The following is a 48,367-nucleotide window of genomic DNA, read 5'->3' as shown; positions in this document are numbered from 1 at the left end:
CGGGCTAGGCAATTTTTGCCGGGCAGGATATTGATTAACAGAACGGAAATTTTAAGTTGGTGTGTCCCGCATTGGGGCGCCGACTGGAATAAAGGGAAACCGCCATGCGCTATGATGATTTCCGCCGCAGCGACGATATCGAAGACCGTCGCGACGACAGCGGAGGGGGCGGTGGTGGCGGCGGCTTCGGCATTCCGATGGGCGGCGGTGGCGGGCTCGGCATCGGCACCGTGATCGTGCTCGGCCTGCTCGGCTATGCGTTCGGCATCGATCCGCGCATCCTGATCGGCGGCGCCGAGATTCTCACCGGCGGTGGCCAGGCGCCGACCTATCAGACCGATCGGCAGTCATCGGGCGGCCAGGCCAAGCGCGGCGCGCCGACCGACGAGATGGGCAGCATGATCGCCGGCATCCTCGGCGAGATCGACGATCGCTGGAGCGAGATCTTCCAGGCCTCGGGCCAGAGCTACACCGGCCCGAAGATCGTGCTGTTCCGCAACGCCACCAATGGCGGCCGCTGCGGCATGGCGCAGTCGGCGATGGGACCGTTTTATTGTCCGCCGGACAAGACCATCTTCCTCGACACCGGTTTCTTCCGCGAGGTCGAGACGCGCTTCCGCGGCTGCTCGGGCAACGCCTGCAAATTCACCGCGGCCTATATCATCGCGCATGAAGCCGGCCATCATATCCAGAACCTGCTCGGCATCATCCCGCGTGTGAACCGGTTGCAGCAGCAGGCCGGCAGCAAGGCCGAGGCCAACGCGTTGCAGGTCAAGGTCGAGTTGCAGGCCGATTGCCTCTCCGGCGTCTGGGTCAACCGCGAGGAGAAGAAGCGGCCCGGCTTCCTCGAGGCCGGCGACATCGACGCCGCGCTGACCACGGCGAATGCGATCGGCGACGACACGCTGCAACGCCAGGCCACCGGCCGGGTGGTGCCGGATTCCTTCACCCACGGCTCCGCCGCGCAGCGCAAGCAATGGTTCATGACCGGCTACCAGCAGGGCACCGTGCAGGCCTGCAACACGTTTGCCGGCGGGTAGCCCGGCAGCTTTTCGGCAGCGCGACATCTATAGTGGCGTGCTGCTCGGTGGCGTCATCCTGAGGTGCTCGCCCGCTTGGCGAGCCTCGAAGGATGACGGAGCCCGTGGCCCATCCTTCGAGGCGCACTGCGCGCGCACCTCGGGATGACGTCCGTGTGTGAGGTGCACGATGTCTTCGATCGACGAATCCAAATCATTCATCCCGCTCAACATCGCGGTGCTGACGATTTCCGACACCCGCTCGCTGGCGGATGACAAGTCGGGCACCACGTTGGCCGACCGCCTGACCGCAGCCGGCCACAAGCTCGCGGCGCGCGAGATCGTCACCGACGACGTCGAGGCGATCCGCGCCGTGATCCGGCGCTGGATCGCCGACGCGGGCGTCGATGCGGTCATCACGACGGGCGGCACCGGCTTCACCGGCCGCGACGTGACGCCGGAGGCGGTCGAGCCGCTGTTCGAGAAGCGAATGGACGGCTTTTCGATCGCCTTCCACATGCTGAGCCACGCCAAGATCGGGGCGTCGACGATCCAGAGCCGGGCCACCGCCGGCGTCGCGGGCGCGACCTTCATCTTCTGCCTGCCCGGTTCGCCCGGCGCCTGCCGCGACGGCTGGGACGGAATCCTGGCCGCGCAGCTCGACTACCGCACGCGGCCCTGCAACTTCGTCGAGATCATGCCGCGGCTCGACGAGCACCTGCGCCGCCCGAAGGCGCAGGGGGCAAGCGCGTAAGCATTATCCCGTCATTCCGGGGCATCGCGCAGCGATGAGCCCGGAATCTATCGCCCCGCATAATTTGCGGCGAAATGGATTCCGGGCTCGCGCTTCGCGCGCCCCGGAATGACGAGGGAGGGGGCGCTTACAACTCCAGCTCCCAGGTCTCGCCGACCAGGTCGACGCCGAAGCTGTGGTGCTTCTCTTCCTTGACGCGCTGGAAGCCGGCGCGGGCGTAGATGCCGCGTGCGGCGAGCAGGATGCTCTGGGTCCACAGCGTCATCTTCTTGTAGCCCTTCTCGCGCGCGGAGCGGATGCATTGCTCGACCAGGGCGCGGCCGACGCCGAGGCCGCGCGCCTTGTCCTCGACCAGCAGCAACCGCAGCTTCGCGACACCCTCGCCGCCATTGACCAGGAAGACCGAGCCGACCGGCTCGCCGTCGATCTCCGCGATCCAGCAATGCTCGCGAGCCAGATCGAACGATCGCAGGAATTGCGCGCAGATCTCGGCCACCAGCGCCTCGTAGCTGATGTCCCAGCCATATTCCTCCGCATAGGCCTGTCCCTGTCGCGAGACCACCCAGCCCATGTCGCCGACGCGGTGGCTGCGCAGCAGGAAGCCGACCGGTTTTTCGGCCACTGGCTCCAGCGACCGCTCGATCGTGCCCATGGCGCGCACCACGGCTGCGCGCCGGTCGCCGTCGATCTGCTTCAACAAGGCTGCGACCTCGCTGCGCGAACGGCTGTCGAGGTCGGCGGCCGCCGCGCGGCCCTTGGCGGTCAGCGCCACCTCGTTGACCCGCTTGTCCGCCTTCGACGGCTTGCGGGTCACGATCTGCCGGCGTTGCAACGCCGCCAGCGTCCGGCTGACGAAGCCGGCATCGAGGTCGAGATCGCGCACCAGGTCGGTCGCAGTGCAGTCGGCACGATGCGCGAGCTCATAGATGATCCGCGCTTCCTGCAAGGTGAACGCGGAATGCAGCAGCTTCGGCTCGATGATGCCGAGCTTGCGGGTGTAGAACCGGCTGAAGCCGCGCACCGCGGCGACCTGGCTCTCGAGGGCTGTGTCATAGGAATTTGATTTCATCAAACATATTATTTGACGGAATCAAGTAATATGCAAGCGCATTTACGCGACCATGATCCGGCTGCGCAGCATGGTGCGCGAGGAGCGGCCGAGCCGGCGCAGCAGGCGGGCCTCGGAGCGACGGGCATCCGGGCGATAGCCGCCGATCCGCTCGTAATGGTCGCGCGCGATCAGCAGCCCCTGTTCGGCCGAGGGCCCCGCGAGCATCCGGGCGACGAATTTGAGGCCGTCGCGCAGGCCGGGGTCGGAGTAGGGCGCGCGGGCATAGCGGAAGATGCCGGCGCGATCCTTGCCGCTCGCCGCCACCATCTGGATGAACTGGGTGGTCTCCTCGATCCAGCCGGCATCGAGCACGGCGCCCGGATGCAGGAACATCAGCCAGGGCGAGCGCGCCTGCTTGGCACCGGCAGCGAGGGCTGCGGCGCGGGTGCCCTCGAAGCGCACGAAGCGGCAGCCGGCGACGTCGGCGACGCGCTCCATGATGTCGGTGTTGGTGCGGTCGACCAGCAAGACTTCGCGGATGATTCCCGCGGCTGCGCCCGGCACCAGCGCCGCCAGGGTTGCGACCGCGGTGCGCTCGACCCCGTCGGTCGGAATGATCACGCTCAGCATGATTTGAGGCTTCGGTGGCTCAAACGATTGGAGAACTCCGGTCGTGTTATCACCTTGTCATATTCAAAGCAGCCTGTTCGGCTGTAGAATTTTGCAGCACTGTTCTGTGGAATTTCTGCGCTCGTGTTCTTGATTTGTTCTTTGGCTGTGTTAGCTTCAAAGCATGAGCCGAGCATCCTCTCATGCCCTCAAGCACCCGCCGGTAACGGCGCCCTCCGATAACCCGGCGGGTGCACCTTCCCCGTTTCCCGAACTTGCGGTCGCGATCGAGCGCGAGCGGCGGCGCGGCCGCGGCGCGCAGTCCAACGCCAGCGGCCGCTATGAGGCCGAGGCGCGGACGGCCTTCGACGACGGCTGGCAGAGCCTCGACGACCTGCCGCCGTTTCAGACCAGCGTGGCGATCGACACTTCGCGCAAGGTGATCACCCGCAACGACTCGCCCGATATCGGCTTCGACCGATCGATCAATCCCTATCGCGGCTGCGAGCATGGTTGTGTCTATTGCTTCGCGCGGCCGACCCACGCCTATCTCGGCCTGTCGCCGGGGCTCGACTTCGAGTCGAAACTGTTCGCCAAGCCGGATGCGCCGGCGCTGCTCGAGAAGGAGCTGGCGGCGCCGGATTACGAAGCGCGGATGATCGCGATCGGCACCAACACCGATCCCTACCAGCCGATCGAGCGCGAGCGGAAGATCATGCGTGGCATCCTCGAGGTACTGGAGCGCGCCGGCCATCCGGTTGGCATCGTCACCAAATCGGCGCTGGTGACCCGTGACATCGACATCCTGGCGCGGATGGCCAAGCGCAACCTCGCCAAGGTCGCGCTGTCGGTAACGTCGCTCGACCCGAAGCTCGCCCGCACCATGGAGCCGCGCGCTTCGACCCCGCCGAAACGGCTCGAGGCTATCAAGCGGCTCACCGAGGCCGGCATCCCGACCACGGTGATGGTCGCGCCCGTGATCCCGGCGCTGAACGATTCCGAGATCGAACGCATCCTCGATGCGGCTGCCCACGCCGGCGCGAAGGAGGCGAGCTACGTGCTGCTGCGGCTGCCACTCGAGGTCCGTGACCTGTTCCGCGAATGGCTGATGGCGAACTATCCCGATCGCTACCGTCACGTCTTCACGCTGATCCGCGACATGCGGGGCGGCCGCGACTACGATTCGCAATGGGGCACGCGGATGAAGGGCACCGGCCCGATGGCCTGGATGATCGGCCGCCGCTTCGAGATCGCCTGCGAAAAGCTCGGCCTCAACAAGCGGCGCACCAAGCTGACCACGGATCACTTCGCCAAGCCGAAGCGCAATGGCCAGCAACTGAGTTTGTTCTGATGCCACGGGCGTCATTGCGAGGAGCCAACGGGTCCGCGCGGAGCGCGGCCCGATGACAGGCGCCGCGACGAAGCAATCCACGCTTCGCCATATGAGGTACGATGGATTGCTTCGCTTTCGCTCACAATGACGGGAAAGGTAAACATGAGTAACGCCCCGACCGCGCGCTTCACCGTCCTCACGCTCGGCGTCAGCGACATGCGCGCCAGCATCGCTTTCTACGAGTCGCTCGGCTTCATCAGGAAGATGCGCGCGACCGGCGAGGAGGTCGCGTTCTTCGAGACCGGCGGCACCGTGCTCGGGCTGTTCCCGTGGCATCTGCTGGCCGCCGATGCCGGGCTGCCGGATCAGCCGCGGCCATCGGCGTTCCGCGGCGTTGCGATCGCCTGGAACTGCAACGACGACACCGAGGTCGATCGTGTGATGGCGTTCGCGCTGTCGAAAGGCGCCAAGCTGCTGAAGCCCGCGCAGCCCACCAGCTATGGCGGCTATTGCGGATATTTCGGCGATCCCGACGGTCACGCTTGGGAAGTGGTGCGAGCGCCGGGCTTCGCGGTTATCGAGAACGGGCGGGTGTCGATCCCCGACTAAGCATGATCCGGAAAAGTGCGAAGCGGTTTTCCGAAAAGATCATGCGCAAACAAGAGGCTGAAGTGAGATGACGTTTCGACCTCATCTCGCTTTGGCGCGGGCCGGATTGAATAGCGGGGAAGGGCGCCCGGTTCCCGGTTGCGCCGCGGAGCTTGGTTGAGCACCATCCCGGCATGATTCGGGACAAAGCCAAAAAGCCGCCAACCAAACCGGCCAAACCGGCCGCGCCAGCCAAGCCGGCGAAGCGCATCGTGGTGCGGCCGAGCTTTCGGCGCGAGCGTGCGCTGATCAAGCGCGGCGTCTGGCCGGTCGCCGGCTGCGACGAGGCCGGGCGCGGTCCGCTGGCCGGCCCCGTGGTGGCCGCCGCCGTGGTGCTGGATCCCAATCGCGTCCCCAAGGGCCTCGACGATTCCAAGCGGCTGACCGCCGAGCGCCGCGAGGAATTGTTCGAGGAGATCTGCGCCACCGCTGCGTACTCCGTCGCGGTGGCCTCGCCGGCGCGAATCGACCGCGACAACATCCTGCGCGCCTCGCTCTGGGCGCTGGCGCGCGCGGTGCATGCGCTGCCGGAGATGCCGCGGCACGTCTTCGTCGACGGCCGCGACAAGCTCGCCACGCCCTGCGACTGCGACGCCGTGATCGGTGGCGACGGCATCGTGGCCTCGATCGCGGCCGCCTCGATCATCGCCAAGGTGACGCGCGACCGCCTGATGTGTCAGCTTGCGCTGGATTGCCCCGGCTACGGCTTCGAGCAGCACAAGGGTTATGCGGTCCCCGAGCACCTCGAGGCGCTCGACCGGCTCGGCCCGAGCAGCCATCACCGCAGCCTGTTCGCCCCCGTCGTCGCCGCGCGGCTGAAGCATTTTCCGCTTCCCGTCGAGCCCGACCTGTTCACGGTCGACGCCGAGAGCAAAGCCGCGGCGGCGTCCGAAGCGGCCTAAAGCGCGATCACGCCCCGCCCGCTCGGTGTCATCGCCCGGCTCGACCGGGCGATCCAGCATTCCAGAGACAGTCGTTTTCGATCGAGAGGCCGCAGCGTACGGGATGCCCCGCCTTCGCGGGGCATGACAGCTGCATTTGATTTTGCACCGTAGACTCATCCGGCCCCAGGTTGCCTCCGTCGTCGCCTGCCGTTATCAAAACCCTCGGGATCAGTTGCGCCGCTGGATGCGGCTCGCTGGGGCATTTCAGGCGTTTCATGCGGTTTACCTCCCTGGTTGTCGAACTGATCCGCGCCCGGCCGCGCCTCGTGGTCTGGATCGTGGTGCTGGCGCAGGCCGCGATCTGGCTGTTGCTGCCGCTGATCTTCTACGGCAGCCCGCCCGGCAATCTCGCCACCGTCCTTGCCTTCGGCCGCGAATACCAGGTCGGCACCGACATGGGCCCGCCGCTGGCGTTCTGGCTTGCCGACATCGCCTTCCGCGCCGCCGGCAATCACGTGTTCGGCGTCTATCTGCTGGCGCAGGTCTGCGAGATCGCAACCTTCATCGCCTTCTACCAGCTGGCGCGCGCCATCGTCGGCGGCCCGCAGGGCGTGCTCGCGGTGCTGCTGTCGATGACAGTCGTGGTGTTCTCCTCGCCAAGCGTCGAGTTCGGCCCGCTGATCCTGGCGCGCCCGCTGTGGGCATTGTTGCTGCTGCACTCCTGGCAATTGATCGGGCAGAACCGGCGCAGTTCGTGGTTCGCCTGGTCGATCGATTGCGGCCTGCTGCTGCTGACGACGCCGGCGGCGATCGGCATGATTCTGCTCGTGGTCGGCTTCGCGCTTGCGACCGAGCGTGGGCGACGCACGTTGCGCGCGGTCGATCCGCTCTATGCGGTGCTGGTCATCATCGTGCTGGCGCTGCCCTATCTGATCTGGCTGGTCCGCGCCGATGCGCTGGTGCTGCCGGCGTTGCCCGCAGTTGTCGATCTCAAGGCTCGCGCGCTGCGCTGGGGCGTCGTGCTCGGCGGGTTGATCGTGGCGACGGCGGCGATCGTGCTGCTGGTGATCCTCAACTCGCGCTGGTTCGCCCGCGACGCCGACGATTCGCCGATCATCTATCGTCCACCGGTCAGTCCGCTGGCGCAGCAATTCGTCTATTTCTTCGCCTTCGCGCCGGCGCTCGTCAGCAGCTTCGTGTCGGGCCTGTTCAATCTCGATCGACCGTTCGGCGGCGCCGGCGTGGCGCTGTTGATGTCGGGCCTCGCCGTCGTGGTCGCGACCGGCGATCTGATCCATCTCCGGCGGCAGCGGCTGTTGCGTTCGGTGTGGGCGTTCGCGGTCGCGGCGCCCGCCGCATTGGCGCTGGCGGCGGCGCTGTTCCTGCCCTGGACCAGCACCACCGAGGTGCCGACCTCGCTGCCGGCGGCCGCGATGGGCCGCTTCTTCGACGACAGCTATGAGCGCCGCACCAACCAGCGCCTGCGCGCGGTCGCCGGCGATCCCGAACTCGCCAGCCTGATCGCGATGAACAGCCGTCGTCCGCATCTTCTGCTCGACGCCACTCCGCAGCGGACGCCGTGGCTGTCGGTCGCGAAGTTCAACGAGACCGGCGGCGTCGTGGTCTGGCGCGCGCAGGACACCGCCGGCACGCCGCCGCCCGACATCGCGCAGCGTTTCCCCGGCTTGGTGCCCGAAGTGCCGCGCTCGTTCGACCGGCTGGTCAATGGAAGGCAGCCGGTGCTGCGGATCGGCTGGGCCATCGTGCGGCCGAAGGGGCAATGATGTGTAGGGTGGGCTAGCGAAGCGTAACCCACCGACTTTGCTCACTGGAGAGAATGGTGGGTTACGCCTTCGGCTAACCCACCCTACGAAGCTGTCGTCTGCTGCAGCACTTTCGCGATCGCGCGCAGATCCTGCCACGACAACCTTTTGTACGACGGCGAGCGCAGCAGATAGGCCGGATGGAAGGTGGCGACGGCACGGATCGTGCGCGTTCCCGTGTCGTAGTCGATCCATTTGCCGCGGGTGCGCATGATGCCCTCGCGGGTGCCGAGCAGCGCCTGCGTCGATGGATTGCCGAGCGTCACCAGCACATCCGGATTCACCAGCTCGACATGGCGCTGGATGAAGGGCAGGCACACCTGCGTCTCCTGCGGCGTCGGCGTGCGGTTGCCCGGCGGCCGCCACGGGATGACGTTGGCGATATAGGCTTTGCTGCGATCGAGCCCGATCGCCGCGATCATGCGGTCGAGCAGCTTGCCGGAGCGGCCGACGAACGGCAGGCCCTCGATGTCCTCGTCGCGGCCCGGCGCCTCGCCGACGAACATCACCTTGGCCTGCGGATTGCCGTCGGCGAACACCAGTTTCGTTGCGGTATGCTTCAGCGCGCAGCCGTCGAACGTCTCCATCAGCGCGCGCAGCGCATCGAGCGTCGGTGCAGTCCGCGCGGCCTCGCGCGCGGAGGCGATCGCGGCATCCGGCGCAACGGTGATTTCGCTGCGCGGAACAGCCGGCATCGGCGGAGGCCGCAGCGGATTGAGCGCAATTGGTGGACGCGGTGCCGCAGGGGCGGGAACTGGCTCGGCCTCGTCGAGCCGGTTGATCGGCTCCTCGCCAAGCGCGCAATCGACCCCGGCCTCGAGGTAAAAGGCCAGCAATTGCTGAAGTGTAGGGGTGGGCTCGGGCGTCAGGGCCATGATGCCTGCAATCTAAAGCATCAAGGGGAAAAGTGGAGGCTCGATTTCGGAAAAGATTATTCCCCTGCGGTATCCGGACCGTGCAAACCGATCGAAGCGCAATTCCATGGTTGTCCTTCCGCCAAAAATCGGAAACAACGACATTTGAAAAGCTTAGAAGCGTTCTCAATGGGCTGAGACAGAGATCATGAGTGCTGAAGACCTTCCTCCGCGCGAGTCTATGGAATTCGACGTCGTCATCGTCGGCGCCGGCCCGTCGGGCCTGTCGGCCGCGATCCGGCTGAAGCAGCTCAATCCGGAGCTCTCGATCGTCGTGGTGGAGAAGGGCTCCGAGGTCGGCGCGCACATCCTGTCGGGTGCAGTGATCGATCCCGCCGGCCTCGACAAGCTGGTGCCCGACTGGCGCGAGGATGCCGACTGCCCGCTGAAGACCCAGGTCAAGAGCGACCGCTTCTATTTGACGACGTCGCAGGGCTGGTTCCGGATCCCGAACTTCATCATGCCGCCGTTGATGCACAATCATCACTGCTACATCGGTTCGCTCGGCAATGTCTGCCGCTGGCTGGCGCCGAAGGCGGAGGCGCTCGGCGTCGAGATCTATCCGGGCTTCGCCGCGGCCGAGGTGCTCTATGACGACAACGGCGCGGTGCGCGGCATCGCGACCGGCGACATGGGCATCGCCAGGGACGGCAGCCACAAGGATTCCTACACCCGCGGCATGGAGCTGCTCGGCAAGTACACGCTGTTCGCCGAAGGCGCGCGCGGCTCGCTGTCGAAGCAGCTGATCGCGAAGTATCAGCTCGACGCCAAGAGCGAGCCGCCGAAGTTCGGCATCGGCCTCAAGGAAGTCTGGCAGATCGATCCGGAGAAGCACCGGAAGGGGCGGGTGCAGCACACCCTCGGCTGGCCGCTGAAGGACAACACCGGCGGCGGCTCGTTCCTCTATCACTACGACGACAACCGCGTCGCGGTCGGCTTCGTCGTCCATCTCAATTACGACGATCCCTATCTGTCGCCATTCGACGAATTCCAGCGCTTCAAAACCCACCCCGATGTCCGCGAGCTGTTCGAGGGCGGCAAGCGCCTCGCCTATGGCGCGCGCGCCATCACCGAGGGCGGCTATCAGTCGGTGCCGCGGCTGTCGTTCCCGGGCGGTGCCCTGATCGGCTGCGCCGCGGGCTTCGTCAACGTGCCGCGCATCAAGGGCGTCCACAACGCGATGGGCTCGGGCATGCTCGCCGCCGAGCACGTCGCCGCCGCGCTCGGCGCGGGACGTGCCAATGACGAACTGGTGTCCTACGAGGACGCCTGGCGCTCGTCGGCGATCGGCAAGGACCTGTTCAAGGTCCGCAACGCCAAGCCGCTGCTGTCGAAATTCGGCACCATGTTCGGCATGGCGCTGTCCGGCTTCGACATGTGGTGCAACACGCTCGGCTTCTCGCTGTTCGGCACCCAGTCGCACGCCAAGCCGGACCGCAAGACACTGGATACGGCCAAGCAGCACCAGCCGATCGCCTATCCGAAGCCGGACGGCAAGATCTCGTTCGACAAGCTGTCGTCGGTGTTCCTGTCCAACACCAACCATGAGGAGGACCAGCCGGTCCACCTCAAGGTCGCCGACATGAACTTGCAGAAGACGTCGGAGCACGACGTGTTCGCCGGTCCCTCCAACCGCTATTGCCCGGCCGGTGTCTACGAATGGGTCGAGGAGGGCGCCACCCCGCGTTACCAGATCAACGCCCAGAACTGCGTCCACTGCAAAACCTGCGACGTGAAGGACCCCAACGGCAACATCACCTGGGTTCCTCCGGAGGGCGGCGGCGGCCCGAACTACGAGGCGATGTAAGCCAAGTGTCAGGTCCCGCCGCGCGCCTGCGGCGCGCAGGCGGGCCGGATCGCATCCGTCGCCGTCACGGGAGCGGCGGAACTGGGGTGGCAGTGCCGGGACCAGGCGCTTTTTGCGTCCGCACGCGAATGTGCCCGGCCCGGTCACGATACCGCCATAGTGGGAGCGTTTTGCGGTGGGGCTGGCTGGATCGGTGGGCGTAAAGGCCTAATCTGCCGATTGATTCGTCACGGGTTACCTTTGGGCTGTCCTTGCGGTTGCACAGCAAAAGCGGCATTGTCGCTCGTCGTGATGCCGCCGCTTGGGTTCGCATTTTGAGACTGATCGCAAGATCTTGGCCGTAAAATCCACCTGGCGTAAATCCTGGAGCAAGGCGACCGTGATGCTGTCCACCCGTTTCAACCGCCTGACGATTGCCCTTCTCGCTGCTGCGGCGCTTGCCGTGCCTGCGCAGCTTGCGGCGCAAACGCCGGACCATCCGACCGACAATACCGCGCAATTCCCGACCAAGAACGACCTGAAGTCGCTGACCACCGCCGGCAGCTATCTGGCAGCCCGGCATGCCAGCGTCGAGCGCGATGCGTCTTCGGCTGCGGCATTCTACCGCTCGGCGCTGCGCACCGACCCGAAGAACTCCGAATTGCTCGATCGCGCCTTCATCTCCTCGCTCGCCGATGGCGACATCGAGGAGGCGGTCAAGCTCGCCGATCGCATCCTGACCCAGGACAAGGCCAACCGCGTCGCCCGCCTCGTGGTCGGCGTGCGCGACCTCAAGCTGAAGAAATACGCCGCCGCGCAGGCCAACATCAACCAGTCGGTGCGCGGTCCGATCACCGATCTGGTCGCCACGCTGCTGTCGGCCTGGGCCGCCGCCGGCGCCGGTGACAGCAAGGCCGCGGTCGCCTCGATCGACAAGCTGACCGGTCCGGAATGGTATCCGATCTTCAAGGACCTGCATGCCGGCATGATCTACGAGTTCGCCGGCAAGGAGAAGGATGCCGGCACGCGCTTCGAGCGCGTCTACAAGCTCGACGATTCGATGCTGCGCACGGTCGACGAATATGCGCGCTGGACCTCGCGCAACAAGGACGCCGCCGCCGCCACCGCAATCTACGAGGCGTTCGACAAGAAGCTGCCGCGCCATCCGCTGGTGCTCGACGGCATCAAGGAGACCAAGGCCGGCAAGAAGCTGCCGCCGCTGGTCGACAGCCCGCAGGCCGGCGCCGCCGAGGCGCTCTACGGCATCGGCGCCACGCTGACCCGCCGCGGCGGCGAGGACCTCGCGCTGGTCTATCTGCAACTCGCGCTCTATCTGCAACCGAACCATCCGCTGGCGCTGCTCTCGCTCGCCGATCTCTATGAGTCGGTGAAGAAGCCGCAGATGGCGATCAAGGTCTACGAGCGGATGCCGGCGTCCTCGCCGCTGAAGCGCAATGCCCAGATCCAGCTCGCGACCAATCTCGACGCCGCCGACCGCAGCGACGAGGCGATCAAGATCCTCAAGGAGGTCACCGCGGATCAGCCGAAGGACATCGAGGCGATCCTGGCGCTCGGCAATATCGAGCGCGGCCGCAAGAAGTTCGCCGACTGCGCCACCACCTATTCGCAGGCGATCGACGCGCTGCCGGCCGGCGGCGGCGACAAGAACGCCTGGGTCACCTACTATTACCGCGGCATCTGCGAGGAGCGCTCCAAGCAGTGGAACAAGGCCGAGGCCGACATGCGCAAGGCGCTCGAGTTGCAGCCCGAGCAGCCGCATGTGCTGAACTATCTCGGCTATTCCTGGATCGACCAGGGCATCAACCTCGACGAAGGCATGAAGATGATCAAGCGTGCCGTCGATCAGCGCCCTGACGACGGCTACATCGTCGACTCGCTCGGCTGGGCCTACTACCGCATCGGCAATTACGACGAGGCGGTGAAGAACCTGGAGCGCGCGATCGATCTGAAGCCGGAAGATCCGACCATCAACGACCATCTCGGCGACGCCTATTGGCGCGTCGGCCGCAAGCTGGAAGCCAAGTTCCAGTGGGCGCATGCCCGCGACCTGAAGCCCGAGCCGGAAGAGCTGCCCAAGATCCAGGCCAAGATCGACAACGGCCTGCCGGACGACACCTCGAACGCCGCCGCTGCCGACAAGAAGAAGGATGACGACGGCAAGGGCGGCTAGGTAACAAGGGCGGCTAGGCAAGTCGCCAGCGTCGCATTGTCAGTTGACGTCATGCCCGGGCTTGTCCCGGGCATCCACGTCTTTGGCCCACCAGCCAGGAAGCCGTCGATGGCCGGGGCAAGCCCGGCCATGACGATTGCTGCGCGTCAATCGCCCCCAAATCCCGGAATTTCCATCCAAACAAAGGGATAGGATCGTGCGGCGATTTACGCTAATCGCATCGCAATGTTTGTTTTGAGGGGTTTATCGCCGTGCCGGCGCTGATTGAAGCAGGGCGTGCCAAGGTCAACCTGACGCTCAGGGTTGTCGGGCGGCGCGTCGATGGGTTTCACGACCTGGAGAGCGTCGTCGCGTTTGCCGATTGCGCCGATCGTCTCACACTCGAGCCGGGTCCCGAACTGTCGCTCTCGATGGCGGGACCGCTGGCCGACGCCTGCGGCGATACCTCCGATAATCTGGTGCTCAAGGCCGCCCGCCTGCTCGGCGAGCGCGTCGCGGACCTCGAGGTCGGCCACTTCACGCTGGAGAAAGTGCTGCCGGTTGCGGCCGGCATTGGCGGCGGCTCGGCGGATGCTGCGGCCGCGCTGCGGCTGCTGGCGCGGCTCAACGAACTGTCGCTCGACGATTCCAGGATCATGGAGGTCGCGCTTCAGACCGGCGCCGACGTGCCGGTCTGCGTCGCCTCGCGCGCCTGCGACATGACCGGCGTGGGCGAGGGCCTGTTGCCGCTCGACCTGCCGGAAATGCCGGCCGTGCTGGTCAACCCGCGCGTGCCGGTTGCGACCAAGGATGTCTTCAATGCGCTCGGCCTGCGCCACGGCGAACTCCTGATCGGCGCCACCGATGTGGTGATGCAGGCACCATCCTGGCCGGCCGCCGGCCGCGTGGTCGACGACTGGATCGCGGCGCTCAGGCGCGGCACCAACGATCTCGAAGTCCCTGCCGCGCGCATCGAGCCCGTGATCAGCGACGTGCTGTCCGCGTTGCGCACGACCGGCAACGTTCGCCTGGTCCGCATGTCGGGCTCCGGCGCGACCTGCTTTGCGATCTACGCCACCGACGCCGACGCTCAGGCCGCCGGCGAAAGGCTCCGTGCGCAGCATCCCGGCTGGTGGGTGCATGCGGGCACGCTGAGCTAGGGGACTCATTCTCTCTCCGTCATTCCGGGGCTCGCCTCTTGGCGAGAGCCCGGAATCCATTCTTCCACGCGTGATGCGGCCCGATGGATTCCGGGCTCGCGCTTCGCGCGCCCCGGAATGACGGCGTCGAGAGGGCTGCGACAAATCACCCCGACGAGCAAAATTTCGCTTCGTGTTTGATCCAACTCGGACAGATCGCGTCGCGAGAATGCAAATTCGTGACTCGGTGGCCGCGCAACACATTCGGTGTCGTCCTGGCTTTCGCCAGGACGACACCGGGGAATGTGTCGAGCCATTCCCACCCCAACGCCGGGCAGCGTTGCAGCCCGTCTTGCTTGGCAAGCCAAACCCCGTTTGCCATAACGGGATGAAACAACAACGTTGCGCGTGCGGGACCGTTGGACCGCCGGCAGCCAAAGAGCCGGGAGGATGCCATGGCCAATATCCGAGTTCTCGCCACCGATCTCGAATTTCCCGAAGGTCCGGTCGTGATGCCCGACGGGTCGGTCGTGCTGGTCGAAATCCGCGGCCAGCGGCTGACGCGGGTGTATCCCGACGGGCGCAAGGAGATCGTCGCCAAGGTGCCGGGCGGCCCGAATGGCGCGGCACTCGGCCCCGACGGCAAGATGTACATCTGCAACAATGGCGGCTTCTCCTGGATACCGACCCGCAACATGATCATGCCGGGGCCGCAGCCGGAGGATTATCTCGGCGGCTCGATCCAGCGCGTCGATCTGCAATCCGGCAAGCTCGAGACCGTGGTGGCGAAATGCGGCGAGCACGAGCTGCGCGGGCCGAACGACCTGGTGTTCGACAGGCAGGGCGGCCTGTGGTTCTCCGATCTCGGCAAGCGCCGCGCCCGCGACATGGATGTCGGCGCGTTCTACTATCTGAAGCCCGGCATGAACGAGATCGTCGAGGCCGTGCACGGCATCTTGCCGGCCAACGGCATCGGCCTATCGCCGGACGAGAAGACCGTCTACATCGCCGAGACGCCGACCGCGCGGCTGTGGGCGTATGAGCTGTCCGAACCTGGCACCGTCAAGCCGCGCGACGTGATCTATCGCGGCGAACGCGGCAAGCCGATCGCGGGCCTCGGCGGCTACCAGATGTTCGACTCGCTCGCGGTCGAAGCCAATGGCAACGTCTGCGTCGCCACGCTGGTCTCGGGTTGCATCTCGGTGATCGCGCCCGACGGCACATTGGTCGAGCAGGTACCGACCGGCGACCGCGTCACCACCAACATCGCTTTCGGCGGCCCCGACCTGAAGACCGCCTACATCACGCTGTCGGGCAAGGGCGAATTGATCGCGATGGACTGGCCGCGGCCCGGATTGCCGCTGAATTTTCTGAACAAGTGACGTAAGGAACGTCATTGCGAGCCACCCGGTCGGCGCGAAGCGCCACCGGATGACAGGCTCCGCGAAGCAATCCATGTCACCACGGACGCGGAGAGAATGGATTGCTTCGTCGCTTCGCTCTTCGCAATGACGGAAAGGATACAAAATGCCCTGGCTTGAACCGATCACCCTTCGCGGCCCCTATGCGCGGCTCGAACCGCTGTCGCATGACCATCGCGACGGGCTGGTCGAGGCAGTGAAGGACGGCAGTCTCCCGAACCTCTGGTACACCGCGATTCCTCAATCGGAGAACATGGCCAAGGAGATCGACCGCAGGCTCGGCTTGCAGGCGGCCGGATCGATGCTGCCCTTCACGGTGTTCGACGTCGAAGACCGGATCTCGGGCATGACGACCTACATGAACGTCGATACGGCGAACCGCCGCGTCGAGATCGGCTCGACCTGGTACGCGAGGCGTGTGCAGCGCAGCGCGGTCAACACGCAGTGCAAACTGCTGCTGCTCACCCATGCGTTCGAGAAGCTCGATTGCATCGCGGTCGAGTTCCGCACGCATTTCTTCAATCACCAGAGCCGTCGCGGCATCGAGCGCCTGGGTGCGAAGCAGGACGGCATCCTGCGCAGCCATCAGATCGCGCCCAACGGCACGTTGCGCGACACCGTGGTTTACAGCATCATCGCCAGCGAGTGGCCGACGGTGAAGGCTCATCTGAACTATCAACTCCACGAAAAGGTGCGTTGACCTCGACGTCATCGCCAGAAACGAGACGATGGAAACGTTCGATTATGTGATCATCGGCGCAGGCTCCGCCGGGAGCGTGCTGACCAACCGGTTGAGTGAAGACGCGGGCACAAGGGTATGCGTGCTGGAGGCGGGGCCGAGCGACTGGCATCCCTACATCCATTTGCCCGCCGGCTTCATCAAGACCTTCCACATGAAGAGCGTGAACTGGGCCTACCAGCAGGAGGTGGGCCCCTACACCGGCGGCCGCAGCATCTACGCGCCGCGCGGCAAGACGCTCGGCGGCTCGTCCTCGATCAACGGCCACATCTACAACCGCGGCCAGCGCCAGGATTTCGACACCTGGGCGCAACTCGGCAATCGCGGCTGGGGCTATCCGGACGTGCTGCCGTATTTCCGGCGCATGGAGAGACGGATCGGCGAGGGCGACGACACCTATCGCGGCCGCGACGGCAATCTCACCGTCACCACGATGGACTGGCAGGATCCGCTCTGCGAGGCCTTCATGGCCGGCGCGGTCTCGCTCGGCATTCCGCGCAATCCTGATTACAACGGCCAGATCCAGGAAGGCGTGTCGTACTGCCAGCGCACCATCCTGAACGGCCGCCGGGTCAGTGCCGCGACCGCGTTCCTGCATCCGGCGCGCCGCCGTCCCAATGTCGACGTGCGCACGCATGCCCATGTCACCGGCATCGTCTTCGATGGCAAGCGCGCGGTCGGCGTGCGCTATAATCGCGGCGGCAAGCACGGCGATCCGCTCGAGATCCGCGCCACCAAGGAGGTCATCCTGTCCGGCGGCGCCTACAACTCGCCGCAGCTGTTGCAGCTCTCCGGCGTCGGCTCGCCCGAGCTGTTGCAGGCGCACGGCATCGAGGTCCGCCACGCGCTGCCGGGTGTCGGTGAAGGCTTGCAGGACCACTACGCGCCGCGCTCGGTGGCGCGGGTCAAGAACATCCGGACCATCAACGAGATGCGCCGCGGCCTCAGCCTGTGGGGCGAGGCGATCAAATGGGCGACGACGCGGCGCGGCCTGCTGTCGCTGTCGCCGACCATGGTGTACTGCTTCTGGCATTCCGGCGAGACCACCGAGAGTTCCGATTTGCAGCTCACCTTCACGCCGGCAAGCTACAAGGAAGGCGTGCAGGGCCAGCTCGAGGACGAGCCCGGCATGACGGTGGCGTCATGGCAGCAGCGGCCGGAGAGCCGCGGCTTTGTCCGGATCCGCTCGGCCGATCCGTTCGCACCGCCGATCATCCAGACCAACTATCTCGCCGAGGAGATCGACCGTCGCGTCGTCGTCGCCGGCATGAAGCTGGCGCGCCGGCTGCTCGCCTCCGAGCCGCTCAAGCCGTATTACGCCTATGAGGATTTTCCGGGTCCGAAGGTCACGAGCGACGACGAGCTGCTGGCGGCCGCGACCCAGCGCGGCACCACCACCTTCCACCCCGGCTGCACCTGCCGGATGGGACCGGCCGACGCACCGTGGGCCGTGGTCGACGACCAGCTCCGGGTCCATGGCATGGAGGGCCTGCGCGTGATCGACGCCTCGATCATGCCGCGCATGATCTCCGCCAACCTCAACGCCTCGACATTGATGATCGCCGACAAGGCCTCCGACATGATCCGCGGCAAGACGCCGGAGGCCGCGGCGAAACTGCCGGAGTACGCATGAGGGGATCGATACGCACGACGATAATCGTTCAATGTCGTCCCGGCGAAGGCCGGGACCCATAACCACCGATGCTGATTGTTGAGCGTTAGTGGAATGACGAGTCCCGTCGACAACATCCGCCGCGGAGTATGGGTCCCGGCCTTCGCCGGGACGACGGCGGTGGTGTGGCCGTTCGCTGACGGCAAAGAAGCAGCTCAGCCGTAGACGAACGCCTTGTCCTTGAGGTCGATCGCCGGGAATTCGTCCTTCTCGGCCCAGTAGTCCTGGTTGTGCTGCCACTCCGGCTTGTCGCCACGCTTCGGCAGTAGGTGCATGCCGCGCATCATGTAGCCGGGGTTGAAGTTCTCCGGATCGATCCAGGACAGCAGCGGCATGTTGTGGTCTTCGGGGCGCAGCGCCGGCGTCACCTTGTTCGCGCCGGTTGCCTTCATGTGCTTGAGCATGCGGCAGACGAAGTCAGCGACCAGGTCGACGCGCAGGGTCCAGCTGGCGCGGAAATAGCCGAACACCCAGACCAGGTTCGGCACGCCGGTGAACATCATGCCGCGATAGGTCACGGTGTCCTTGAAGTCGAGCGGCTTGCCGTCGATCGCGAAATCGATGCCGCCATTGGCGGAGAGGTGGAAGCCGGTCGCGGTGATGATGATGTCGGCCTCGAGCTCCTTGCCGGACTTGAGCAGGATGCCCTTCTCGGTGAAGCGCTCGATCTCGTCGGTGACGACGGATGCCTTGCCGCTCTTGATGGCCTGGAACAGGTCGGCATCCGGAACGAAGGCGATGCGCTGCCGCCACGGCCGGTAGCGCGGCGTGAAGTGCGTGGCCATGTCGTAGTCCTTGCCGAGAACGGCCTCGACCGCTGCCAGCAGGTCCTTCTTGGCGCCCTCCGGGTCGGCGAAGGTCCGCTTGGTGAAAGCGTCCTGCTCGAACAGGATCTTGCGCCTGACGATCTCGTGGATCCAGTGCTCGTCGACCTGCAATCGGCGCAGCTCCTCGGCGATCTCGATCGCGTTGCGGCCGGTGCGGAAATAGGTCGGCGAGCGCTGTAGCATGGTGACATGGCCGGCGTCCGCGGCCATCGCCGGGATCAGGGTCGCAGCCGTGGCGCCGGAGCCGATCACGACGACGCGCTTGCCCTTGTAATCGAGATCGTCGGGCCAGGTCTGCGGATGCACGATCGTGCCCTTGAACTTGGCCATGTCGGTCCACTCGGGCGTGTAGCCCGCGTCGTGGCGATAATAGCCCTGGCACATCCAGAAGAAGTTGGTGGTGAAGCGCAGCCGCTCGCCGGTGTCGATGCGGGTGGCATCGATGGTCCACAGATTGGTCTCGTTCGACCAGTTCGCCGCGGTGATGGTGTGGCGATAGCGGATGTGGCGGGCGAGGTCGTTCTCCTCGATCACCTCGCCCATGTATTTCAGGATCTCTTCGGCACTTGCGATCGGCGCGCTGGTCCACGGCTTGAAGCGATAGCCGAAGGTATGCAGGTCGCTGTCGGAGCGGATGCCGGGATAGCGATGGGTCGACCAGGTGCCGCCGAAGGTCTTCTGCGTCTCCAGCACCACGAAGCTGGTGCCGGGGGATTGCGTGGCGAGGTGGTAGGCGGCGCCGACGCCGGAGATGCCGGCGCCCGCGATCAGGACGTCGAAATGCTCTGTGGTGACGGGCTCGGCGGCCCGGATCTGGGTCTGGACGTTCATCTTCCCTGGTCTTCTTGTTGCTTGAGGAATCGTTGGCTGAGGCAGAGAGGCAAAACGCCGGAGCCATTGCTCCGGCGTTTGCCGATCTCGTAACTAGACTTCGCGGCGGCTGAGGAAGGCCAGCCGCTCGAACAGATGCACGTCCTGCTCGTTCTTGAGCAGCGCGCCATGCAGCGGCGGGATCAGCTTGCGCGGATCGCGCTCCCTGAGCATCTCCGGCGTGATGTCTTCGTTCATCAGCAGCTTGAGCCAGTCGAGCAGCTCGGAGGTCGAGGGCTTCTTCTTCAGGCCCGGCACCTCGCGCACCTCGAAGAAGATCCGCAGCGCCTCTTCCACCAGCCGCTTCTTGATGCCGGGGAAGTGCACGTCGACGATCCGGCCCATCGTGTCGGCGTCGGGGAACTTGATGTAGTGGAAGAAGCAGCGGCGCAGGAAAGCGTCCGGCAGCTCCTTCTCGTTGTTCGACGTGATCATCACGATCGGGCGCAGCTTCGCCTTGATGGTCTCGCCGGTCTCGTAGACGTGGAACTCCATGCGGTCGAGTTCGAGCAGGAGGTCGTTGGGGAATTCGATGTCGGCCTTGTCGATCTCGTCGATCAAGAGCACCGGGCGCTTCTCGTGGGTGAAGGCTTCCCACAGCTTGCCGCGTTTGATGTAGTTCTTGATGTCCGAGACGCGGGCATCGCCGAGCTGGCTGTCGCGCAGCCGCGACACCGCGTCGTATTCGTAGAGGCCCTGTTGCGCCTTGGTGGTCGACTTGATGTGCCAGGTCAGAAGCGGCGCGTCGATCGCCTTGGCGACTTCCTCGGCCAGCACGGTCTTGCCGGTGCCCGGCTCGCCCTTCACCAGCAGCGGGCGCTCGAGCACGATGGCGGCATTGACGGCGACCTTGAGGTCATCGGTGGCGACGTAGTCCTTGGTACCGGTGAATTTCATCTATCTGTTTGCCTTGCTTCGTTCGTCGGCCGCTTGGACCTCAACATGAAGCGACCGCTCTCGCAGCGGCCGCCGGAAATGCGAATTGTTCGATCAGACCCGCCTGATCAGCGACAGGATCACCAGCACCACGACGGCGCCGATCGTCGCGTTGACGATGTCGCGGATCGCGCTGCTGCCGAGGCTGACGCCGAGCCGCGGCAACAGCCAGCTCGCCACCAGCGCGCCGATGATGCCGACAACGATGTTGCCGATCAGCCCGAAGCCCGCTCCGCGCACGATCAGCCCGGCGAGCCAGCCGGCAATCGCACCGATCACCAGTGCCGCAATGATGCCCATTCAAACGTCCTGCCCAATGTCTTGTCAGGCGCAATTGTAATTGAAAAAGCCGCACGGTCTAGGGCGGATTCCGCAGCGCAGCGGTACCCTGGACGGCACCGGGCGCATAAGCGGCTGGCGCATAGTATGTCAGGCGTACTGTTTCCGCCCCGCGGAATGGCCATCACCCGAAAGCGACGAGGCCAGCACCGTTCGGTCGCGCCCCGAGCCCTTCGCCTCGTAGAGCGCGAGGTCGGCCTGGCCGAGCAATTCGTTCTCGCTCGCGGTCGCGGCCGATCGGCTGGCGATCCCGAGACTGATCGAGACCACGCCGCGGCGCGCGGCCGGATTGGCGATCGCCAGCGACCGCACAGCGAGGCGGATCGCTTCGGCGACCGTCAGCGCATCCTGCTCATCGACCCCGGGCAGGATGATCGCGAACTCCTCGCCGCCGTAGCGCGCCGCCAGCGCCGTGGTGCTGGTGGTGGCGTCCGCGATCACGCGCGCCACCTGCCGCAGGCACGCGTCGCCGGCCTGGTGACCCTGGGTGTCGTTGAAGCCCTTGAAGTGATCGATATCGAGCATGATAAGCGAGATCAGCTCGCGGTCACGAAACTCGCGCGGCAGCGCGTTGTCGAAGCTGCGGCGATTGGCGAGCCCGGTCAGGCCGTCGGTCGTGGCGAGTTCGGACAGGCGGGCGTTCAGCTCGCCGAGCTCGTCCTCCATCTTGCGGCGCTCGGTCACGTCGCGCATCACGCCGACCACCTCGATGCCGTGATGGTCGTCGGCGGCGCCGGCAAGCTTGAGATTGATCTCGACCCAGATATGCGAGCCGTCGGCGCGCAGGGTCTTGAACTCGACGGTGCGGGTGGTGGTCCAGTCGGTCAGTTCGGAGGTCGCCCTGGTGACATCGGCAAGGCTGTCGGGATGCACGAAGGCGAAGCAGGACTGGCCGATCAGGTCGGCGGCCTTGCGGCCGAGGATGGCTTCGACCGATTGCGAGACGAACAGCAGCTTGCCGGTGCGATCGAGCCTGATCACCACGTCGGCGACGTTGTCCGCGAGCAGGCGGTAGCTGGCCTCGCGCTCGCGCAGCGCGGCCTCGATCCTGGCGCGGCGGCGAAACTGGACCGAGAGCATCAGCGCAAGCATCGTCACCAGGCCCATCATGATGATGCCGACGATGGCGTCGTAGCGCAGCGCCTCGTGCCAGGCCGCAAGCATCTCGCTCTCCGGCCGTGCGACCGTCACCACGATGGGATAGAGCGAGGCGCGTTCATAGCCGAGATATTTGGTGTAGCCGTCGAACGGCGAGACCGTCTTGGTGTAGCCGCTGGGTGCGTCCCAAATCTTCGCCTTGAAGGCGATCGACGGGTCCTTGTTCCATTTGCCGTCGGGCCAATGCGCCAGCACCGTGCCGTCGGTGCGCAGCAGCGAGATCCCGGCATGCGGGCCGAACTGGAACGCCTGGTAGAAATTGTCGAAATACGCCGCGTCGATCGCCGCGACGAGGACGCCGCCGAAGCTGCCATCCTGATTGCTGATGCGCCGCGACAGGATGATGGTCGTGCGTCCGGTCAATCGCGAGCGCAGCGGATCGCTGATGTGCAGCGTCGGATCGGTGGAGTCGCGATGGCCGGTGAAGTAGGCGCGGTCACCGTTGTTGTAATGCGGGTTTTGGTCGAGCGAGGAATAGATCCAGTCGCCGTCGGCGTTGAGAACGCCGATCTCGCGGATCTGCGGCAGCGTCTCGACGGTGTTGCGCAGATAGAGATTGAAGCGGTCCTGCCGCGGCCGCTGATACTTCAGCAGGTCGACCATGCCGCTCATCGCGACGTCGGCCGCCTGGATCGACCGCGAGGCGTGCTCGGCGAGCGAATGCGCGAGGTTGCGGATATCGCGCTCGCCCTGCGCCAGCGCCATCGACCGGGCGTCGACCGCCTTCCAGACCACCAGCCCCAGCACGCACGCCGTCATCACCACCGCCACGGCAGCGACGATCACCGCCGGCGCGAACGGGTTCGGCGTCCTGGGGGAAGCGCGGGGCAGGTCGGTCGGGTCCACTGGCGTCGTACTACCTCCAGTGATCAACGCCGCATCCTAGCGTCGCGTTTCGGGTCCTTGGCCGAAGCCGGCCAGGGTGGTTAAGTGAAAGTGAATGGCTGATCCGCCGGAACGGCCGGGGCAGGGGCCCTTGACGGCACCGGCAGGGCGGGCGATTTAAGTAACCATGTTCTTGCAGTTCTTCACATCACTGCGCGACGCCCAGGTCCCCGTGACACTACGGGAATATCTGACCTTGATGGAAGCGCTCGACGCCGATCTCGCCGAACAGACGGTCGAGAATTTCTATTATTTGTCGCGCGCCGCCCTGGTGAAGGACGAGCGCAATCTCGACAAGTTCGACCGCGTGTTCGGCACCGTGTTCAAGGGGCTCGAGAGCCTGCTCGATGCCATGGGCAAGGCGGAGATCCCCGAGGAGTGGCTGAAGAAGCTCGCGGAGAAGTACCTCACCGAGGAAGAGAAGAAGCAGATCGAGGCGATGGGCTGGGACAAGCTCATGGAGACCTTGAAGAAGCGGCTCGAAGAACAGAAGGGCCGCCACCAGGGCGGCAGCAAGTGGATCGGCACCGCCGGCACCTCGCCGTTCGGCGCCCATGGCTATAATCCCGAAGGCGTGCGGATCGGGCAGGAGAAGAACCGCAACAACCGCGCCGTGAAGGTGTGGGACAAGCGCGAGTTCAAGGATCTCGACGGCAATGTCGAGCTCGGCATCCGCAACATCAAGGTGGCGCTGCGGCGGCTGCGCAAGTTCGCGCGCACCGGCGCGCCGGACGAACTCGACCTCGACACCACGATCAAGGAGACCGCCAACCACGGCTATCTCGACGTGCACATGCGCCCCGAGCGGCGCAACGCGGTCAAGGTGCTGGTGTTCTTCGATATCGGCGGCTCGATGGATTCGCATATCGAGCAGGTCGAGGAACTGTTCTCGGCCGCCAAGAGCGAATTCAAGCACATGGAATATTTCTACTTCCACAACTGCCTCTACGAAGGCGTCTGGAAGCAGAACAAGCGGCGCTTCACCGATCGCACCCCGACCTGGGACGTGCTGCACAAGTACCCGCACGACTACAAGGTGGTGTTCGTCGGCGATGCCTCGATGTCGCCTTACGAGATCATGGTGCCGGGCGGCTCGGTCGAGCACGTCAACGAAGAGGCCGGCTCGGTCTGGCTCGACCGCATCACACGCACCTATCCGCACACGGTGTGGCTCAATCCGGTGGCGCAGAAGCACTGGGACTATTCTGAATCGACCACCATCATCCGCCGCCTGTTCTCCGAGCGCATGTATCCGATCACGATCGAGGGTCTGGAGAACGCGATGCGGGAGCTGGTGCGCTAAACGCACAACGCGTCGCGCGCCGCCAGGCGCGCCAACAACATCAGGGAGAGCCCCATGCCCCAGACCATCCATCGCGGCATCAAGGTGATGATCGACGAGGCCAATGCCGAGATCGAGACCATCAGCGCGGCCGATGCGATCACGCTGATCGGCAAGAACGACGTCGTCATCGTCGACATCCGCGATCCCCGCGAGATCGAGCGCGACGGCAAGATCCCCGGCGCGTTCTCCTGCACCCGCGGCATGCTGGAATTCTGGATCGATCCGAACAGCCCCTATGCCAAGCCGATCTTCCAGGAAGACAAGAAGTTCATCTTCCACTGCGCCGGCGGCCTGCGCTCGGCGCTCGCCGCCAAGACCGCGAAGGACATGGGCCTGAAGCCGGTCGCGCATATGGGCGGCGGCTTTGCCGCCTGGCGCGAGGCCGGCGGCCCGATCGAGGCGTGGGAGCCGAAGAAGAAGGGCTGAAAGGCCTCAGGCCCGCAGGGACATCAGATCATGACCGTTGCCGACGATCCGCTCGTTTCGACCGAATGGCTGGCCGCGCATCTCGGCGATGCCAACGTCAAGGTGCTCGACGCGACCTTCAAGCTGCCGGGCGTGCTGCCGCTGCCGAAGGACGATTATCTCGCAGCCCATCTGCCCGGCGCGGTGTTCTTCGACGTCGATGCGGTGTCGGATCACGCCAATCCGCTGCCGCACATGTTTCCGAGCGCCGAGCAGTTCGGCCACGACGTCGGCGGGCTTGGCGTCAGCAATGCAGACACCGTCGTGATCTACGATGCCGGCGGCTGGGTCGCGGCGCCGCGCGCATGGTGGATGTTCCTGTCCTATGGCCATCGCAACGTGCGCATCCTCAACGGCGGTCTGAAGAAGTGGCGCGCCGAGGGCAGGGCGGTCGAGAGCGGCGAGATCAAGGCCAAGCCCGCGACCTTCACGGCGAGCTATGATCCGAAGCGGGTGCGCAGCATCGAGCAGATGATCGCCAATGTCGAAAGCCGTAACGAGCAGGTGATCGATGCCCGCGCTGCCGAGCGCTTCGAGGGCCGCGCGCCGGAGCCGCGGCCGGGCATCCGCGCCGGCCACATTCCCGGCGCCCGCAACGTGCCCTATAACCAATTGTTCGATGCCGCGACCGGCGAGATGAAGCCGCTCGACGATCTGCGCAAGTCGTTCACCGGTGCCGGTGTCAAGCTCGATGCGCCTGTTGTGACCAGTTGCGGCTCCGGTGTCTCGGCCGGCGTGCTGACGCTCGCGCTGTACCGGATCGGCGTCACCGACACCGCGCTCTATGACGGCTCATGGTCGGAATGGGGCCAGGCAAGCGGCCCGCCGATCGCGACCGGGCCGGCCTGATCAATACTCCCAAAGCGCCATGAGTTTGGTTGAATCGGCTTGGCGCGGTCTTGTTTCACCTCTCCCCGGCGGGGAGAGGTGAACTTTCGACGCTGTTCCAGCTCAACCTTACCTCGCTTTAGCGCCGAGTGAGCGGCACCAGGGTCGGTTGGCCGAACGGATCGAGTTGCTGCTGAACGACCTGCCTCGCCGGCTGCGTGCGGACAATGCGCCGGCGCTCCTTATGACGCGGCGCCGGTTTGCTGGCCGTGCTCCGCTCCGGCTTCTTCGCCTCGCTGGTCTTCGGCGCCACAGGCTGTTCGACAACGACCTCGGGGCCGCCGAGTGTCGCAATCCTCGTTGCGGCCTCACTTGCTCCGGGTGACGGCATCGCCGCGGGCTCCGGCGTGGCGACCGCAACGGTCGGTGCGGCAGGCGCGGGGGCGCTGGCGGCGGTCGGCGGATCAGGCATCGCGGCGACCTTGGCCTCGGCGGCGACCGGGGCGGTCTGCGGTGCCGGGTCAGCGGCCGGCGCTTGCGGAGCAACCTCGGTGGGCTGTGCCGGCGCAGGCGTCTCCGCCGCCTGGGCGTCCGGCCTGGGCGGGGTTGGATCGTCCGTCTTCACTGCGGCGACCTTCTCCGGCTCGGCCGCAGGCGATGCCTCGGCGGCAGCGGCCGGCTCGGACGCCGCCGGGGTGGCAGGGGCCGCGCTGTCGGTTGCCACCTTGTCAGCGGTCACCTTGTCGGTCGCGGACGGCTCGACACGAACCATCGCCAGCACAGGCTGTGTTTCGGCCTGTCGGGCGAATTGCGGCTCGGGCGGCGCCCGGCGGGCCGGAATGCTGGCGAATTCCTCATGTGCCGCGCGAAACAGCGCGGCTGCCCCGAGCCCGAACACCAGAAGAGACGTCGCCAGCACGATCGCAGCGAACAGGAAACGAAGGCCGGGGAGCATAAGCGTGGGTTCCCCCTTCTACGGGAGGGTGTCGATGTCGAGGGAACGCGGTGACCACACAAAAAGCCGGCGTCGCGAGCGCGAATCAGGCCGATTCGAGGATATCGCAACGTCTCGGGACTGTTTGTTACAAAATGCGAGCGATTGATGACTTTGGCCACGTAGACGGACTTTGCCCGGTCGTGAGACATCTTTGCCGCAGCGCTGATGCGAATTCACAATAAGCCCGAAATAGCCCGGGTTTCGCGGAATTGTCTTGAATGCGCCGCTATCTTCCTGCATTGGGCCGTTAACGGTCCGGTGTCGCTTGGGGACTATACAAGAGCAATGATGATCAACCGCATTCTGACGATTTGCGCTGCCGCGGCTCTCGGCGTGGCGGGAACTTCGCTCGCGCATGCGCAGCAGGGTTATCCGGCCCCCCAGGGCACTGCCTATTCGACGGCGCCCCAGCCCTATCCGCAGGGCAACATGCCGGATTTCGACGCCCTCAACGACGATGAAGACGCGCCGCGCAATTCCGCTGCGCTGCCGCCGCCGGGACCGGTGATGTCGCCCGACGACCCGCGCTATGGCCGCCCGATGAATGCTCCGGCCTATTCCGATCGCGGTGCGCCGACCGGCCCCGTGATGTCACCCGACGATCCGCGCTATGGCCGTCCGATGAACGCACCGGTCTATTCCGACCGCGGCGCGCCGACCGGCCCCGTGATGTCGCCCGATGATCCGCGCTACGGCCGGCCGATGGGGCCGCCGCCGGTGATCTATGGCGATCGTGGCGGCCCGCAGCAGGCCAATCGCGACAATGGCGTCCCGGCCGCTGGCGTATCCTATGGCGACGACCGCGGCGGCATGCGTCCGCCGGAGGGCGTGACCGGAGCGGTGCCGCAGCAGCAGGCGCCGGTCGATGCCAATGGCAAGCCGGTGCAGATCGCAGCGCTGCCGCCCGACGACCAGCCGGAAGACGGCCCGGCGCAGCTGGCACCGAACCTGCGCCGCCAGGAAGTGGCGTTCGCGACCAAGGAGCCGGCCGGCACGATCGTGGTCGATACGCCGAACACCTATCTCTATTACGTCCTCGGCAATGGCCGGGCGATCCGTTACGGCGTCCGTGTCGGCCGCGATGGCTTCACCTGGACCGGCGTGCAGAAGATCACCCGCAAGGCGGAGTGGCCGGATTGGCACCCGCCGCCGGAGATGATCGAGCGTCAGCCCTATCTGCCGCGCTTCATGGCTGGCGGACCCGGCAACCCGCTCGGCGCCCGTGCGATGTATCTCGGCTCGACCGTGTACCGCATTCACGGCACCAACCAGCCGTCGACCATCGGCAAGTTCGTGTCGTCGGGCTGCATCGGCATGCTGAACGAGGACGTCTCGGACCTGTTTGAACGCGCCAAGGTCGGCACCCGCGTGGTAGTGCTGCCCGGCGGCGCAGCCCCGGGGACGACGACGGCCTCCGCCGCGCCGCCGCCGAACCCGATGGCTCCTGCGCAGGCCCAGGTCGCGCCGCTGCCCGGCACGCAGCCGACCTCGGTGCAGCCGCTGCCCGCGCCGGTGACGGTGCGCTAGGCCAACCAGGCGAATTGATTGTTGAAAAGGGCGCGCCAACGGTGCGCCCTTTTTTTGTTGCAACCTGCCAGTCTGTTTCGACGTTGCTGCTATGAGGCATGCGATGCAAGAAGCTCGGCAGGAAACCCGCCTGACCTATCCGCCGCTGAACACGCCGAAGCCGGTCGCCGACGATGTGTGGATCGTCGACGGCCCGGTGATCCGGTTCGGCCCGCGCGGCTTCAGGATGCCGTTTCCGACCCGCGCAACGATCCTGCGTCTGCCCGGCGCGCAGCTCTTCATTCACTCGCCAACCCCGTTGGTGGACGAGCTCAAGGCCGGGATTGCCCGTCTCGGCACGCCGCGCTGGATCATCGGGCCGAACCGCCTGCACTATTGGTGGATCCCTGAATGGCATGCGGCCTATCCCGACGCGCGCGTCTTTCTCGCGCGTGGGATCGCACAGCAGGCCGGCGATCGGCTGGCCCTCGATGGCGAGCCGCTGGAACGGCGATCGGGCTATCCGTGGGATGAGTGGATTGCGACGCTTCCGGTTGCCGGCAGCTACATGACGGAGGCTGTGTTCTTCCACCTGAAGTCACGGACCTTGCTGCTGACCGACCTGATCGAGAATTTCGAAACCGAACGAATTGGTTCGCCGTTGATGCGATTCCTGACCTGGATCGGCGGCGTGCGCGATCCGGACGGCAGTACGCCGCGCGACATGCGATTGACCTTCCGGCGCGACAAGGCGGCACTGAAGGCCGCCGTCACCTGCATGATCGGATGGGACCCGGAGCGGATCATCCTCGCCCATGGCCGCTGGTACGACCGCAACGGCCGTGCCGAGCTCGAGCGAGCGTTCCGCTGGCTCGGCTAGAGCATGATGAGATCAGGTTGATCTGGAGCGGCGTCGATAGTTCACCTCTCCCTTGGGAGAGCAGGGCTATCGCATATGGTGTGAGCAGCCATGTGAACGCCGTCATGGCCGGGCTTGTCCCGGCCATCCACGTCTTCCTTCACAAGAAAACAAGACGTGGATGCCCGGGACAAGCCCGGGCATGACGATGTGGAAACGTCAGTTCCAGAGCCCTTAGATGTCATATGCGATAGCCCTACTTGGGAGAGGTCGATTTGCGCAGCAAATCGAGTGAGGGGTTGCGGTCTATCGAGAGAGCAAGAGCCCTCACCCGGATTGCACTGGGCGAAGCTTCGCATCGCCAGCGCAATCCGACCTCTCCCCAACGGGGCGAGGTGAACCGAGACCGCGCCAAGCCGATTCAATCAGAGCTTATCCCGCTTTAGTCGCGACGAATGCTGCGATCAGGCGAGGCGCCGCGGCGGTTCGCCGCCTTTGGTGAAGGCGTCGATGCAGGCGACCATCTGCTGATAATGCGCCTGGAGGCTCTCGCGGGTCGCGTAGCCGAGATGCGGCGTGATCACGACGTTGTCGAGCTTGCGGAGCGGATGGTCCGATGGCAGCGGCTCGACCGAGAACACGTCGATGCCGGCCCCGGCAATCCTCTTGTCGCGCAGCGCGGCAAGCAATGCGTCCTCGTCGACGATCGGCCCGCGCGCGGTGTTGACGAGATAGGCCCGTGGTTTCATGCGGGCGAGGTCGGCGGCGCCGACCAGTCCGCGTGAGCGCGGGCTCAGCACGACATGAATGGTGATGATGTCCGATGTCGCGAACAACTCGTCCTTGCTGGCGTAGCCGACGCCGGCCTCCTTGCACGTCTCGGGCGTCAGGTTGGGGCTCCAGGCGATCACGTTCATGCCGAACACCTTGGCCATGCCGGCGACCTTGCTGCCGAGCTTGCCGAGGCCGATGATCCCAAGCGTCTTGCCCTCGATCTCGGTGCCGGCAAACGTCTGCCACGCCTCGCCGGCATGCATGCGCGCGTTCTCGCGGCCGATGCCGCGGGTCAATTCCAGGATCAGGCCCATGGTCAGGGGCGCGGTGGGATCGCGGCTGTACTGGGTGCCGCACAGCACCACCTTGCGCTCCTTGGCAGCCGCCATGTCGATCGCGGCGTTGCGCATGCCCGACGTGATCAGGAGCTTCAGCTTGGGCAGCACGTCGAGCAGGCCCTTCGGGAACGGGGTGCGCTCGCGCATCGCGCAGATGATCTCGAAATCCTTCAGCGCACCGGCTGCATCGGCTTCGCTGGCGAACGGCTTGTCGAACACCGTGACGTCGACCCGGTCCTTGACCTGTGGCCAGTCGGCCAGCGACAGCGCGATGTCGAAATAGTCGTCGAGGATTGCACAGCGCAGCCGCGTCATCGGGAGGTCCAATCAGGGTGAGGATGACGGCGGGAGATCAACCGTCGGAACGCCCGTGATGGTCGCGCGCAATCGGCAGGTGCGCAAGCGGCCGCGGTTTCAAAAATCGGCGACGGTCACGCCGGACGGGACGGCTTGTGCGCCTTGGCGGACCGGATATCGGCGAGCATCGATCGGACCGCCGGCGACAGCGCCATCTGCTTGGCCCGGCAGGCCGGACCAGGACCGCGCATATAGTGCAGTTCCGGGCGGTAGGGATTGAAGGCCTTGACGAAGAAGGCACGCCAAAAGGCACGAAATTCGGCCAACGGCGTCGCCTGGCCCTTGATTACCGGGCGCGCGAGAGGTGCTGAAATAATGGTAGCCATGACATGGCCTCTACTGTTCTGGTCGCGGTTCTGCCGCGAAAACCGCCGTTTTTCCGGCGTTGGAAACGAGTTTTGGCCTGATTTATTAAAAGATGGTTTCAATTGTCGTGATTCGGCGCACACATGGTGTCGATCCGGTAATCACCCCTGGTGCACCGATGAAACGTGGTGAACGGACGGAAAACGCCTGGCCCGCGGTTGCGCTTTCGGGGGCCGGCCGTTACATCGGCGGCAGCAAAATTTCCACACATCGGATCAATTCCAGGGACAGCGGATGGCTCGCCAGTTCATCTATTTCATGCAGGGTCTGACCAAGGCGTACCCGACCCGCAAGGTGCTCGATAACATCCATCTGAGCTTCTACCCGGACGCCAAGATCGGCGTGCTCGGCGTCAACGGCTCGGGCAAGTCGACCCTGCTCAAGATCATGGCCGGCCTCGACAAGGAATATAACGGCGAGGCCTGGGTCGCCGAGGGCGCCCGCGTCGGCTACCTCGAGCAGGAGCCGCAGCTCGATGCCTCGCTCTCGGTTCGTGAAAACGTCATGCAGGGCGTCGCCAAGCAGAAGGCGATCCTCGACCGTTACAACGAGTTGGCCGTCAACTACTCGGACGAGACGGCTGACGAAATGACCAAATTGCAGGACGAGATCGAAGCCCAGGGCCTGTGGGATCTCGACAGCAAGGTCGACCAGGCGATGGACGCGCTGCGCTGCCCGCCCGACGATGCCGATGTCACCAAGCTCTCGGGCGGTGAACGCCGCCGCGTCGCGCTGTGCCGCCTGCTGCTCGACCAGCCGGAACTGCTGCTGCTCGACGAACCGACCAACCATCTCGACGCCGAGTCGGTGTCGTGGCTGGAAGGTCATCTGCGCAACTATCCGGGCGCAATCCTGATCGTGACCCACGATCGCTACTTCCTCGACAACGTCACGAGCTGGATCCTCGAGCTCGACCGCGGCCGCGGCATCCCCTACGAGGGCAATTATTCATCCTGGTTGCAGCAGAAGCAGAAGCGGCTCGAGCAGGAAGGCCGCGAGGACGCCGCGCATCAGAAGACCCTGGCTCGCGAGCAGGAGTGGATCGCATCCTCGCCCAAGGCACGTCAGGCCAAGTCCAAGGCGCGCTACCAGCGCTATGAGGAGCTGCTGAAGCAGGCCAGCGAGAAGCAGACCCAGACCGCGCAGATCACGATTCCGGTCGCCGAACGGCTCGGCCAGAACGTCGTCGACTTCGAAGGCCTCAGCAAGGGCTTTGGCGACCGCATGCTGATCGACGACCTCACCTTCAAGCTGCCGCCGGGCGGCATCGTCGGTGTGATCGGCGCCAACGGCGCCGGCAAGACCACGCTGTTCAAGATGATCACCAAGCAGGAGGAGCCCGACAAGGGCACCATCACCGTCGGTGAAAGCGTTCACCTCGGCTATGTCGACCAGTCGCGCGATGCGCTCGACGGCAAGAAGACGGTGTGGGAGGAGATTTCCGGCAACAACGAGCTGATCCTGCTCGGCAAGAAGGAAGTCAACTCGCGCGGCTACTGCTCGTCGTTCAACTTCAAGGGCGCCGACCAGCAGAAGAAGGTCGGTGCGCTGTCCGGCGGTGAGCGCAACCGCGTGCATCTCGCCAAGATGCTGAAGTCCGGCGCCAACGTGCTGCTGCTCGACGAACCGACCAACGACCTCGACGTCGACACGCTGCGCGCGCTGGAAGAGGCGCTGGAGGATTTCGCCGGCTGCGCCGTCATCATCAGCCACGATCGCTGGTTCCTCGACCGCATTGCGACCCACATCCTGGCCTTCGAGGGCGACAGCCATGTCGAATGGTTCGAGGGCAACTTCCAGGACTACGAGAAGGACAAGATGCGCCGGCTCGGCCAGGACAGCATCATTCCGCACCGCGTGAAGTACAAGAAGCTGACGCGCTGAACTGCGACACCGTCATGCCCGGCCTTGTGCCGGGCATCCGCGTCTTGCTTCGCGGCGACAAAGACGTGGATGGCTGGGACAAGCCCGGCCATGACGCGTGAGAAGAGCGAGCGTCACGACGTGCAAATTTGCGGAATCGTGACCGGATCGCGGCGTAATCTGCGGCCAGTTGTCGCTTTTCAAGCGCGCGGGATTGCGTAGATAGAGCGCTCCGCAATTTCCAATCCCGCGAGCACTCCCTCATGTCCGCTGTTTCCGACGCGCCCGCCCGCTCCAAGGGCCGGTCGCTGCGTCCCGTCCCCATGCTGATCTTCGGATCGCGCTGGCTGCAATTGCCGCTCTATGTCGGCCTGATCATCGCCCAGGGCGTCTACGTCGTGCTGTTCCTCAAGGAGCTGTGGCACCTGTTCGCCCATGCCTTCGATTTCAGCGAGCAGCAGATCATGCTGGCCGTCCTCGGCCTGATCGACGTCGTCATGATCTCGAACTTGCTGGTGATGGTGATCGTCGGCGGCTACGAGACCTTCGTCTCGCGCCTCAATTTGCGGGGCCATCCCGACGAGCCGGAATGGCTCAGCCATGTCAATGCCAGTGTGCTGAAGATCAAGCTGGCGATGGCGATCATCGGCATCTCCTCGATCCATCTGCTGCGCACCTTCATCGAAGCCGGCGCGCTGTCGTCCGGCAAGGCCACCTACACCGAGACCGGCGTGATGTGGCAGACCATCATCCACTGCGTCTTCATCCTGTCGGCCATCGGCATCGCCTTCGTCGACAAGCTGTCGAACGACTCGATCGAGGGCGCCAAGCAGCAGGTCGGGCACTGAGGCGCGGTGAGATGAAGATCACCGCGCCGTGCGCGAGCCGGCGAGGATCGGTGCGGTGATCCTGCCAAGCCAACCCGGAATCTGCGCCGCGCCGCGCGGGAATCCGCGGGCCATCGCGAGCAGGAATGCGGGCTGCCAGACGCCGAACAGCACCAGCCAGCCCAGCCAATCCGGAAATTTGACGACCGCGCCGTAGACTGTGCCCGCGGCGATCGCCGCGAGCCAGGTGATGACGACGCTGTCGAGCCGCCTGAAGCCGGGATTTGTCAGGATCACGCCAAGAATCGTGATCGCACCCCCAACCGCGCCGCCGACGCCGCCGATCAGGTAGCCCATGAAAGGGTTGTTGCTGAGGGTGTCGCGGACCTCGGCGGCGGGTTCTGTCGTCGCGTCCGCGAGGCTGGCGGCGGCATCAGCCGGGGTGTTGACGGCTCTCGAATACTGGCTGAGCGATTGCAGCGTGACGCTGCTGGCATCGAAGGCTGCGATCCATGCCGCCGCAGTGATCGCAACCACCAGCGCCAACTGAAACCGATCCCTGATGCCGAAGATGAAATTGCAGGTCGCGACCACCAATCCGAAGATCAGGCCGGGAAGCACGGTTACTCCGCCGGCCGGCCCGGTATCGACGAATGAGTATTGCAGGATGCCGGTGGCATATTTCACGGTAAGGGTGCAGGCGACCGCCGAGGCGAGCGCAAGCGCGAGGAACGGCATGATGGATCGCCCACGCGACTGCGCGCTCTCGGCCTCCAGCATGCGATCCACCGCGGCGCGTGTCTCGGCCGCGGCGCTGCCCTGCGGTTCCAGGATCGTGACCGCCTTGAGATAGGTCGGGACCTGGTCGAGTGGGGTCGGTGCCATCATCACCGGCAGCACGCGATTGCTCGGGTTCGGCCATTTGGTCCGGGCAAAGGCCAGCTCGCTCAGCGTGTAGCGTCCCCTGGTCACCGATTCCGGGCTGATCAGGAACACCATAAAATCGCTGCTTTCGATGGCTTTTTCGACGCGCGCATCGAAGCTGTCGCCCGGCGGGAGATCGTCGTGCGAAAAGAAAACGTCATGGTCGCAATTGCGCAGGGACTGAGCGATGCTGTCAGCCTGCGATTCCAATTCGGAGGGAAATGACAGAAATATGCGCATGGCAAAACCTACCACCCAGAATTGAATTCTGACAATTGCGGAATCCGCCTTGCAATGCCTGTTTCTGCCGGATGAGATCGATCATGAAATGGCCAGCCACACTCGTCGCATGCGCATTGCTGCTCGTCGCGCCGCTACAGCGGCCCGCCTACGCCGCCGACGCCGCATTCACCCAGTTCGTCGCCTCGCTATGGCCGGAAGCCAAGGCCGCCGGCGTGTCGCGTGAAACCTTCGAGCGCGAGACGCGCTCCCTCGAGCCCGACTACAAGCTGCCCGACCTGATCCTGCCCGGACGTCCGAAGACCGGCGCGCCTGCGCAGGCCGAGTTCGTGCAGGTGCCGGCCGATTACATCAAGGAAGCGTCGATCGCGCGGCTCGCGGCGGAGGGGCAGCGACTGATGCAGAAGTATCGCTCCTCGCTCGACGCGATCGAGAAGCGGTTCGGCGTGCCGGCGCCGATCGTGCTGGCGATCTGGGGCCGCGAGACCGATTACGGCCGCTACGCGCTGCCCTACGACACGCTGCGCGTGGTCGCGACCCAGGCCTATGTCGGCCGCCGCAAGGATCAGTACCGCACCGAGTTCATCCTCGCGCTGAAGATCCTCGGCGAGGGCGTGGTGACGCGCAAGGAGCTGCGCTCGTCCTGGGCGGGCGCGACCGGCTACACCCAGTTCCTGCCGTCCGAGTATTACAAGCACGGCGTCGATCTCGACGGCGATGGCAAGGTCGACATCTGGCATTCGGTGCCGGACGCGCTCGCCTCCGCCGCGCAGCAACTCGTCAACAAGGGCTGGCAGCCCGGCGTGCGCTGGGCCTACGAGGTCACGGCACCCGGCGATGCCGACTGCACGATGGGCGTGCCCGAAGTGACGAAGCCGATCAGCCAGTGGCTGCGCGCCGGCTTCGTGCCGGTGCGCGGGCAAAAGCTCAGCGCCACCGAGCAGGCGCAGACGGCCTCGCTGCTGCAACCGGAGGGCATCTACGGCCCGGCCTTCCTGACCACGCCGAACTACTTCGTGATCAAGGAATACAATTTCTCCGATCTGTACGTGCTGTTCGTCGGCCATCTCGCCGACCGCATGACGAGCCCGCAGCCGTTCGCGACGCCATGGTCGGCCTCGAAGCAGCTGCGCTCCACCGATGTCGAGGCGATGCAGCAGCATCTGACCAAGATCGGCCTCTACAAGGACAAGCTCGACGGCAAGGCCGGGATGCAGACCCGCGCGGCGCTCGGCGCCTATCAGAAGCAGGCCGGGCTGAAGGTCGATTGCTGGCCGAGCGAAGCGGTGCTGCGCGCGATGAACGGGCGCTGACCAGCGGCTGGCGGCGCAAACAAAAACCCGGCCGTCAGGCCGGGTTTTCGAGTGTGATGCTGAAACCGTGTCAGTCGATCAATCGCAAACCTGGATGCGACGGAAGCGCCAGCCATAGCCGTCCCAGAAGCGCTCGCGAACCCAGCGGCACGGAGCTTCTTCAACGTAAACAGGCGCCGGTGCAACATAGACCGGGGCCGGGCGCGCGCCTGCGATAGCGCCGCCGAGCAGGGCGCCGCCGATCAGGCCGCCGGCAACGCCGGCTGCGATCGCGCCGCCGTCTCCGGCCTTGGCAGGCGGAGCAACAGCCAGCGAACCGGCAATCGTGGTAACGGCGACAAGGGCAGCTAAAGTCTTCTTCATGTCTTTGGCTCTCCTGGAAGGTGGTGGCGTCGTGGCTCGACGCCGGGTTTAGGTGACTCGCACGCTGATCTCGAACTGCTGTCTTGCTAAACAGCGCAGAACAGTCAACCGAAAGTAAACGTCGGCAGGCTCATCGCGCAGAAAAGCGGTTTTTTCTGGCCACCCAAACAGATGTCCCGGAAAAACAGTCTGTTTTCCGGGACATCTGGTTCGAATTAATCGAGATGAACGTCGATCAGTCGCAAACGCGAACGCGACGAATGCGCCAGTTGTAGCCGTCCCAGAAGCGCTGGCGTTGCCAGTAGCAGTCGGGACCGTAACCGGGCTCGGCGACATAGGCCGGACCGGGCGCGTAGTAGCCATAGCCCGGACCGTAGTAGCCGTTCTGCGATGCGATCGCGCCGCCGACGATGGCGCCACCGATCAATCCCGCAGCGACGCCAGCGGCGACACCGCGTTGTGCCTGGGCGGGGGCGGGCACCGCCACAGCCGAAACCGCCAGAGTGGCGGCGGCGCAAAGCGCCAGCAATGTCTTCTTCATGACCTCACCTTTCTCACGGGAGCTGGGACAGCGTGCGTTGGCGATCTGTCTCGCCTGAAGGTTCCATATTCCGCTTGAATGATCAATGAACGACGCTGCCGCATTCACGTCCAAATGCTTGCAGCTTTTGACATATCTTGCAACGCACAAGCTCGTTGCGCCGGCGGTGAAGCGGGCGCCGGCGGGCATTTGAGGCCGATTCGTCGCGCAAGCGCGAGCCAATCTGATTTAGACCCATTCCAATATGAATCCCGCATCAGTTTGGAATTGCTACAAAAACCGTCTTTTCCTTTTGCATCAGGTCGGGCCCGACAATATCCATATTGCCAAGCATCACCCGTTGGACCCGCTTGCTCTGATGATTGTCTGCTCCTGTAACGTTCTCAGCGACCACGATGTCCGCAATGCCGTGAATGCCGGCGGGTCCGTGACTCGAAATGCCAAGCAGGTTTACGGCTGCCTCGGCTGTAGCGCCGAATGCGGCCGCTGCGCGCGCACCATCAAGGCGATCATCGACGAGGCGCTCGGTCCCTGCGCCAAGGCCTGCTGCGCCGGCTGCCCCCACGCCGGCCACCCGCACGCCGCCAACCAGGACGCCCAGGCGGGCGAGTTCGCCCTCGCGGCCTGCTGATTTCAGCCAGATCTCCCGAATCCAATTATCCACGCACCGCTTCTGCGCAGGCTTGCCCTCGTCGGCAATCTGATTTAGAAGCGTTCTAAATTCAATGCGGACCAGTTTGGCCGCGACAGGTGGAGTGGATCATGCAAGGCGACCCGAAGGTCATCGATTATCTGAACAAGGGGCTGCGCAGCGAACTGACCGCCATCAATCAGTACTGGCTGCACTACCGGATGCTCAACAATTGGGGCCTGCTGGAGATGGCCAAGGTCTGGCGCAAGGAATCCATCGAGGAGATGGAGCACGCCGACAAGTTCGTCGACCGCATCCTGTTTCTCGACGGCTTCCCGAACCTTCAGGTGCTCGATCCGCTGAAGATCGGCCAGGACGTCAAGGAGATCATCGAGTGCGACCTCGCGGCCGAGATCGGCGCGCGCACGCTCTATCAGGAGGCGGCGACCTACAGCCACGGCGTCAAGGACTACGTCAGCCGCGACCTGTTCGAGAGACTGATGAAGGACGAGGAAGACCATATCGACTTCCTCGAGACCCAGCTCGACCTGATCAAGCGCATCGGCCTTGAGCTCTACACCCAGAAGCACGTCGGCCATCTGAAGGGCGAGGAGTCCTGATCGGCCTGGCGCCCACAGCGCGGCGCCCGAAATACGAGAGGCCGTCCTTGCGGGCGGCCTCTTTTGTTTTTGCTGTCGGGATCGAGCCGGTCGTCAGTAGCAGCGCGTGATGTTGACGGTGCGGTCGCCGCCGCGTCCGGGCACCGTGACGCTCTCGGTGGGACAGCTCGATACATAGGGGCGGTCCGACGGCACCACGGCCGGCGGATAGCGGTGCGCCCAGTCCCAGGGCACGTCCTGGGTGTAGGTGTAGCGCACGTCGTTGGACGCCGGCGCCGGGACTTCGGCAACGGGAGCGGCGGCCAGCGCATCGTCGTAATATCCGCCGGTCCCCGGCAACACGATGCCGGGCACGCGTACATGGTGGCGGAAGCCTGGATGGTGCGAAGAAAACGTGCCGCGCGCCGCGGTTCCGGATCTCGCATAGGTCTCGGTCGGGGAAGCAAGCAGCAGCGCTGCAACGCCAAGGGACGCCATCAGCGCCCCATTTGTTCGATAGCTCATGGCACGCACCAACTCGCGGTTACGGAGCATTGTGCGGACGCTAGGCTGCGCCGCGTTGCACCCGCAAACTCATCCTTAACTATTGGTTAAAAAGTAAGGTTAACAGGGGGCATATTTTCCAAGTTCGCGCGACCCCGCTTCAGGTGGGCGTTGTGGGCGCATGGAATTCTCACGCCAGCACACCTATTTTGCTTTTCGCCAAGGCCAATCGATCACGCCTGCGCAATAGAGCGCCCACCAGATCAGGACCGGCTGAAACGCCAGCCTCGGTCCGTGATAGAGCCAACTGTTGCTGATGTAAGGCAGCTCGATGCCGTCGATCGCGTGCTTGAAATTCGCCGGCCAAACGCAAATCGCATATGCCGCGAGCCCGATGCCCGCCCATCGGCGCAACGGCCCTGCCACCAGCGCCACAGCGCCGGCGATCTCGCAAATCCCAGTGGCTAAAATCACGGTTGGTGCGAACGGCACCCAAGACGGCGTAATGGCCAACAGTTTTTCAGGGACCCAGAGATGCGCTAGGCCGGCAGCGGCATAGATCGCCGCGAGGATCCAGCGCAGGACGGCACGAAAACGTTCGTCTGAGGGTTCGGGCATGGTGAGAGGGCTAACACAGGCTCAACGCGTCGACACGCGGAACCTAAACTGCATCAGCAGGTACGAAGCAACTGATGATGATGTTGCCGCCGTGGTGCACGTACCACACGACGGCCTCGCCGACCGGATTGCCGCGGTCGCGGATCACGGCGCGCTCCGGCACCATCATCCATTCGCCCTCGATCGGCACCCAATAGGCGCCGTTGCGAACATCGTAATTGGTGCGATGGCCATCGGAGATGTCGCAGCACGGCACGCCATTGGGCGCGATCACGCTCTTGAACCAGGCGCGGATATCGGGCGGCACGTTGTCGTATTGGCCGTTGTCGAACGCCAGCGCGGCGCCCGCCAGCATGGCGAGCCACGCAAGCACCACGATATGCGTGAGCCTTCGCATCCCGTTCCTCCGCGAAATTCTCGCGTGTGACGCGCGCAAGGTCGCGTTGCGCGAATCCGGCATTGGCGCGATTAGGCACGAACCGTGCGCGCGATGCATGCTCAAAGAATGAGCGAAGCAGCGTGGCGCCAGCTTGATGCAGTGCGGGATCGCAGTGCTCAGGATGGCTTGTTCGCCCGGGTCTTCTTCACGGGCTTCGCCGCGATGTTGTCCCGCGCCATCGCGAGCGCGCTGCGCAGCGTGACCTGATCGGCCTTGGCGAGGCGGACATTGGTGCTGCCGCCCTTGCCCCAGCCGCCCGGCACCGGCCGGAAGATCTCCGGTTCGGCCTCGACCACGACAGCCTGCTGTTCGGGCGTCAGCTTCACCATGCCCCATGCCTTGTCGGGATAGCCGAGCGTTGCGAAGATGCGTTTGCCGACGCGGAAGTCGGCGGTGCCGTGATGGGTGCCTTCAACCACATCGGGCAGGCTCAGCGCGGCGCGGCGGAAGCGATTTGCGGACATGGTCGCCAACATCGGTCTCTTCGGCGCAACCTATCACGTGCCGCAGACGGTCACACGCCGGTCAGATCGTAGAATGCCGCGATCAGGCGCGTGATCTCGGTGGAGTTCGCGATCACCAGCGCAAGGTCGTCCTTCTCCGGCTTGCCGGACTGGATCCGCTCCAGGGCTTCGCTCGATTGCTTGACGATCGCGGCGATCCTGCGCAGCAGGTCCTCGCGGGTCACGATCTTGCTCAGGTCGGTGCTGGTGTATTTCTGCAGGTTCCGCAACCTGGTCTGGTCGAAAGGCTGCTTGAACGCACGCGATCCAGCCTGATCGACCAGAATCTTGTAGGCGGAGTCGTATCCTTCTTTTGCCGAATTGAGCGCGCGCCGGACCGCTTCCGGATTCTGTTCGGCGATCCCGCCAAGTACGCCGTTGCCGGCGGCGCAGTTGGCTCGCGCCAGGTTTGAGATCGGTTGGGCGACCTGCCTGTCCTGATCGGCTTGCCTTCCCTTCGTGATCACATCGTCCAGGGCGTCGGCGAGCGCGATCCGGTGAGCGCCCGTGCAGCAGGCAACCACGATGATTGCGAGAGCCGCCATCCTTGGCACCAGCATTGTCGCCTCCTACGGTATGTTGGTCTGATCGCAGATCTTTTCGACGGCCGGCAGCTTGACGCCACTGAGCGCGAAGCCCTCCTTGCGAAACTTCGGACAAGCCTGGGTCGCGATTGCGCGCCAGGATTCCACGGAAATGCCGCCGTGCCGGTAGAGATCGTAGATGTTGGAAAACTTCGCGTCGTACAGTCCGGCGTAGGACTGCATCTTCTCGGGCGGGGCGTCGATGACGGCACGGAAGAAGTCGGTATAGTCCGACTGCATCTTGTAATCATTGTTGGTTCGATAGAAGTCGATCGCATTCATGATCTGAATGATCGCGATCCCCGCTCCGAAGGCTGCAACGCCAAGCGCCAGCCACGGAACGGCCCGGTCCTGCGGACGCGCCAACGCCAGCCTGAGAGCCGCGACCTCTCGCGTCAAACCATCGTTCTGCCGCTCTGCTTCCTTGAGATCGGCCAATCGCGCCACCGCGACCGGATCGACCAGCTCCGTGCCGTCGGCGGCGGTCTCGGTGGACAGGCGTCCAGCGGCAATCATGGCGTCCAGATCGGCAATCGAAAATGGACAGTTCTGGGCAACCTGGTCTTTGGAAATGCCGGGCATCGTCGCTCCGAAACGCGGCTGCAAGGCAATGATCGTACAATATCTAGGATATAGTTGATTTGGAGACAACCACAAGACGAATAAGTGTCGACTGCGCGTCTCGGCTACATCGCCCGCTGCGGCGTCACTCGCAGCAACTCCTGCAATTGACCGGAGTAGAATCTGGCGTCGCCGGTCGTGAGATGGCCGCGCGTCTCGCTGCTTGCCGGGATCAGGTAGATCTTGCCGTTCTTGATCCGCTTGACCGCTGCCTCGGTGACGCCGGTCTCCGGTGGATTGCGCTCGTCGTCGCCCGCGTTGATCGCAAGCAGGGTGGCCTCAATCTTCTCCATGCCGGCCGAGGGATCGTAGTCGTGCGAGGCCTCCCATTGATAGATGTAGTCGTTGGCGTCGGCGGTGACCGGCAGCGCCAGTTGCTCGTCGACCAGCCTGTCGGCCTGCGCCGCGGTCGGTGCCTGCGTCTGGTAGCCGAGCGTGCCGCCGGCGCTGGCGAAGCGATAGGCCGCGATGGCGTATTTCATCATCCGCGGCTGGCTCGCATAGTTGCCGCCATTGTAGTCGGGATCGTTGCGGATCGTCTCCAGCATCGCCCGCCGCAGGATCCAGTTGCGCGCCGCCATCGCGGTCGGCTGCGAGGCCATCGGCACCAGCACGTCCATCATCTGCGGATAGCGCACGCCCCAGATCCAGGTATGCATGCCGCCCATCGAATTGCCGATCACGAGCCGCAGATGCTTGATGCCGAGCCCTTCGGTAACGAGCCGGTATTGCGCGTCGACCATGTCGTTGTAGTCGTACTTCGGAAAGCTCGTCCGCATCGCGTCCGACGGCTTTGACGATTTGCCGTGCCCGATGCCGTCGGGAATGATGATGAAGTATTTCGACGCGTCGAGCGGTTGCCCCGGTCCGAACAACTCGCCGGCAAAGGCCGGCGTCAGCATGCTGGCGGCCGAGCCGCCGGAACCGTGCAGCACCAGCACCGGCTGCCCGGTCGGCGCGCCGACCGTGGTGTAGTGCAGCCGCAGTTCCGGCATCACCTCGCCGCTGTGAAACTTGAAGTCCTTTGCGATCCACTCGCCATCCTGTGGCGCGGGATAATCTGCGGCCATGGCCGATACCGACATCGAGACGAGAGCGGCCACAAGCGCCGCGCACAGACGGATCATGCTGCTTCTCCCCCACGCGCGGCGCCCTTGTCCAGCCGCGTCGCTGCAAGCCTAGCATGACGCAGGCTGCTGTCCGAGAGCAGCTCTGCGCGCTGGCGCAGATGTGTCCGGCTAACTCGCCTTCAGGACATCGAGTGCATACCAACCCCAATAGACGCGGTGGCGCTGGATCAGGCCGTGCTGGATGTCCATCACCTCGACGAGATCCATCTGGTCGCCATCAGGGGCCTGGCGCGGATATTCCCAGGTGAGGATCCGGCCGTCGCTGAAGAAGCCCTGCTTGAACCGCCGCCGTTGCGGCGGATTGGTGCGGAACACGCGCGTGATGAATTCGCGCAGCGCCTCCCGACCCTGCACGATCCCATCCCTGGTCCGCATCAGATGCTGCACCAGCGGGCTCTCGATCGAGGCATCCGGAGCGTAGAGCGACAGCGCCGCTTCGAGGTCCTTGTTGCCGAGAGCCTCGTCCCAGAGCCGGTAGATGCGTTCCGCGTCGTTGCCGTTTGCCGTCATGATCGTTTCCTTGCATGTCGTCGACTGCCGCCGATTTGATCGGAAGACGTGCTCGCGACGTTTCAGGAAAATCTGAAATGAGTTTCGCAATGTTGCGAATGCGCGTAGACGTTTCAGTCTGCCATGGAGGACGATAGCGGTGGGGTCATCCCAATCCGTGCAGACCGGATTTTCGCGGATCGCCGAGGCCTTGGGCGATCCGGTGCGCGAGGCCATGGTCAGCGCGCTGGCCGACGGCAAGGCGCTCCCCGCGGGCGAGCTTGCCGCGGTCGCCGGCATTTCGCCGCAAGGCGCCAGCGCGCATTTGCAGAAGCTGGTCGATGCGCGCGTGCTGTCGGTGTGGGCGCAAGGCAGGTTCAGATACTACCGGATCAGGGATGACGACGTCGCGGCGCTGATCGAGCACCTGGTCGACCTTGCGGCCAAAGCCGTTGGCGGGCGCAAGCGTGCGATGCCGGCCGAGCAGCTCAGGCAGTCGCGCACCTGCTACCATCACCTTGCGGGTCAGCTCGGGGTGCTGCTGTCGAATGCGCTGATCCGCCGCCGGCTCGTCATCATCGATGGCCGCGATGGTCGCGTGACCGAGCAGGGGCTGGCCTGGTGCCGCGCCGAAGCGATCGAGTTCGATCCGGCGCGGCAGCCGCATCTGCGGCTTTGCAACGACTGGACCGAACGGGTGCCGCATCTCGCCGGCCCGTTTGCCAATGCCGTGCTGGCGCGGCTCGTGGAGATGCGCGGCGTTGCGCCGCATCGGATTCCGCGCGCGCTGCGGATCACCGACCGGGGGCGCGCCTTCTTCGACCGGCTCGGCGTGCAGGTTCCGTTCTGAAGCCGCTAGCGGCCGTCCTCGACCTCGGTTTCCGGACGGTCGTTGCCGGAGGCGGTCTCGGTCAGCCATTTGCCGTCCGGGGTCTCATACTGGATTGCCTCGGTGCGGCCGGGAACGCGTTGCTCGTTGGCCGCGCGTCTGGCGGCGGCAAGTGCCGCGGCATGGGTAGGAAACGGTTCCGAGAACACCCCGTTGACGGTATAGGCCCAACCGCCGTCGTGCTGGACAACCTTGTAGATCACGTGGCTCATCCGGAACCTCGCTTCCGCCGTGGACGATGAGGCTGCCAGAATAGACCACGATGTCGTATTTGCAGCAGCCGATCGTCCTTGAGCATGATCCGGAAAAGTGGAAGCCGGTTTTCCGAGAAGATCATGCGCAAACATCGACAGAGCCGCCCGGTTGCTGCGGGCGAGGGAGACCGCCATGTGCCGCAATATCAAGACGCTGTTCAACTTCGAGCCGCCCGCCACCGAGGACGAGATCCACGCCTCGGCGTTGCAGTTCGTGCGCAAACTATCCGGCTTCAACAAGCCGTCGCAGTCCAATGAGGCCGCCTTCAACCTCGCCGTGATCGAGGTCTCGGACGCCGCGCGCAAGCTGCTGGTCTCATTGCAGACCACCGCGCCGTCCCGCGATCGCGAGGTCGAGGCGGAGAAGGCGAGGGAACGTTCGCGCCTGCGATTCGGCTGAGATCGGCGCATTCCGTGATGCAGGTCACGGTTCGGCGCCGCGCTCCGGGGCATCATCTGCCTTCACCCCGATCCCGGAGCAAACCCCGTGAAGCCTGCCGTCCTGCTCATCCCCAGCGCGATTGCGTTCGCGGTTCTCTGGACCTGCGGCATGCTGTGGTCGAGCGGCACGATCGACTGTGCCAATGTCACGATCCTGTCGGCGTGCGGGACGTTTGCAGGCGTCGCCTGGTACTACGCGATGCGCTGGGTCTTTCAGCTGATGCATCTGGTTCGGCCGTCTGACCCTCCGGCCAATCCAGGCGGCGAGCGGTGAGTGTCGGGCGCAATGCGCTGGCCCGCAATGACGCGGACCTGGCCGGCCGCGTCATCGCGCAATGACGGGATGGTTACTTCTTGTCCTTCTTGCGGTGCTTCTTCTTTTTCTTGTGATCGCCGTCTTCGTCCTCATCATCAGCGAAATCGATCGCGTCGACATCAAGGGCGATCGCTTCCGCTGCCGCGCGCTCGGCGGCGTCGCGTTCGGCCAGCTCGGCGGCCTCACGCTCCTTGGTGCGCTTGTAGTCTTCCCAGGCGTCGAAGATCATGTGCAGCCACGGCATCACCTGCTCGATCGACGGCAACTGGCCGGGCGGGCCGGCTTCTCCGCGCGGGCCGGCCGGACCTTGCGGTCCCTGTGCACCCGCCTCGCCGCGCGGACCTTGCACGCCCGCCTTGCCTTGCGCCCCCGGCTTGCCCTGGGGACCTGCCTTTCCGACCGCTCCCGCCTTGCCTTGCGGACCCGGCTTGCCGCGCGCGCCTTCCGGCCCCGGCCGCCCGGGATGTCCCTGCGGTCCCGGTTTTCCCGGCTCGCCCTGACGGCCCTGCGGCCCCTGCGCCCCTCGTGACCCCTGGCGGGAAACTGTCTCGTCAGCCACTGATTTGCTCCGTCGCGATTTGAAGCCGCTTGTAACAGAGGTTGGACGACGGCTTCAATTCTGCCTGTCGGCACCGACGCAAGCGATCAACAGTCATAATTCCATGGGCATTATGACGGCGGAGGACGTCTTGCGGGTCTTGCGCGACAGATGCGGCGAAGCCATGGGCGAGCCGCTCGACATCGTGGTGACGCGCCGCGACGTGCGTGACGAAGCGAGTTTTCGCGGCACGGGCGTGCTCGATCTCTATGCCGAGCTGTTTCCAGCGAGCGAGCGCGACAGTCCGGACGACATGCTGCGCTGGTTGTTGTCGGATGATGTCGGCGAGATCAGGCACTTCTATGTCGGCGACCGTGCCATGTCATATCGCTTGGACTCGCGCTGCTTCATCCTGCGCGCCGCAGAACGTGCGGTCGGGCTCGCCTTCTTCACCTACGATCACGCAAGCGACCTGATCTATTGCAACCATGTCGGAATCGGCGCGGCGTGGCGCGGCCGTGGACTGGCGCGGGCCTTCTACCGCGCGATCGTCGAGATGCTCGACGCGCTGTTTCCGCGCAACATCGGCGTGGTGCTCGAGGTCGAGCCATTCGATCATGATCATCTTGAGGTCATCATCGACGATCTGGAACGGGCAGGTCGCCGGCAACTCGCGGCGAACACGCAGGCCGAGATCCGCAGATTGCTCCGCGTGAGCTGGTACGACGGCCTCGATTATTCGGTATTCTGCGGCGTGCAGACGATGCGGCCGCTCGTGTGCCGGTCGCCATGTCTCGATCCATCGCTGCCGTCATCGCAATGGGCAGGTGGCGAAGAGAATTACTGGCTGATGTGGCGAGCGCGGACCGGCGCACCCATCATGGAGACGGGCGCCGGCAAGCTCTGGCACAAGGCCGTCACGGCGATCTACATCGAGATCCTGGCCAAGTCCCTGGTCGCAGCCGATCCGGACGATCGGCGCGGCTATTGGGACTATGCGACCGCGCTGACAGCCAAGACGCTGCGTGCAGCCAGCGAGGTGCATCTCGCTCGCTGCCTCGGTGACGATGATCGCGCGTTGTTGACGCGCTGGCGGCGCCTTGCGATCGACCTGCCAATCTAGGGCCTGATGAGATCGGGCTGAGCTAAATCGGCGACGGAAATTCACCTCTCCCTTGGGGGAGGTCGGCGCGCAGCGCCGGGTGACGGTCAATCGAGAGCGCAAGAGCCCTGACCCGGATTGCACGGGACGATGCTTCGCATCGCCAAGCGCAACCCGACCTCTCCCCGACGGGGAGAGGTGAATCAAGGCTGCGCCGAGCCGACTCAACCAGAACTCATCCCGCTTTGGAGCCGCTATGCCGCGGCGTGCTCGTAGTGCGGCACGTCGATGCCTTCGGCGGAATATTCGCGGATCTTGTTCCGCAAGGTCCGGACCGAGAGCCCGAGCACGCGCGCGGCGCGGGTGCGGTTGCCGTCGCAGCGTGCGAGCGTTTGCAGCACCAGTTCCCGCTCGACTTCGTCGACGGTAGCGCCAATCAGCAATGGGACGATTTCATTGGGAGCCAGCGACGGCAGCAGAGCTTCCGGCGACGGTACGGTGGACGCGTAAGACATGAACTCCTCCCGATCAACGCCCGCCTCGTCGATGAGGCGGAGACATCGAGAACCAACTACCCCGTAAATCCACGGTGTGCCGGTTTGGTTAACAAGTCCTTAACGCCGCGCTAACTCCATGCTTTGTAAGCAAAATACCCAGAAATCGCCACGATTGCGGTTCCATCCGTCACAGGGTCCGGTAACCGCCATCGACCATCACGATCGATCCCGAGACATAGGCCGAGAGGTCCGAGGCGAGGAAGATCGCGGGGCCGACGATGTCCTCCGGCTTGCCGGCGCGGCCAAGCGGAGTGTGGTCCATGAAGACCTTCACGAGGTCCGGATTGGTGGCGCGCACCTTCTCGTTCAGCGGTGTCTCGATGAAGCCGGGGCCGATCGCATTGACGCGCACGCCGTCCTTGCCGAGCTCGGCGGCCAGCGCCTTGGTGAAGCCGAGCACACCGTGCTTGGAAGCGGTGTAGGCCGGCGAACTCGGCGTGCGCAGATGCACGAAGGACTGGATCGAACCGATGTTGACGATGCGCCCCTTGTTCTTGCGCAGCGGCGCCAGGAAGGAATGCGTCACGTTGAAGACGCCGGTGAGGTTGATCGAGATGATGTCTTCCCAATCCTTGATCACGGCCTCCTCGGTGCCGAGCATGCCGTTGCGGCGCGCAATGCCGGCATTGTTGACCAGGATCGAGACCGGTCCGACCTTGTCGGCGATCTGCTTCGCCATCGCGATGCAGGCGTCGCGATCGGTCACATCGAGCGCAAAGCTCTCCGCCTTGCCGCCGGCGTCGCGGATCTCCCTGGCCGCCTCCGCTGCCGCATCGCCGTTCATGTCGAGCAGCACCACGCGCGCTCCCTCGCGACCGTAGCCCAGTGCGATGGCGCGCCCGATGCCCGAGCCTGCCCCGGTGATGACGGCGATGTGATTGTCGAGAAGAGCCATGGCGTTTCCTTGTTCTGATTTGGGAGTGTTGCCGACAACACTATTCAAAACTGCGCCAAGCGAAACGCCAAGCCGAGTTTGTGCGTTGCTGTCATCCAGATTCGGATGACAAAATGGACCCGCATATCAGACACTGGAAAGTTGCGATCGAGCGCTTCTGCACTGCGCCGGATCCCGATTATCGCGAGATCGCCAAACTGGTCGCGGAGATCGCTGTGACCGACATCGATGAGACGCTGCGGCATGCGGCCGCACAGGTGCTGCCGATCCTGCGTCAGGCGGCCCTGAAATCGGCGGACCGCAGGACCCGGTCGATGTCGCTGCGCCGTCTTGGTATCGTCGCCGATGCGCTGCACACATTGTCCGCGCCGCGC

The 48,367-nt window shown here is 64.9% G+C and carries 51 protein-coding genes and 1 pseudogene; 27 read left to right on the top strand and 25 right to left on the bottom strand.

Translation table 11 applies throughout. The features are described from left to right. Window positions 1–104 precede the first annotated feature (104 nt). Window positions 105–1,040, top strand: coding sequence for a KPN_02809 family neutral zinc metallopeptidase (locus B2W55_RS32600; RefSeq protein WP_024580476.1), 936 nt, complete (start codon window positions 105–107; stop codon window positions 1,038–1,040). A gap of 169 nt (window positions 1,041–1,209) precedes the next feature. Beyond that, a complete protein-coding gene (gene moaB / locus B2W55_RS32595) occupies window positions 1,210–1,773 on the top strand; it encodes a molybdenum cofactor biosynthesis protein B (protein WP_024580477.1) in 564 nt (187 codons plus the stop codon). A 127-nt stretch (window positions 1,774–1,900) separates the two neighbouring features. Here the strand turns inward: moaB and B2W55_RS32590 are convergent, their stop codons facing one another. Together B2W55_RS32590 and B2W55_RS32585 are read right to left on the bottom strand one after the other, a co-directional pair. Further along, on the bottom strand, window positions 1,901–2,842 hold the full coding sequence (locus B2W55_RS32590) for a bifunctional helix-turn-helix transcriptional regulator/GNAT family N-acetyltransferase (RefSeq protein ID WP_024580478.1): 942 nt from the start codon (window positions 2,840–2,842) through the stop codon (window positions 1,901–1,903). Window positions 2,843–2,884: 42 nt separating this feature from the next. Beyond that, complete coding sequence (locus tag B2W55_RS32585; RefSeq protein WP_024580479.1) at window positions 2,885–3,454, bottom strand: glycosyltransferase; 570 nt, start codon at window positions 3,452–3,454, stop codon at window positions 2,885–2,887. 163 nt (window positions 3,455–3,617) lie between these two features. Between B2W55_RS32585 and B2W55_RS32580 the strand changes: the two genes are divergently transcribed. From B2W55_RS32580 to B2W55_RS32565, 4 genes are all read left to right on the top strand, one after another. Further along, complete coding sequence (locus tag B2W55_RS32580; RefSeq protein ID WP_024580480.1) at window positions 3,618–4,784, top strand: PA0069 family radical SAM protein; 1,167 nt, start codon at window positions 3,618–3,620, stop codon at window positions 4,782–4,784. Window positions 4,785–4,928: 144 nt separating this feature from the next. Beyond that, a complete protein-coding gene (locus B2W55_RS32575) occupies window positions 4,929–5,375 on the top strand; it encodes a VOC family protein (protein ID WP_024580481.1) in 447 nt (148 codons plus the stop codon). A 173-nt stretch (window positions 5,376–5,548) separates the two neighbouring features. Further along, on the top strand, window positions 5,549–6,316 hold the full coding sequence (locus B2W55_RS32570; protein ID WP_024580482.1) for a ribonuclease HII: 768 nt from the start codon (window positions 5,549–5,551) through the stop codon (window positions 6,314–6,316). A gap of 257 nt (window positions 6,317–6,573) precedes the next feature. Then, complete coding sequence (locus B2W55_RS32565; protein ID WP_024580483.1) at window positions 6,574–8,082, top strand: glycosyltransferase family 39 protein; 1,509 nt, start codon at window positions 6,574–6,576, stop codon at window positions 8,080–8,082. Between the two features lie 83 nt (window positions 8,083–8,165). Here the strand turns inward: B2W55_RS32565 and B2W55_RS32560 are convergent, their stop codons facing one another. Beyond that, complete coding sequence (locus B2W55_RS32560) at window positions 8,166–8,990, bottom strand: uracil-DNA glycosylase (protein WP_024580484.1); 825 nt, start codon at window positions 8,988–8,990, stop codon at window positions 8,166–8,168. A 193-nt stretch (window positions 8,991–9,183) separates the two neighbouring features. Between B2W55_RS32560 and B2W55_RS32555 the strand changes: the two genes are divergently transcribed. From B2W55_RS32555 to B2W55_RS32530, 6 genes are all read left to right on the top strand, one after another. Continuing rightward, window positions 9,184–10,842 (top strand): electron transfer flavoprotein-ubiquinone oxidoreductase, encoded by a 1,659-nt coding sequence (locus B2W55_RS32555; RefSeq protein WP_024580485.1) that lies wholly within the window; start codon window positions 9,184–9,186, stop codon window positions 10,840–10,842. A 382-nt stretch (window positions 10,843–11,224) separates the two neighbouring features. Beyond that, the gene (locus tag B2W55_RS32550; RefSeq protein ID WP_024580486.1) at window positions 11,225–13,012 is read left to right on the top strand and encodes a tetratricopeptide repeat protein; all 1,788 of its coding nucleotides are present in this window, start codon (window positions 11,225–11,227) and stop codon (window positions 13,010–13,012) included. 251 nt (window positions 13,013–13,263) lie between these two features. Continuing rightward, window positions 13,264–14,151 carry a 4-(cytidine 5'-diphospho)-2-C-methyl-D-erythritol kinase gene (locus B2W55_RS32545; RefSeq protein WP_024580487.1) on the top strand — a complete coding sequence of 296 codons (888 nt, stop codon included), beginning with the start codon at window positions 13,264–13,266 and terminating at the stop codon, window positions 14,149–14,151. A 434-nt stretch (window positions 14,152–14,585) separates the two neighbouring features. Beyond that, window positions 14,586–15,512 (top strand): SMP-30/gluconolactonase/LRE family protein, encoded by a 927-nt coding sequence (locus B2W55_RS32540; protein ID WP_024580488.1) that lies wholly within the window; start codon window positions 14,586–14,588, stop codon window positions 15,510–15,512. Window positions 15,513–15,657: 145 nt separating this feature from the next. Continuing rightward, window positions 15,658–16,251, top strand: coding sequence for a GNAT family N-acetyltransferase (locus B2W55_RS32535; RefSeq protein WP_024580489.1), 594 nt, complete (start codon window positions 15,658–15,660; stop codon window positions 16,249–16,251). Between the two features lie 28 nt (window positions 16,252–16,279). After that, complete coding sequence (locus B2W55_RS32530) at window positions 16,280–17,923, top strand: GMC family oxidoreductase (RefSeq protein WP_024580490.1); 1,644 nt, start codon at window positions 16,280–16,282, stop codon at window positions 17,921–17,923. A 194-nt stretch (window positions 17,924–18,117) separates the two neighbouring features. On the opposite strand, the gene B2W55_RS32525 is transcribed toward B2W55_RS32530, so the two are convergent. The 4 genes from B2W55_RS32525 to B2W55_RS32510 form a co-directional block, all read right to left on the bottom strand. Beyond that, complete coding sequence (locus B2W55_RS32525; protein WP_024580491.1) at window positions 18,118–19,620, bottom strand: flavin-containing monooxygenase; 1,503 nt, start codon at window positions 19,618–19,620, stop codon at window positions 18,118–18,120. A 93-nt stretch (window positions 19,621–19,713) separates the two neighbouring features. Further along, on the bottom strand, window positions 19,714–20,556 hold the full coding sequence (locus B2W55_RS32520; RefSeq protein WP_024580492.1) for an AAA family ATPase: 843 nt from the start codon (window positions 20,554–20,556) through the stop codon (window positions 19,714–19,716). Between the two features lie 93 nt (window positions 20,557–20,649). Next, window positions 20,650–20,895 (bottom strand): GlsB/YeaQ/YmgE family stress response membrane protein, encoded by a 246-nt coding sequence (locus tag B2W55_RS32515; RefSeq protein ID WP_024580493.1) that lies wholly within the window; start codon window positions 20,893–20,895, stop codon window positions 20,650–20,652. Window positions 20,896–21,024: 129 nt separating this feature from the next. Next, window positions 21,025–22,938, bottom strand: a complete 1,914-nt coding sequence (locus B2W55_RS32510) for a diguanylate cyclase (protein WP_024580494.1) — start codon at window positions 22,936–22,938, stop codon at window positions 21,025–21,027. 166 nt (window positions 22,939–23,104) lie between these two features. On the opposite strand from B2W55_RS32510, the gene B2W55_RS32505 reads away from it, so the two are divergent. The 3 genes from B2W55_RS32505 to sseA are packed head-to-tail and all read left to right on the top strand — an operon-like array spanning window position 23,105 to window position 25,636. Beyond that, window positions 23,105–24,280 (top strand): vWA domain-containing protein, encoded by a 1,176-nt coding sequence (locus B2W55_RS32505; RefSeq protein ID WP_024580495.1) that lies wholly within the window; start codon window positions 23,105–23,107, stop codon window positions 24,278–24,280. A gap of 54 nt (window positions 24,281–24,334) precedes the next feature. Beyond that, window positions 24,335–24,748: a rhodanese-like domain-containing protein gene (locus tag B2W55_RS32500; protein WP_024580496.1), complete on the top strand. Its 414-nt coding sequence runs from the start codon at window positions 24,335–24,337 to the stop codon at window positions 24,746–24,748. Between the two features lie 30 nt (window positions 24,749–24,778). Next, a complete protein-coding gene (sseA, locus tag B2W55_RS32495) occupies window positions 24,779–25,636 on the top strand; it encodes a 3-mercaptopyruvate sulfurtransferase (protein ID WP_024580497.1) in 858 nt (285 codons plus the stop codon). 118 nt (window positions 25,637–25,754) lie between these two features. Here sseA and B2W55_RS32490 read toward each other — a convergent pair whose 3' ends face one another. Beyond that, a complete protein-coding gene (locus B2W55_RS32490; RefSeq protein ID WP_024580498.1) occupies window positions 25,755–26,570 on the bottom strand; it encodes a hypothetical protein in 816 nt (271 codons plus the stop codon). A gap of 327 nt (window positions 26,571–26,897) precedes the next feature. Between B2W55_RS32490 and B2W55_RS32485 the strand changes: the two genes are divergently transcribed. Then, entirely contained in the window at window positions 26,898–28,139 is a 1,242-nt protein-coding gene (locus B2W55_RS32485; protein WP_024580499.1) for a L,D-transpeptidase, read from the top strand. Window positions 28,140–28,242: 103 nt separating this feature from the next. After that, window positions 28,243–28,998 carry a hypothetical protein gene (locus tag B2W55_RS32480; RefSeq protein ID WP_029878984.1) on the top strand — a complete coding sequence of 252 codons (756 nt, stop codon included), beginning with the start codon at window positions 28,243–28,245 and terminating at the stop codon, window positions 28,996–28,998. Window positions 28,999–29,441: 443 nt separating this feature from the next. Here the strand turns inward: B2W55_RS32480 and B2W55_RS32475 are convergent, their stop codons facing one another. Together B2W55_RS32475 and B2W55_RS32470 are read right to left on the bottom strand one after the other, a co-directional pair. After that, on the bottom strand, window positions 29,442–30,404 hold the full coding sequence (locus tag B2W55_RS32475; RefSeq protein WP_024580501.1) for a D-2-hydroxyacid dehydrogenase family protein: 963 nt from the start codon (window positions 30,402–30,404) through the stop codon (window positions 29,442–29,444). Window positions 30,405–30,520: 116 nt separating this feature from the next. After that, a complete protein-coding gene (locus B2W55_RS32470; RefSeq protein WP_024580502.1) occupies window positions 30,521–30,772 on the bottom strand; it encodes a hypothetical protein in 252 nt (83 codons plus the stop codon). Window positions 30,773–31,046: 274 nt separating this feature from the next. Between B2W55_RS32470 and ettA the strand changes: the two genes are divergently transcribed. Both ettA and B2W55_RS32460 read left to right on the top strand, forming a co-directional pair. Continuing rightward, the gene (gene ettA, locus B2W55_RS32465; RefSeq protein ID WP_024580503.1) at window positions 31,047–32,696 is read left to right on the top strand and encodes an energy-dependent translational throttle protein EttA; all 1,650 of its coding nucleotides are present in this window, start codon (window positions 31,047–31,049) and stop codon (window positions 32,694–32,696) included. A gap of 242 nt (window positions 32,697–32,938) precedes the next feature. Then, the gene (locus B2W55_RS32460; protein WP_024580504.1) at window positions 32,939–33,523 is read left to right on the top strand and encodes a TIGR00645 family protein; all 585 of its coding nucleotides are present in this window, start codon (window positions 32,939–32,941) and stop codon (window positions 33,521–33,523) included. An 18-nt stretch (window positions 33,524–33,541) separates the two neighbouring features. Here B2W55_RS32460 and B2W55_RS32455 read toward each other — a convergent pair whose 3' ends face one another. Then, window positions 33,542–34,666 (bottom strand): toll/interleukin-1 receptor domain-containing protein, encoded by a 1,125-nt coding sequence (locus B2W55_RS32455; RefSeq protein WP_024580505.1) that lies wholly within the window; start codon window positions 34,664–34,666, stop codon window positions 33,542–33,544. 83 nt (window positions 34,667–34,749) lie between these two features. On the opposite strand from B2W55_RS32455, the gene B2W55_RS32450 reads away from it, so the two are divergent. Then, window positions 34,750–35,979 (top strand): lytic murein transglycosylase, encoded by a 1,230-nt coding sequence (locus B2W55_RS32450; RefSeq protein WP_024580506.1) that lies wholly within the window; start codon window positions 34,750–34,752, stop codon window positions 35,977–35,979. Between the two features lie 78 nt (window positions 35,980–36,057). Here the strand turns inward: B2W55_RS32450 and B2W55_RS32445 are convergent, their stop codons facing one another. Both B2W55_RS32445 and B2W55_RS32440 read right to left on the bottom strand, forming a co-directional pair. Then, window positions 36,058–36,342, bottom strand: a complete 285-nt coding sequence (locus B2W55_RS32445; RefSeq protein ID WP_024580507.1) for a hypothetical protein — start codon at window positions 36,340–36,342, stop codon at window positions 36,058–36,060. Between the two features lie 235 nt (window positions 36,343–36,577). After that, a complete protein-coding gene (locus B2W55_RS32440) occupies window positions 36,578–36,883 on the bottom strand; it encodes a hypothetical protein (protein ID WP_024580508.1) in 306 nt (101 codons plus the stop codon). Between the two features lie 358 nt (window positions 36,884–37,241). Between B2W55_RS32440 and B2W55_RS32435 the strand changes: the two genes are divergently transcribed. Together B2W55_RS32435 and bfr are read left to right on the top strand one after the other, a co-directional pair. Then, window positions 37,242–37,514 carry a (2Fe-2S)-binding protein gene (locus B2W55_RS32435; protein WP_024580509.1) on the top strand — a complete coding sequence of 91 codons (273 nt, stop codon included), beginning with the start codon at window positions 37,242–37,244 and terminating at the stop codon, window positions 37,512–37,514. A 131-nt stretch (window positions 37,515–37,645) separates the two neighbouring features. Then, entirely contained in the window at window positions 37,646–38,134 is a 489-nt protein-coding gene (gene bfr, locus B2W55_RS32430) for a bacterioferritin (RefSeq protein WP_024580510.1), read from the top strand. Between the two features lie 93 nt (window positions 38,135–38,227). On the opposite strand, the gene B2W55_RS32425 is transcribed toward bfr, so the two are convergent. The 8 genes from B2W55_RS32425 to B2W55_RS32390 all read right to left on the bottom strand — a co-directional run bounded on the left by B2W55_RS32425 (window position 38,228) and on the right by B2W55_RS32390 (window position 43,022). Further along, window positions 38,228–38,638, bottom strand: a complete 411-nt coding sequence (locus tag B2W55_RS32425) for a hypothetical protein (protein WP_024580511.1) — start codon at window positions 38,636–38,638, stop codon at window positions 38,228–38,230. Window positions 38,639–38,821: 183 nt separating this feature from the next. Next, on the bottom strand, window positions 38,822–39,235 hold the full coding sequence (locus tag B2W55_RS32420; RefSeq protein ID WP_024580512.1) for a DoxX family protein: 414 nt from the start codon (window positions 39,233–39,235) through the stop codon (window positions 38,822–38,824). A gap of 43 nt (window positions 39,236–39,278) precedes the next feature. Further along, the gene (locus B2W55_RS32415) at window positions 39,279–39,632 is read right to left on the bottom strand and encodes a hypothetical protein (protein ID WP_024580513.1); all 354 of its coding nucleotides are present in this window, start codon (window positions 39,630–39,632) and stop codon (window positions 39,279–39,281) included. Window positions 39,633–39,790: 158 nt separating this feature from the next. Continuing rightward, a complete protein-coding gene (locus B2W55_RS32410; protein WP_024580514.1) occupies window positions 39,791–40,138 on the bottom strand; it encodes an MmcQ/YjbR family DNA-binding protein in 348 nt (115 codons plus the stop codon). A gap of 50 nt (window positions 40,139–40,188) precedes the next feature. Beyond that, complete coding sequence (locus B2W55_RS32405; protein WP_029878985.1) at window positions 40,189–40,737, bottom strand: hypothetical protein; 549 nt, start codon at window positions 40,735–40,737, stop codon at window positions 40,189–40,191. A gap of 9 nt (window positions 40,738–40,746) precedes the next feature. Next, the gene (locus B2W55_RS32400; protein WP_145987283.1) at window positions 40,747–41,418 is read right to left on the bottom strand and encodes a hypothetical protein; all 672 of its coding nucleotides are present in this window, start codon (window positions 41,416–41,418) and stop codon (window positions 40,747–40,749) included. Window positions 41,419–41,447: 29 nt separating this feature from the next. Beyond that, window positions 41,448–42,509 (bottom strand): alpha/beta fold hydrolase, encoded by a 1,062-nt coding sequence (locus B2W55_RS32395; protein ID WP_024580517.1) that lies wholly within the window; start codon window positions 42,507–42,509, stop codon window positions 41,448–41,450. Window positions 42,510–42,620: 111 nt separating this feature from the next. Further along, a complete protein-coding gene (locus B2W55_RS32390; protein ID WP_024580518.1) occupies window positions 42,621–43,022 on the bottom strand; it encodes a nuclear transport factor 2 family protein in 402 nt (133 codons plus the stop codon). Between the two features lie 139 nt (window positions 43,023–43,161). On the opposite strand from B2W55_RS32390, the gene B2W55_RS32385 reads away from it, so the two are divergent. Continuing rightward, window positions 43,162–43,851, top strand: a complete 690-nt coding sequence (locus B2W55_RS32385; RefSeq protein WP_192827269.1) for an ArsR/SmtB family transcription factor — start codon at window positions 43,162–43,164, stop codon at window positions 43,849–43,851. A 5-nt stretch (window positions 43,852–43,856) separates the two neighbouring features. Here the strand turns inward: B2W55_RS32385 and B2W55_RS32380 are convergent, their stop codons facing one another. Next, on the bottom strand, window positions 43,857–44,102 hold the full coding sequence (locus B2W55_RS32380) for a DUF2188 domain-containing protein (RefSeq protein ID WP_024580520.1): 246 nt from the start codon (window positions 44,100–44,102) through the stop codon (window positions 43,857–43,859). Between the two features lie 175 nt (window positions 44,103–44,277). Between B2W55_RS32380 and B2W55_RS32375 the strand changes: the two genes are divergently transcribed. Next, on the top strand, window positions 44,278–44,544 hold the full coding sequence (locus B2W55_RS32375; protein WP_024580521.1) for a DUF2277 domain-containing protein: 267 nt from the start codon (window positions 44,278–44,280) through the stop codon (window positions 44,542–44,544). Between the two features lie 87 nt (window positions 44,545–44,631). Then, window positions 44,632–44,859 (top strand): hypothetical protein, encoded by a 228-nt coding sequence (locus tag B2W55_RS32370; protein ID WP_024580522.1) that lies wholly within the window; start codon window positions 44,632–44,634, stop codon window positions 44,857–44,859. Window positions 44,860–44,932: 73 nt separating this feature from the next. On the opposite strand, the gene B2W55_RS32365 is transcribed toward B2W55_RS32370, so the two are convergent. After that, a complete protein-coding gene (locus B2W55_RS32365; RefSeq protein WP_024580523.1) occupies window positions 44,933–45,460 on the bottom strand; it encodes a collagen-like protein in 528 nt (175 codons plus the stop codon). A gap of 130 nt (window positions 45,461–45,590) precedes the next feature. On the opposite strand from B2W55_RS32365, the gene B2W55_RS32360 reads away from it, so the two are divergent. Continuing rightward, window positions 45,591–46,562 (top strand): hypothetical protein, encoded by a 972-nt coding sequence (locus B2W55_RS32360; protein ID WP_024580524.1) that lies wholly within the window; start codon window positions 45,591–45,593, stop codon window positions 46,560–46,562. Between the two features lie 233 nt (window positions 46,563–46,795). On the opposite strand, the gene B2W55_RS32355 is transcribed toward B2W55_RS32360, so the two are convergent. Both B2W55_RS32355 and B2W55_RS32350 read right to left on the bottom strand, forming a co-directional pair. After that, the gene (locus B2W55_RS32355; RefSeq protein ID WP_024580525.1) at window positions 46,796–47,056 is read right to left on the bottom strand and encodes a helix-turn-helix domain-containing protein; all 261 of its coding nucleotides are present in this window, start codon (window positions 47,054–47,056) and stop codon (window positions 46,796–46,798) included. A gap of 169 nt (window positions 47,057–47,225) precedes the next feature. Then, the gene (locus tag B2W55_RS32350; RefSeq protein WP_024580526.1) at window positions 47,226–47,993 is read right to left on the bottom strand and encodes an SDR family NAD(P)-dependent oxidoreductase; all 768 of its coding nucleotides are present in this window, start codon (window positions 47,991–47,993) and stop codon (window positions 47,226–47,228) included. 113 nt (window positions 47,994–48,106) lie between these two features. Here B2W55_RS32350 and B2W55_RS32345 point away from each other — a divergent pair. Continuing rightward, window positions 48,107–48,367 (top strand): annotated as a pseudogene (locus tag B2W55_RS32345) (hypothetical protein); the annotation flags it as partial.

It is taken from the genome of Bradyrhizobium sp. UBA2491, from assembly GCF_002341725.1.
Classification (GTDB): domain Bacteria; phylum Pseudomonadota; class Alphaproteobacteria; order Rhizobiales; family Xanthobacteraceae; genus Bradyrhizobium.
Note: the sequence above shows the minus strand (reverse complement) of the source record. Positions and strands in the feature narration are given on the sequence as shown.

Bases quoted from the DNA above. Each gene is read 5' to 3' on its own strand.
- B2W55_RS32600 (WP_024580476.1), top strand. From the start codon at position 105: ATGCGCTATGATGATTTCCGCCGCAGCGACGATATCGAAGACCGTCGC.
- moaB (WP_024580477.1), top strand. From the start codon at position 1,210: ATGTCTTCGATCGACGAATCCAAATCATTCATCCCGCTCAACATCGCG.
- B2W55_RS32590 (WP_024580478.1), bottom strand. From the start codon at position 2,842: ATGAAATCAAATTCCTATGACACAGCCCTCGAGAGCCAGGTCGCCGCG.
- B2W55_RS32585 (WP_024580479.1), bottom strand. From the start codon at position 3,454: ATGCTGAGCGTGATCATTCCGACCGACGGGGTCGAGCGCACCGCGGTC.
- B2W55_RS32580 (WP_024580480.1), top strand. From the start codon at position 3,618: ATGAGCCGAGCATCCTCTCATGCCCTCAAGCACCCGCCGGTAACGGCG.
- B2W55_RS32575 (WP_024580481.1), top strand. From the start codon at position 4,929: ATGAGTAACGCCCCGACCGCGCGCTTCACCGTCCTCACGCTCGGCGTC.
- B2W55_RS32570 (WP_024580482.1), top strand. From the start codon at position 5,549: ATGATTCGGGACAAAGCCAAAAAGCCGCCAACCAAACCGGCCAAACCG.
- B2W55_RS32565 (WP_024580483.1), top strand. From the start codon at position 6,574: ATGCGGTTTACCTCCCTGGTTGTCGAACTGATCCGCGCCCGGCCGCGC.
- B2W55_RS32555 (WP_024580485.1), top strand. From the start codon at position 9,184: ATGAGTGCTGAAGACCTTCCTCCGCGCGAGTCTATGGAATTCGACGTC.
- B2W55_RS32550 (WP_024580486.1), top strand. From the start codon at position 11,225: ATGCTGTCCACCCGTTTCAACCGCCTGACGATTGCCCTTCTCGCTGCT.
- B2W55_RS32540 (WP_024580488.1), top strand. From the start codon at position 14,586: ATGGCCAATATCCGAGTTCTCGCCACCGATCTCGAATTTCCCGAAGGT.
- B2W55_RS32535 (WP_024580489.1), top strand. From the start codon at position 15,658: ATGCCCTGGCTTGAACCGATCACCCTTCGCGGCCCCTATGCGCGGCTC.
- B2W55_RS32530 (WP_024580490.1), top strand. From the start codon at position 16,280: ATGGAAACGTTCGATTATGTGATCATCGGCGCAGGCTCCGCCGGGAGC.
- B2W55_RS32525 (WP_024580491.1), bottom strand. From the start codon at position 19,620: ATGAACGTCCAGACCCAGATCCGGGCCGCCGAGCCCGTCACCACAGAG.
- B2W55_RS32520 (WP_024580492.1), bottom strand. From the start codon at position 20,556: ATGAAATTCACCGGTACCAAGGACTACGTCGCCACCGATGACCTCAAG.
- B2W55_RS32515 (WP_024580493.1), bottom strand. From the start codon at position 20,895: ATGGGCATCATTGCGGCACTGGTGATCGGTGCGATTGCCGGCTGGCTC.
- B2W55_RS32505 (WP_024580495.1), top strand. From the start codon at position 23,105: ATGTTCTTGCAGTTCTTCACATCACTGCGCGACGCCCAGGTCCCCGTG.
- B2W55_RS32500 (WP_024580496.1), top strand. From the start codon at position 24,335: ATGCCCCAGACCATCCATCGCGGCATCAAGGTGATGATCGACGAGGCC.
- sseA (WP_024580497.1), top strand. From the start codon at position 24,779: ATGACCGTTGCCGACGATCCGCTCGTTTCGACCGAATGGCTGGCCGCG.
- B2W55_RS32490 (WP_024580498.1), bottom strand. From the start codon at position 26,570: ATGCTCCCCGGCCTTCGTTTCCTGTTCGCTGCGATCGTGCTGGCGACG.
- B2W55_RS32485 (WP_024580499.1), top strand. From the start codon at position 26,898: ATGATGATCAACCGCATTCTGACGATTTGCGCTGCCGCGGCTCTCGGC.
- B2W55_RS32480 (WP_029878984.1), top strand. From the start codon at position 28,243: ATGCAAGAAGCTCGGCAGGAAACCCGCCTGACCTATCCGCCGCTGAAC.
- B2W55_RS32475 (WP_024580501.1), bottom strand. From the start codon at position 30,404: ATGACGCGGCTGCGCTGTGCAATCCTCGACGACTATTTCGACATCGCG.
- B2W55_RS32470 (WP_024580502.1), bottom strand. From the start codon at position 30,772: ATGGCTACCATTATTTCAGCACCTCTCGCGCGCCCGGTAATCAAGGGC.
- ettA (WP_024580503.1), top strand. From the start codon at position 31,047: ATGGCTCGCCAGTTCATCTATTTCATGCAGGGTCTGACCAAGGCGTAC.
- B2W55_RS32460 (WP_024580504.1), top strand. From the start codon at position 32,939: ATGTCCGCTGTTTCCGACGCGCCCGCCCGCTCCAAGGGCCGGTCGCTG.
- B2W55_RS32455 (WP_024580505.1), bottom strand. From the start codon at position 34,666: ATGCGCATATTTCTGTCATTTCCCTCCGAATTGGAATCGCAGGCTGAC.
- B2W55_RS32450 (WP_024580506.1), top strand. From the start codon at position 34,750: ATGAAATGGCCAGCCACACTCGTCGCATGCGCATTGCTGCTCGTCGCG.
- B2W55_RS32445 (WP_024580507.1), bottom strand. From the start codon at position 36,342: ATGAAGAAGACTTTAGCTGCCCTTGTCGCCGTTACCACGATTGCCGGT.
- B2W55_RS32440 (WP_024580508.1), bottom strand. From the start codon at position 36,883: ATGAAGAAGACATTGCTGGCGCTTTGCGCCGCCGCCACTCTGGCGGTT.
- B2W55_RS32435 (WP_024580509.1), top strand. From the start codon at position 37,242: ATGATTGTCTGCTCCTGTAACGTTCTCAGCGACCACGATGTCCGCAAT.
- bfr (WP_024580510.1), top strand. From the start codon at position 37,646: ATGCAAGGCGACCCGAAGGTCATCGATTATCTGAACAAGGGGCTGCGC.
- B2W55_RS32425 (WP_024580511.1), bottom strand. From the start codon at position 38,638: ATGAGCTATCGAACAAATGGGGCGCTGATGGCGTCCCTTGGCGTTGCA.
- B2W55_RS32420 (WP_024580512.1), bottom strand. From the start codon at position 39,235: ATGCCCGAACCCTCAGACGAACGTTTTCGTGCCGTCCTGCGCTGGATC.
- B2W55_RS32415 (WP_024580513.1), bottom strand. From the start codon at position 39,632: ATGCGAAGGCTCACGCATATCGTGGTGCTTGCGTGGCTCGCCATGCTG.
- B2W55_RS32410 (WP_024580514.1), bottom strand. From the start codon at position 40,138: ATGTCCGCAAATCGCTTCCGCCGCGCCGCGCTGAGCCTGCCCGATGTG.
- B2W55_RS32405 (WP_029878985.1), bottom strand. From the start codon at position 40,737: ATGCTGGTGCCAAGGATGGCGGCTCTCGCAATCATCGTGGTTGCCTGC.
- B2W55_RS32395 (WP_024580517.1), bottom strand. From the start codon at position 42,509: ATGATCCGTCTGTGCGCGGCGCTTGTGGCCGCTCTCGTCTCGATGTCG.
- B2W55_RS32390 (WP_024580518.1), bottom strand. From the start codon at position 43,022: ATGACGGCAAACGGCAACGACGCGGAACGCATCTACCGGCTCTGGGAC.
- B2W55_RS32380 (WP_024580520.1), bottom strand. From the start codon at position 44,102: ATGAGCCACGTGATCTACAAGGTTGTCCAGCACGACGGCGGTTGGGCC.
- B2W55_RS32375 (WP_024580521.1), top strand. From the start codon at position 44,278: ATGTGCCGCAATATCAAGACGCTGTTCAACTTCGAGCCGCCCGCCACC.
- B2W55_RS32355 (WP_024580525.1), bottom strand. From the start codon at position 47,056: ATGTCTTACGCGTCCACCGTACCGTCGCCGGAAGCTCTGCTGCCGTCG.
- B2W55_RS32350 (WP_024580526.1), bottom strand. From the start codon at position 47,993: ATGGCTCTTCTCGACAATCACATCGCCGTCATCACCGGGGCAGGCTCG.